The 57,671-nt window shown below is 20.3% G+C and carries 54 protein-coding genes, 2 tRNA genes and 1 pseudogene (2 of these 57 only partly in view); 32 read left to right on the forward strand and 25 right to left on the reverse strand.

What is annotated here, in order from left to right:
* Positions 1–510: the 3' portion of a 4-hydroxy-tetrahydrodipicolinate synthase gene (gene dapA / locus GJT81_RS00295; protein WP_169785365.1), read on the forward strand. It extends 369 nt beyond the left edge of the window; 510 of the gene's 879 nt are visible here — the last part of the coding sequence; its start codon lies beyond the left edge, outside the window; the stop codon is at positions 508–510.
* Here the strand turns inward: dapA and glyS are convergent.
* Together glyS and glyQ are read right to left on the reverse strand one after the other, a co-directional pair.
* The gene (glyS, locus tag GJT81_RS00300) at positions 502–2,574 is read right to left on the reverse strand and encodes a glycine--tRNA ligase subunit beta (protein ID WP_169785366.1); all 2,073 of its coding nucleotides are present in this window, start codon (positions 2,572–2,574) and stop codon (positions 502–504) included. The two genes, dapA and glyS, sit on opposite strands and share 9 nt — an antisense overlap.
* Positions 2,575–2,589: 15 nt before the next feature.
* Complete coding sequence (glyQ, locus tag GJT81_RS00305) at positions 2,590–3,468, reverse strand: glycine--tRNA ligase subunit alpha (RefSeq protein ID WP_169785367.1); 879 nt, start codon at positions 3,466–3,468, stop codon at positions 2,590–2,592.
* A 170-nt stretch (positions 3,469–3,638) separates the two neighbouring features.
* Here glyQ and GJT81_RS00310 point away from each other — a divergent pair, with 170 nt between their 5' ends.
* The 3 genes from GJT81_RS00310 to GJT81_RS00320 are packed head-to-tail and all read left to right on the forward strand — an operon-like array spanning position 3,639 to position 5,905.
* Complete coding sequence (locus GJT81_RS00310) at positions 3,639–4,568, forward strand: cation diffusion facilitator family transporter (protein WP_169785368.1); 930 nt, start codon at positions 3,639–3,641, stop codon at positions 4,566–4,568.
* A gap of 45 nt (positions 4,569–4,613) precedes the next feature.
* Positions 4,614–5,576, forward strand: a complete 963-nt coding sequence (pfkA, locus tag GJT81_RS00315) for a 6-phosphofructokinase (protein WP_169785369.1) — start codon at positions 4,614–4,616, stop codon at positions 5,574–5,576.
* A 35-nt stretch (positions 5,577–5,611) separates the two neighbouring features.
* Positions 5,612–5,905 carry a hypothetical protein gene (locus tag GJT81_RS00320; RefSeq protein ID WP_169785370.1) on the forward strand — a complete coding sequence of 98 codons (294 nt, stop codon included), beginning with the start codon at positions 5,612–5,614 and terminating at the stop codon, positions 5,903–5,905.
* Between the two features lie 29 nt (positions 5,906–5,934).
* Here GJT81_RS00320 and dapB read toward each other — a convergent pair whose 3' ends face one another.
* The 3 genes from dapB to ileS form a co-directional block, all read right to left on the reverse strand.
* Positions 5,935–6,714, reverse strand: a complete 780-nt coding sequence (gene dapB, locus GJT81_RS00325) for a 4-hydroxy-tetrahydrodipicolinate reductase (RefSeq protein WP_169785371.1) — start codon at positions 6,712–6,714, stop codon at positions 5,935–5,937.
* Between the two features lie 83 nt (positions 6,715–6,797).
* Positions 6,798–7,244: a signal peptidase II gene (gene lspA, locus GJT81_RS00330; RefSeq protein ID WP_169785372.1), complete on the reverse strand. Its 447-nt coding sequence runs from the start codon at positions 7,242–7,244 to the stop codon at positions 6,798–6,800.
* Between the two features lie 27 nt (positions 7,245–7,271).
* Positions 7,272–10,049: an isoleucine--tRNA ligase gene (gene ileS, locus GJT81_RS00335; protein WP_169785373.1), complete on the reverse strand. Its 2,778-nt coding sequence runs from the start codon at positions 10,047–10,049 to the stop codon at positions 7,272–7,274.
* Between the two features lie 269 nt (positions 10,050–10,318).
* On the opposite strand from ileS, the gene rpsT reads away from it, so the two are divergent.
* Genes rpsT through gpmA form a run of 3 tightly spaced genes read left to right on the forward strand, consistent with a single transcriptional unit; the run spans position 10,319 to position 11,697 of the window.
* Positions 10,319–10,579 (forward strand): 30S ribosomal protein S20, encoded by a 261-nt coding sequence (gene rpsT, locus GJT81_RS00340; RefSeq protein ID WP_169785374.1) that lies wholly within the window; start codon positions 10,319–10,321, stop codon positions 10,577–10,579.
* Between the two features lie 21 nt (positions 10,580–10,600).
* Positions 10,601–10,948, forward strand: a complete 348-nt coding sequence (gene erpA, locus GJT81_RS00345; protein WP_169785375.1) for an iron-sulfur cluster insertion protein ErpA — start codon at positions 10,601–10,603, stop codon at positions 10,946–10,948.
* A gap of 47 nt (positions 10,949–10,995) precedes the next feature.
* On the forward strand, positions 10,996–11,697 hold the full coding sequence (gene gpmA / locus GJT81_RS00350; RefSeq protein WP_169785376.1) for a 2,3-diphosphoglycerate-dependent phosphoglycerate mutase: 702 nt from the start codon (positions 10,996–10,998) through the stop codon (positions 11,695–11,697).
* A gap of 7 nt (positions 11,698–11,704) precedes the next feature.
* Here the strand turns inward: gpmA and pta are convergent, their stop codons facing one another.
* A complete protein-coding gene (pta, locus tag GJT81_RS00355) occupies positions 11,705–13,834 on the reverse strand; it encodes a phosphate acetyltransferase (protein ID WP_169785377.1) in 2,130 nt (709 codons plus the stop codon).
* A 49-nt stretch (positions 13,835–13,883) separates the two neighbouring features.
* Positions 13,884–15,089, reverse strand: coding sequence for an acetate kinase (locus GJT81_RS00360; RefSeq protein WP_169785378.1), 1,206 nt, complete (start codon positions 15,087–15,089; stop codon positions 13,884–13,886).
* Positions 15,090–15,366: 277 nt separating this feature from the next.
* On the opposite strand from GJT81_RS00360, the gene GJT81_RS00365 reads away from it, so the two are divergent.
* Positions 15,367–15,437 (forward strand) — tRNA-Cys (locus tag GJT81_RS00365).
* Positions 15,438–15,455: 18 nt separating this feature from the next.
* Positions 15,456–15,545, forward strand: a tRNA-Leu gene (locus GJT81_RS00370).
* Positions 15,546–15,599: 54 nt separating this feature from the next.
* Here GJT81_RS00370 and GJT81_RS00375 read toward each other — a convergent pair.
* Both GJT81_RS00375 and truA read right to left on the reverse strand, forming a co-directional pair.
* The gene (locus tag GJT81_RS00375) at positions 15,600–16,055 is read right to left on the reverse strand and encodes a CvpA family protein (protein ID WP_169785379.1); all 456 of its coding nucleotides are present in this window, start codon (positions 16,053–16,055) and stop codon (positions 15,600–15,602) included.
* Positions 16,056–16,254: 199 nt separating this feature from the next.
* Positions 16,255–17,055, reverse strand: a complete 801-nt coding sequence (gene truA, locus GJT81_RS00380) for a tRNA pseudouridine(38-40) synthase TruA (RefSeq protein ID WP_169785380.1) — start codon at positions 17,053–17,055, stop codon at positions 16,255–16,257.
* Between the two features lie 192 nt (positions 17,056–17,247).
* On the opposite strand from truA, the gene GJT81_RS00385 reads away from it, so the two are divergent.
* The 3 genes from GJT81_RS00385 (at position 17,248) to lipA (ending at position 20,105) form a co-directional block, all read left to right on the forward strand.
* Positions 17,248–18,468: a serine hydrolase gene (locus GJT81_RS00385; protein ID WP_169785381.1), complete on the forward strand. Its 1,221-nt coding sequence runs from the start codon at positions 17,248–17,250 to the stop codon at positions 18,466–18,468.
* 54 nt (positions 18,469–18,522) lie between these two features.
* Positions 18,523–19,167 carry a lipoyl(octanoyl) transferase LipB gene (lipB, locus tag GJT81_RS00390; protein WP_169785382.1) on the forward strand — a complete coding sequence of 215 codons (645 nt, stop codon included), beginning with the start codon at positions 18,523–18,525 and terminating at the stop codon, positions 19,165–19,167.
* 68 nt (positions 19,168–19,235) lie between these two features.
* Positions 19,236–20,105 carry a lipoyl synthase gene (gene lipA / locus GJT81_RS00395; RefSeq protein WP_169785383.1) on the forward strand — a complete coding sequence of 290 codons (870 nt, stop codon included), beginning with the start codon at positions 19,236–19,238 and terminating at the stop codon, positions 20,103–20,105.
* A gap of 177 nt (positions 20,106–20,282) precedes the next feature.
* On the opposite strand, the gene cspE is transcribed toward lipA, so the two are convergent.
* Entirely contained in the window at positions 20,283–20,492 is a 210-nt protein-coding gene (gene cspE / locus GJT81_RS00400; RefSeq protein ID WP_168820002.1) for a transcription antiterminator/RNA stability regulator CspE, read from the reverse strand.
* Between the two features lie 198 nt (positions 20,493–20,690).
* Between cspE and GJT81_RS00405 the strand changes: the two genes are divergently transcribed.
* The 3 genes from GJT81_RS00405 to GJT81_RS00415 all read left to right on the forward strand — a co-directional run bounded on the left by GJT81_RS00405 (position 20,691) and on the right by GJT81_RS00415 (position 24,567).
* Complete coding sequence (locus GJT81_RS00405) at positions 20,691–21,470, forward strand: enoyl-ACP reductase FabI (RefSeq protein ID WP_169785384.1); 780 nt, start codon at positions 20,691–20,693, stop codon at positions 21,468–21,470.
* A gap of 147 nt (positions 21,471–21,617) precedes the next feature.
* On the forward strand, positions 21,618–23,162 hold the full coding sequence (locus GJT81_RS00410; RefSeq protein ID WP_169785385.1) for a Re/Si-specific NAD(P)(+) transhydrogenase subunit alpha: 1,545 nt from the start codon (positions 21,618–21,620) through the stop codon (positions 23,160–23,162).
* Between the two features lie 13 nt (positions 23,163–23,175).
* A complete protein-coding gene (locus GJT81_RS00415; RefSeq protein WP_169785386.1) occupies positions 23,176–24,567 on the forward strand; it encodes an NAD(P)(+) transhydrogenase (Re/Si-specific) subunit beta in 1,392 nt (463 codons plus the stop codon).
* 1,009 nt (positions 24,568–25,576) lie between these two features.
* Here the strand turns inward: GJT81_RS00415 and GJT81_RS00420 are convergent.
* Positions 25,577–27,097 (reverse strand): annotated as a pseudogene (locus GJT81_RS00420) (Rne/Rng family ribonuclease); the annotation flags it as partial.
* 334 nt (positions 27,098–27,431) lie between these two features.
* Between GJT81_RS00420 and GJT81_RS00425 the strand changes: the two are divergent.
* The 9 genes from GJT81_RS00425 to GJT81_RS00465 all read left to right on the forward strand — a co-directional run bounded on the left by GJT81_RS00425 (position 27,432) and on the right by GJT81_RS00465 (position 35,348).
* Positions 27,432–28,382: an RluA family pseudouridine synthase gene (locus tag GJT81_RS00425; RefSeq protein ID WP_169785388.1), complete on the forward strand. Its 951-nt coding sequence runs from the start codon at positions 27,432–27,434 to the stop codon at positions 28,380–28,382.
* 109 nt (positions 28,383–28,491) lie between these two features.
* Positions 28,492–28,665 carry a 50S ribosomal protein L32 gene (rpmF, locus tag GJT81_RS00430; RefSeq protein ID WP_169785389.1) on the forward strand — a complete coding sequence of 58 codons (174 nt, stop codon included), beginning with the start codon at positions 28,492–28,494 and terminating at the stop codon, positions 28,663–28,665.
* Between the two features lie 137 nt (positions 28,666–28,802).
* The gene (gene fabD, locus GJT81_RS00435) at positions 28,803–29,753 is read left to right on the forward strand and encodes an ACP S-malonyltransferase (protein ID WP_282097337.1); all 951 of its coding nucleotides are present in this window, start codon (positions 28,803–28,805) and stop codon (positions 29,751–29,753) included.
* Entirely contained in the window at positions 29,750–30,487 is a 738-nt protein-coding gene (gene fabG / locus GJT81_RS00440) for a 3-oxoacyl-ACP reductase FabG (protein WP_169785390.1), read from the forward strand. The genes fabD and fabG overlap by 4 nt, the downstream gene beginning before the upstream one ends.
* 148 nt (positions 30,488–30,635) lie before the next feature.
* Complete coding sequence (acpP, locus tag GJT81_RS00445) at positions 30,636–30,875, forward strand: acyl carrier protein (protein ID WP_169785741.1); 240 nt, start codon at positions 30,636–30,638, stop codon at positions 30,873–30,875.
* 76 nt (positions 30,876–30,951) lie between these two features.
* Positions 30,952–32,190, forward strand: coding sequence for a beta-ketoacyl-ACP synthase II (fabF, locus tag GJT81_RS00450; RefSeq protein ID WP_169785391.1), 1,239 nt, complete (start codon positions 30,952–30,954; stop codon positions 32,188–32,190).
* A gap of 266 nt (positions 32,191–32,456) precedes the next feature.
* Positions 32,457–33,479 (forward strand): DNA polymerase III subunit delta' C-terminal domain-containing protein, encoded by a 1,023-nt coding sequence (locus GJT81_RS00455; protein WP_169785392.1) that lies wholly within the window; start codon positions 32,457–32,459, stop codon positions 33,477–33,479.
* 50 nt (positions 33,480–33,529) lie between these two features.
* The gene (gene ptsG, locus GJT81_RS00460; protein WP_169785393.1) at positions 33,530–34,975 is read left to right on the forward strand and encodes a PTS glucose transporter subunit IIBC; all 1,446 of its coding nucleotides are present in this window, start codon (positions 33,530–33,532) and stop codon (positions 34,973–34,975) included.
* Between the two features lie 22 nt (positions 34,976–34,997).
* Complete coding sequence (locus tag GJT81_RS00465; RefSeq protein ID WP_169785394.1) at positions 34,998–35,348, forward strand: histidine triad nucleotide-binding protein; 351 nt, start codon at positions 34,998–35,000, stop codon at positions 35,346–35,348.
* 285 nt (positions 35,349–35,633) lie between these two features.
* Here the strand turns inward: GJT81_RS00465 and GJT81_RS00470 are convergent, their stop codons facing one another.
* The 14 genes from GJT81_RS00470 to GJT81_RS00535 form a co-directional block, all read right to left on the reverse strand.
* Positions 35,634–37,367, reverse strand: a complete 1,734-nt coding sequence (locus tag GJT81_RS00470) for a potassium/proton antiporter (protein WP_169785395.1) — start codon at positions 37,365–37,367, stop codon at positions 35,634–35,636.
* Between the two features lie 223 nt (positions 37,368–37,590).
* Positions 37,591–38,595, reverse strand: coding sequence for a type I glyceraldehyde-3-phosphate dehydrogenase (gap, locus tag GJT81_RS00475; protein ID WP_169785396.1), 1,005 nt, complete (start codon positions 38,593–38,595; stop codon positions 37,591–37,593).
* Between the two features lie 54 nt (positions 38,596–38,649).
* Positions 38,650–40,488: a signal peptide peptidase SppA gene (gene sppA, locus GJT81_RS00480; protein WP_169785397.1), complete on the reverse strand. Its 1,839-nt coding sequence runs from the start codon at positions 40,486–40,488 to the stop codon at positions 38,650–38,652.
* A gap of 29 nt (positions 40,489–40,517) precedes the next feature.
* On the reverse strand, positions 40,518–41,327 hold the full coding sequence (gene xthA, locus GJT81_RS00485; RefSeq protein ID WP_169785398.1) for an exodeoxyribonuclease III: 810 nt from the start codon (positions 41,325–41,327) through the stop codon (positions 40,518–40,520).
* Positions 41,328–41,561: 234 nt separating this feature from the next.
* A complete protein-coding gene (locus GJT81_RS00490; RefSeq protein ID WP_169785399.1) occupies positions 41,562–42,329 on the reverse strand; it encodes a YciC family protein in 768 nt (255 codons plus the stop codon).
* Between the two features lie 42 nt (positions 42,330–42,371).
* Complete coding sequence (gene trpA, locus GJT81_RS00495; RefSeq protein WP_169785400.1) at positions 42,372–43,187, reverse strand: tryptophan synthase subunit alpha; 816 nt, start codon at positions 43,185–43,187, stop codon at positions 42,372–42,374.
* Between the two features lie 23 nt (positions 43,188–43,210).
* A complete protein-coding gene (trpB, locus tag GJT81_RS00500) occupies positions 43,211–44,383 on the reverse strand; it encodes a tryptophan synthase subunit beta (protein WP_169785401.1) in 1,173 nt (390 codons plus the stop codon).
* A 40-nt stretch (positions 44,384–44,423) separates the two neighbouring features.
* Positions 44,424–45,797 (reverse strand): bifunctional indole-3-glycerol-phosphate synthase TrpC/phosphoribosylanthranilate isomerase TrpF, encoded by a 1,374-nt coding sequence (gene trpCF / locus GJT81_RS00505; protein WP_169785402.1) that lies wholly within the window; start codon positions 45,795–45,797, stop codon positions 44,424–44,426.
* A gap of 2 nt (positions 45,798–45,799) precedes the next feature.
* Positions 45,800–46,816, reverse strand: a complete 1,017-nt coding sequence (trpD, locus tag GJT81_RS00510; protein WP_169785742.1) for an anthranilate phosphoribosyltransferase — start codon at positions 46,814–46,816, stop codon at positions 45,800–45,802.
* 28 nt (positions 46,817–46,844) lie between these two features.
* Complete coding sequence (locus GJT81_RS00515) at positions 46,845–47,423, reverse strand: aminodeoxychorismate/anthranilate synthase component II (RefSeq protein ID WP_169785403.1); 579 nt, start codon at positions 47,421–47,423, stop codon at positions 46,845–46,847.
* A gap of 10 nt (positions 47,424–47,433) precedes the next feature.
* The gene (locus GJT81_RS00520) at positions 47,434–49,014 is read right to left on the reverse strand and encodes an anthranilate synthase component 1 (RefSeq protein ID WP_169785404.1); all 1,581 of its coding nucleotides are present in this window, start codon (positions 49,012–49,014) and stop codon (positions 47,434–47,436) included.
* A gap of 189 nt (positions 49,015–49,203) precedes the next feature.
* Positions 49,204–50,247, reverse strand: coding sequence for a redox-regulated ATPase YchF (gene ychF, locus GJT81_RS00525; protein ID WP_169785405.1), 1,044 nt, complete (start codon positions 50,245–50,247; stop codon positions 49,204–49,206).
* A 15-nt stretch (positions 50,248–50,262) separates the two neighbouring features.
* Positions 50,263–50,838 (reverse strand): aminoacyl-tRNA hydrolase, encoded by a 576-nt coding sequence (gene pth, locus GJT81_RS00530; protein WP_169785406.1) that lies wholly within the window; start codon positions 50,836–50,838, stop codon positions 50,263–50,265.
* A gap of 15 nt (positions 50,839–50,853) precedes the next feature.
* Positions 50,854–51,804 carry a ribose-phosphate pyrophosphokinase gene (locus GJT81_RS00535; RefSeq protein ID WP_169785407.1) on the reverse strand — a complete coding sequence of 317 codons (951 nt, stop codon included), beginning with the start codon at positions 51,802–51,804 and terminating at the stop codon, positions 50,854–50,856.
* 191 nt (positions 51,805–51,995) lie between these two features.
* On the opposite strand from GJT81_RS00535, the gene prfA reads away from it, so the two are divergent.
* The 8 genes from prfA to pheT form a co-directional block, all read left to right on the forward strand.
* Entirely contained in the window at positions 51,996–53,087 is a 1,092-nt protein-coding gene (prfA, locus tag GJT81_RS00540) for a peptide chain release factor 1 (protein WP_169785408.1), read from the forward strand.
* The gene (gene prmC, locus GJT81_RS00545; protein WP_169785409.1) at positions 53,077–53,913 is read left to right on the forward strand and encodes a peptide chain release factor N(5)-glutamine methyltransferase; all 837 of its coding nucleotides are present in this window, start codon (positions 53,077–53,079) and stop codon (positions 53,911–53,913) included. The genes prfA and prmC overlap by 11 nt, the downstream gene beginning before the upstream one ends.
* Positions 53,914–54,128: 215 nt before the next feature.
* Complete coding sequence (gene thrS, locus GJT81_RS00550; protein WP_169785410.1) at positions 54,129–55,421, forward strand: threonine--tRNA ligase; 1,293 nt, start codon at positions 54,129–54,131, stop codon at positions 55,419–55,421.
* A 3-nt stretch (positions 55,422–55,424) separates the two neighbouring features.
* A complete protein-coding gene (gene infC, locus GJT81_RS00555; protein ID WP_169785743.1) occupies positions 55,425–55,964 on the forward strand; it encodes a translation initiation factor IF-3 in 540 nt (179 codons plus the stop codon).
* A gap of 74 nt (positions 55,965–56,038) precedes the next feature.
* The gene (gene rpmI, locus GJT81_RS00560) at positions 56,039–56,236 is read left to right on the forward strand and encodes a 50S ribosomal protein L35 (RefSeq protein WP_169785411.1); all 198 of its coding nucleotides are present in this window, start codon (positions 56,039–56,041) and stop codon (positions 56,234–56,236) included.
* A 46-nt stretch (positions 56,237–56,282) separates the two neighbouring features.
* Entirely contained in the window at positions 56,283–56,633 is a 351-nt protein-coding gene (gene rplT / locus GJT81_RS00565) for a 50S ribosomal protein L20 (protein WP_169785412.1), read from the forward strand.
* Positions 56,634–56,659: 26 nt separating this feature from the next.
* Entirely contained in the window at positions 56,660–57,643 is a 984-nt protein-coding gene (gene pheS, locus GJT81_RS00570; RefSeq protein WP_211080534.1) for a phenylalanine--tRNA ligase subunit alpha, read from the forward strand.
* Between the two features lie 4 nt (positions 57,644–57,647).
* A protein-coding gene (gene pheT / locus GJT81_RS00575; RefSeq protein ID WP_169785414.1) for a phenylalanine--tRNA ligase subunit beta crosses the window boundary here: on the forward strand, positions 57,648–57,671 show its start. Its footprint extends 2,457 nt past the window's final position; only the first 24 of its 2,481 coding nucleotides appear in the window; it begins with the start codon at positions 57,648–57,650; its stop codon lies off the right edge, out of view.

Genomic DNA, 57,671 nt, shown 5'->3' on the forward strand with positions numbered 1-57,671 from the left:
AATAATACTAAATTACCACAAATATTATATAATGTTCCAGTTAGAACTGGTTGTGATTTACTACCAAAAACAATAGGACGTTTATCTAAAATAAAAAATATAATTGGTATTAAAGAAGCAACTGGAAATTTATCACGTATTAATAAAATTAAACGTTTAGTACATGATTCTTTTTATTTAATTAGTGGTGATGATTCTACTGCTTTAGAATTTATGAAATTAGGTGGTCATGGTATTATCTCTGTTACAGCTAATATTGCTGCTTTAGAAATGAGTAAATTTTATAATTATATAAAAAAAAAACAATGGATTAAAGCAGAAATATTAAATGAAAAATTAATAAATTTACATAATATATTATTTATAGAATCAAATCCAATACCCATTAAATGGGCTGCTAAAAGAATTGGTTTAATAAATAATGATACAATGAGATTACCTATGACATCAATATCTAAAAAAAATAAAATAATAATAGAAGTAATATTAAAACAATTAAAATTAATATAATTGATTTATATTAAATACTTTTAGAAAAAATTGATTAATTTTATTAAGAATAGTAATTCTATTTGTTTTTATTTTTATATTTTTAATATCTATTATAACATTTTTAAAAAAATTATTTATAGGATAATATAATTCTGATAATATTAATAAAATATTATAATATTCATTATCTTTAATTTTTAATAAGAAAATTTTTGATAATTTTAATAAATGATTAGATAATATTATTTCTTCTTTTTCTTTTAAAAGATATAAATTTACTTCTTTTTTAATAAAATATTTATATTTTAGTAAAATTTTATTTATTCTTTTACAAGTATAAATTAAAAGTTTACTTTGTTTTTTTTCTTTTTGTAAAAATAAGCTTAGTGCTTTAATTCTAATATCTATTATTAATGGTTTATTAATGATATTTGTTAATACTGCTTTAATAATATTTTTTTGGTATCCTAATGATATATACCAATTTTGACATCTATTAATTATAAACTTCATTAAGTCATTGATAATATTTTTATTATTAAAACTTCTATTATATAGAGACATTGATACTTTTATTAATTTTAATAAATTTAAATTTAATTTATTATTAATTATAATTTTTATTATAACTAAGGCAATTCTTTTTAATGCAAATGGATCTTTACTACTTGTAGGAAATAAAGATATACCAAAAATACCAACTAAAGTATCAATTTTATCAGATAAAAATAATACACAAGAAGTTACATTATGAGGTATTTTATCATTCAATTTATATTGATATTGTTCTTTTATAGATATACAAACATCTATATTTTCTCCATTATATTTCGCATAATACATTCCAATAATACCCTGTAGTTCAGGAAATTCATGAACCATTGTTGTAGCTAAATCACATTTAGCTAATTGACTAGCTCTAATACAATTATTTACATTAGCTTTAATTTTAATCGCTATATATTTAGATAATTTTGTTAAACGTATAGTTTTATCTAATAAATTACCTAAATCTTTTTGAAAAATAATATTTTGTAATTTATTTACATACTGTTCAAGTTTTTTTTTAGAATCATTTTTAAAAAAAAATTGAGCATCTTCAAATCTTGATTTAATTACTTTTTCATTTCCTTGAATAATTAAATCATTATTTTGAGATTCAACATTAGATATAAAAATAAAATTTGGTAAAAGATTTTTATCTATATCATATAAAGGAATATATCTTTGATATTTTATCATAATATATTCTAGTATTTTACTAGGTAATGACAAAAATTTAGAATCAAATTTAGCTGATAATATTACTGGCCATTCTACCATGGATGTTAATTCTTCTAAAAAACTATTTGATAAATTTACTGATCCATTTAAGGAATAAGCAATTTTTTTTATATTGTTTAATATTTTATTTTTACGTTTTAAAAAATCGACAATTACATTTCCTTTATCTAAAAGAAATTGTTCGTATTGATCTGCATTTTCTAAAATAATTTTTGATTTACTTATAAAACGATGTCCAAATATAATTTTACTAGATTTTATATTTAAAATATTGATTTTTATATTTTTATTACCTAAAAAAACTATTATAGTTCTTATAGGTCTAATAAATTTTAGATTATATTTATTTATAAAATTCCAATACATTAAATTAGGTAAAGAAAAATCTTTTAAAGAATTCATTATCATTTGTGTTAATAAGTATTTAATATTAACCCCTTTAATTTGTTTATTATAAAATAAATAATTACATTTTATAAAAATTTTTTTTATATCTTTGATTTGATATTTTTTAATCCAATGTTTTACAATGTTAATTGAAAATATATTTTTATTGTTAAAACTAGATATATTAGGTCCTTTAATTTTTAAAATATAATTTAATTGTACTGTATTTAAATAAGATACTTGAATTGCAATTCTTCTAGGAGTAGCAAACCATACAATTTTTTTATATAAAAAATTGTTTTTTTTTAATTCATTTTTAAAATTATCAAAAATTATTTGAACTGTTTTTAATAAATATTGAGAAGGAATATCTTCTATACCTATCTCTAATAATAAAGTTTCTTTTTTCATAATAAATAATATTTCCTATTTTATATAATTATAATATTTTTCCACAACTAATTTAGTCATATTTCTTAATTTTAAAATATACCTTTGTCGTTCAGTATTAGATAAAAATCTACGAGATTCTAATAAGTTAAAACAATGAGAGGCTTTTAAAACTTTGTCATAAGCTGGAAAAATTAATGGATTTTTTAAATTTAATAAAAAAGTAACTTCTTTTTCATAATATTTAAAAGATTTTATAAGAAATTTAATATTTGCATAATTAAAATTATAATCAGATTGTTCAAATTCATTTTGTTTTAAAATATCACCATAAGTAATAAAATTATTTTTATTTTTACTCCATACCAAATTAAAAATATTTTCTACTTGTTGAATATACATACCTAACCTTTCTAAACCATAGGTAATTTCTCCTGTTATTGGATTACATAATAAACCACCAATTTGTTGAAAATATGTAAATTGAGTTATTTCCATTCCATTTATCCATATTTCCCAACCTACTCCACTAGCTCCAAGGGTAGGATTTTCCCAATTATCTTCTACAAAACGAATATCATTTTTAACTAAGTTTAATTTTAATGTTTGTAATGATTTTAAATATAATTCTTGAATATTATGTGGTGGTGGTTTCATTATAACTTGAAATTGATAATATTGTTGTAATCTATTAGGATGTTTTCCATATCTTCCATCACAAGGTCTTCTAGATAATTGTATATATGCAACATTTTTAATTTCAGATCCTATAGCATACAAACATGTCATTGGATGTGAAGTACCAGCACCTACTTCTGTGTCTATTGGTTGTAATATACAACATCCCTGTTGTGCCCAATATTTTTGTAAAATAAATATCATTCCTTGAAAAGTTTTTTCATTTAAATTATTCATTTTTTTATATTATTTAAATTTATTTTTGAATTTATTATTAGAATAAAAAATTCTAATTTAACATATTTATTATAGAATAAATATTAATGTTAAAGTAAACTATAATTTATATAAAAAATATTAATTTTTCATTTACTAAATTTAAAAAATTCATAGGAATAAAAACAAACATGAATGTTAAAGCAGAAAAAATAATTAAAAAAAATCAATATACTAATTTAGTTACTAAAGCAACAAATTTAGCTATTTTATTATCTTTAACATTATTAATAATGAAAATATTAGCTTGGTGGTATACTAAATCTATTAGTATGTTAGCTGCATGTATAGATTCTTTAGTAGATATTACTTCTTCAACTATTAACTTATTCATTATATTTTATTCATTACGTCCAGCAGATTCAGAACATACTTTTGGTCATGGTAAAGCTGAATCATTATCAGCATTAGCACAAAGTATGTTTATTTCAGGATCAACTTTATTTTTATGTTTAAATAGTATTAAATATTTATCTAATCCTGAAAAATTACATTATCCAATGATTGGAATATTAGTAATAATAATTTCATTTTTTTTAACTTTAATATTAGTTATATTTCAAAAAAAAGTTATATATAAAACAAATAGCCAAGCAACACATGCTGACATGATACATTATGAATCAGATATATTAATTAATAGTGCAATTTTAATTGCTTTAGTTTTAAATTATTTTGGAATACATAGAGCAGATTCATTAATAGCATTAATAGTAGGTTTATTTATATTTTATAATGCATTTAAAATTGGATATAAAGCAATTCAATCTTTATTAGATCAAGCTTTACCTAATAAAGAAAAAAAAATAATAATAAATTTAGTCAGTTCATGGCCAGGAGTAAAAGGTGCACATCAATTAAAAACTAGAAAATCTGGTCCAACACGTTTTATTCAATTACATTTAGTATTAGATGATTATTTACCTTTATTAGAATCACATTCTATTGCAGAACAAATAGAAATAGCTTTAAACGAAAAATTTCCTAATGCAGATATAATAATACATCAAGATCCATATTCAGTTGTTTCAGAACAATATAAAGGATATTTTAAAAATTAACAATATAATTTTAATTCAAATATTTAAAACAAAAAAGAGGTTTATATGATTAATAAAATAGGAATTCTCACTAGTGGTGGTGATTCACCAGGAATGAATGCTGCTATTAGAGGAATTGTAAGAACTGCAATAGGTAATAATATTGAAGTATTTGGAATATATGATGGTTATTTAGGATTATGTAGCAATAATATAAAAAAATTAAATAGACATAGTGTATCAGATATTATTAATAGAGGTGGTACTTTTTTAGGTTCTGCAAGATTTCCACAATTTAAATATCTTAAAATACGTAAGTTAGCTATTAAAAATATGCAAAATTATGGTATTAATGCTTTAGTAGTTATTGGTGGAGATGGTTCTTATATGGGTGCAAAATCTTTAACAGAAATGGGATTTCCATGTATTGGGATACCAGGAACTATTGATAATGATGTAGTAGGTACAGATTATAGTATTGGATACTTTACAGCATTAGAAACAGTTGTTCAAGCAATTGATCGTTTACGAGATACTTCTTCATCTCATCAAAGAATATCATTAGTAGAAATAATGGGCCGATATTGTGGAGATTTAACTTTAGCTGCTGCTATTGCTGGAGGATGTGAATTTATTGTTTTACCTGAAATACCTTACAATCAAAATGATTTAGTGGATGAAATTAAATTAGGAATAGACAAAGGTAAAAAACATGCTATAGTATTAATTACAGAATATATTTGTGATATTAATAAATTAGCAAAGTTTATTGAAACCAAAATAAAACGTGAAACAAGAACAACTGTATTAGGTCATATTCAAAGAGGAGGTTCTCCTGTTGCGTATGATCGTATTTTAGCTTCTCGTATGGGTGCATATTCAGTAGAATTATTATGTAAAGGATATGGTGGTAAATGTATAGGAGTTATAAATGGTAAAATGGTTCATAATGATATTATTTATGCTATTAAAAAAATGCAAAGAGTTTTCAATAATGATTTATTAGATACTGCTAAAAAATTATATTAAATTTTAATTTAAAAATATAATTATTTGAGAACACAATGAATAAAATAAAAATTTTTAAAAGAAATATAACAGGAAAAAAAACAAATAAATGGTTACGTATTAATGGTAAAATACCAGCCATAATATATGGTAATAAAAAAAAAGAAATACCTATTTTTATTAAAAATAAAGATTTATTAAGTATAAATCATTATTTATTAAATAACAAATATCAGATATTACAATTAGTTGATGAAAATAATAGACTCATTAGAGTTAAAATTTCTGGTATTCAATATCATCCTTATCAACTAACTAAAATATATCATATGGATTTTTTAAGGTTATAAGTAAATTATAAAAAATAATATTTAATTTTTTATAGTTCTAAAACATCACACATATCATATATTCCTTTTTTTTGGATATTAGAAATCCATACAGCAGCTTTTAAAGCTCCTTCAGCAAAAGTTAATCTATTAGAAGCTTTATGTATTAATTCAATTTGCTCGCCGATAGAAGATAAAATTATTTGATGTTCACCATAAATATCACCAGCTCTTATAGAATGACAATTAACTTTATTAAAAATTTTATGATTGAAATAATTTGAAATAATATTTTTTATAGATAATGCTGTTCCTGAAGGACAATCTATTTTATTTTTATGATGTTTTTCAATAATATCAATATCTATAATATTTTTTTGTTTATTAAAAATTTTAGATATATTTTTTAATATTGTAAATATTATATTAATTCCTATACTAAAATTAGATGACATAACAATACCAATTTTATTAGACATTTTTTTTATTTGTATTTTTTCTTTTTCAGTAAAACCAGTTGTACCAATAACAATATTTTTATTATATTGACTACAAATATTAATATAATTTAATGTTGATTTAGGATTTGTAAAATCAATTAATGTATCAAAATCATCTATTATGTTTATAATATTATCTTGTATATATAAATTATATAATATATTTTTATTAAATGTGTATTGAATATTATCATTAATTACTAATGATTTTTTAGATTCTAAAATACCATTTAAAACACAATTATATTGATTTTGATTTATAATTGTTAATAAATTTTTTCCCATACGACCATTAATACCAGATATAGCTAGACGAACTTTATTTTTCATATTATAACAACCTATTAATAAATATTAATTTTTTGAAAATCATAATTATTATTAATTTAAATTATATTTAAAATAATTTAAATTTAATAAATAATTAAAAATATAACACCAATAACTATTGAGATATCAGCTAAATTAAAAATAGGATAATGAAAATTTCCTATATGCACATCAATAAAATCTATAACAAAACCATTAATAATTCGATTAATTAAATTACCTAATAATCCTGCAATAACTAAATTATACATAAAAATTATAGATTTCTGTTTTATATTTTTATAATATAATATAATTAATATTAAAATATTGAAAAATAAAATAATTAAATTATATTTATTTGATTCACCAAAAATTCCAAATATTATACCATAATTCTTAATATAATATAAATTTAAATAAGAATTAATATAATAAGATTCATATAAATTAAATTTTTGAAAAATAAAAAATTTACTTATTAAATCAATGAATATTATAATACTTATAATTATTAAATTTAAATAATTATTTATTTTAAAATATTTCATAAATATTATTATAGTAATATTTAAATATTAAACAAAAAAACGTATTTCGCCAGTTCCTTCAACGTTCTGTATACAACGATTACAAATATTATTAGTAAGTTTAATATAATAATACCAACATCTTAAACATTTTTTTCCAATAACTTTTGTGATTTTAAATTTACTTATTAATTTATTATTACAATTATTTTTATATTCTATAATAGTAACAGAAGAAACTAATAAAAAAAATTTTAATTCATTACCTAATAACAGTAATTTATTATAAATATTTGTATTTAGATATAAAATAATATTTGCTTCTAAAGAACTACCTATAATATTTTTTTCTCTTGCATTTTCAATAATTTTATTTATTTCAATTTTTACTTTAAATAAATTTTCCCAATAATTATTATTCATCTTTTCATAGGAAGATAATTCAAATAATCCAGAATACCATTCTTCTGTAAATACATATTTTGATCTTTTACCAGGTATATAATTCCATATTTCATCTGCAGTAAAAGACAATATAGGTGTTATCCATCTTACTAATGATTCAATTATTAAATATAATGCAGTTTGACTACTTAATCTAGCTATACTATTTTTTTTAAAAGTATATAGTCTATCTTTAATAATTTCTAAATAAAAAGAACCCATGTCAATAGAACAAAATTTGACTATTTTTTTTATTACATTTTGTATATTATAATTATTATAATTATTAATTATATAATTTTGTGTTAATTTAGTTTTATTTATAATCCATCTATCTAATATTAACATATTTGTTTCTTGCAACATATTTTTTTCAGGAATAAACTCATCTAAATTAGATAATAAAAATCTTGCTGTATTACGAATACGTCTATAAATTTCTGTAGTTTTATTTAAAATATTTTCCGAAATACAAATATCATTAGAATAATCAGTTAAAGATACCCATAGTCTTAATATATCACTACCTAATAAATTTATTATTTTTTGAGGATGAATAATATTACCTAAAGATTTAGACATTTTTTTACCTTGATTATCAACAGTAAATCCATGACTAATTACTGTTTTATATGGTGCTTTATTTTCTATTGAAGTAGAAATTATCAATGAAGAAATAAACCAACCTCTATATTGATCAGATCCTTCTAAATAAACATCAATTTTTTCTTTATTTAAATATTTTATATTTGAAATAACTGAATAATAAGTAGATCCAGAATCAAACCAAACATCTAATACATCTAGTACTTTTTCATAATTTATTGCATCTGTACCTAAAAAGTTTGTTATATCTAAATCCCACCATGACTGTATTCCTTTTTTTTCTATAATTTTTGCTATAGATTCTATTAAGTTGATAGAATCATGATGTATTTTTTGTGTTTTTTTATGAATGAATAATGGGATTGGGACACCCCAAAAACGTTGGCGAGATATACACCAATCTGGTCTATTAATTAACATAGTATGCATCCTATTAAAACCCCAATTAGGCATCCATACTACTTTTTTCATAGTTTTTAATGTTAAATCTCTAAGTTTATTTTTATCCATACCAATAAACCATTGAGGTGTAGCTTTAAAAATAACAGGTATTTTATGACGCCAACAATATGGATAACTATGTAAATAATTTTCTGATAAAAATAATGATTTTTTTTTAATTAAAATTAATTGAATGATTTTATCAGAATTAAATATATTAATATAATCTAAATTAGGATGGATCCCTTTCATAAAAAATCCTTTTTTATTAATTATATTTATTCCTTTAATGTTATTTTTAATACATATATTATAATCATCTAAACCATAATTTGGAGCAATATGAACAATTCCTGTTCCTGAATTTTCCGAAATATAATTAGTAATAATTAATGGTGTAGAGTTATTATTCATAGGATGATATAAAAAAATATTTTTAAAAAAAGATCCTTTAATTTCACCTAATATATTCCATTCCAAAATTTTGGATTTTTGCATTATTTTTTTAACTAATTTTTTAGCAATAATTATAATTTCATTATTAATTTTAATTAGTTGATATTTAATATTAGGATGTATCGCTACAGCTTTATTAGCAGGTATTGTCCATGGTGTTGTTGTCCATATTAATAATGAAATATTAAAATCATTTTTTATATTATAAAAAGATTTTAAAAAATCAATATTAATAATTTTAAATTTTACGTATAATGACAATGATTTTTTATTTACATAATCTACTTCTGCTTCGGCTAAAGAAGAACAACAAGAAGTACACCAATGTACTGGTTTTTCTCCTTTATATATATGATTATTTTGTAATATTTTACTAAAGGTTCTAATAATGTTAGCTTCTGTTTTAAAATCCATAGTTAAATATGGATTTTCCCAATCAGCTAAAACACCTAATCTAATAAAATCTTTTTTTTGTTTTTTTATTTGTTTTAATGCATATTTTCTACATTCTAATCTTAATTTTGATTGAGAAATTTTTTTGTTTAATATATTTAAATTTTGTTCTACTTTTTGTTCTATAGGCAAACCATGACAATCCCATCCTGGAATAAACGGAGTGCTATATCCATTCATATTTTTAGATTTAATAATAATATCTTTTAAAATTTTATTAAAAGCATGTCCAAGATGAATATTACCATTAGCATACGGTGGTCCATCATGTAAAATAAAAAATTTTTTTTCTTTTTTAGAATCAAGTATTTTCTGATATAAATTATCATTTTCCCATTTTTTTAATGTAATTAATTCATTTATAGCAAGATTTGCTTTCATTGGAAATTTAGTATTTGGTAAATTTAAATTGAATCTATTTTTCATATTATAAATATTTCCTGAAAAAATATATTTTTAATTATAAAATAATTAATAAATATTATTTATTTATATATAAATTTATTATTTATAATAATTTTTAATGAATATTATCATATATTATTATATGTAATTAAATTAAATTTGAATTCATAAAAAATTTCTTTTATTAAAGATAATTTTTTAGATATACTGTAATAAAAATTTATATAATTATAAAAATATATTAATTTTTAATATAAAAATTATATTAATAATATTTTAAGGAAATAAAAATGGCTAATATTAAATCTTCTAAAAAAAGAGCAAATAAATCTGAAAAACAAAGAAAAAATAATATGAGTTATCGTTCGATGTTACGTACTTTTATAAAAAAAGTAAATAATGCATTATTAACGAAAAATAAACAAATTATACAAATAGCATTTAAACAAATGCAATCTGTTATTGATAAACAAGTACGTCGTGGTTTAATACATAAAAATAAAGCTTCACGTCATAAATCAAGATTACATCATAAAATAAATAATATTTAAAATCTACTGATACAGAGTATAATGAGAAATAATTTAATAAATACATCAATAAAGATTACAAAAAAAGCTATTAAGAAAATTAAATATTTTATTTCAAAAAAAAAAAATAAAAAAATGAAATTTAGAATATTTATAATTGGTGGTGGATGTAATGGATTTAAATATGAATTTATCTTGGATGAAAAAATTAGTAAAAAAGATATAATAATAAAATTATTAGAATTTTCAATTATAATTGATTCGATTAGCATGCAATATTTGTTTGGTATTACAATTGATTATATTGAAAATATTGAAGGATCAAAATTTATTATTCGTAATCCACAAGCTAAAACTACTTGTAATTGTGGTTTTTCTTTTGATATTTAATCATTATTAAATTTACATATTTACATGTTTTTATATAAAGGTAATTTATGTCAACTATAAAATTAGTATTACTTCGCCATGGTCAAAGTAAATGGAATAAAGAAAATCTTTTTACTGGATGGTATGATATTGGATTATCTGAAGAAGGAATAATTGAAGCAGAACAAGCAGGAAAAATATTAAAAAATTATAATTTTAAATTTGATTATGCTTATACTTCTGTTTTAAAAAGATCTATACATACTTTATGGTTAATTTTAACTGAACTAGATCAAATGTGGATACCAGTTAAAAAAACATGGAAATTAAATGAAAGACATTATGGAGCATTACAAGGAATGAATAAAGATCAAATAACTGAAAAGTATGGAAAAAAACAAGTACATAAATGGAGACGTAGTTTTGATATTAATCCTCCGTCTTTGACTATGGAAGATCATCGATGTCCAAGATATGATTCTAAATATTCTAAATTAGAAGATTATGAATTACCATTAACAGAAAGTTTATCAATTACTTTAAAAAGAGTAATAGATATATGGATAAATGATATTTTATATAAAATAAAAAATGGAGAACGTATTATTATCGTAGCACATGGTAATTCTTTACGTGCATTAATCAAATATATAGAAAATATTAACAATGATGATATAGTTAATTTAAATATACCTACTGGAATACCAATAATTTATGAATTTAATGAAAATATAAAATTTCAAAAAAGATTTTTTTTAAAAAGTATATAATATTATTTTATAATTTTTTTATTGATTGAATAGATGTTATAACTATAGTATAAATAATATCTTCAGTAGTAGCGCCTCTTGAAAGATCATTTACTGGTTTATTTATACCTTGTAATATTGGTCCAATTGATATTGTTTCAGATGATCTTTGTACTGCTTTATATGTAATATTTCCTGTATTAAGATCTGGAAAAATAATAATATTTGCTTTACCAGCAACTAAAGAATGTGGTGATTTATATTTAGCAACATTTTTTATTATTGCTGCATCATATTGTAATGGTCCATCGACAACTAAATTAGGATATTTATTTTGAATAATTTTAGTTGCTTTAAATACAAGATCAACATCTTGTCCAGTAGAAGAATTTCCTGTAGAATATGAAACCATTGCAATTTTAGGTTTAATATTAAATAATTTAGCAGATTCAGCAGATTGAATTGCAATTTCAGCTAATTGTTTAGCATTAGGATTTGGATTGATAGCACAATCACCATAAATTAATACTCCTTGATTTAGTAACATAAGAAATATAGATGATATTAAAGAATATTGAGGTAGAGTTTTAATTATTTGCAATGCAGGTCTAATTGTATTAGCAGTTGTATGTCTTGCACCAGATACTATGCCATCTACCTCACCTAGTTTTAACATTATAGTAGCTAAAAACATATCATTTTTTAACAAATTTTCTGCTGTTGATTCATCAATACCTTTATGTTTTCTTATTTTGATAACAGATTGAATATAATTTTTTCTGATATGGTTAGGATCAATAATATTAATTTTTTTATTTAAAATAATATTGTGTAACTTTGCTATACTTTCTATTTCCTTAATATTACCTAATAATATGCAGTTAGCAATTTTTTGATTTACACATATAGATGCTGCTTGTATAATACGTAATTCATTACCTTCTGGTAATAAAATAGATTTATTTATCTCTTGTGCTTGTTTTATTATGTTATATTTAAAAATATATGGTGAAATATAATCATTATTTGTATAATTTTTAATATTTTTATATAAAATAATTTTATTTATATATTTTGATGTATAATTTTTAATTTTATTAATTAATAATTTATCTTTTATTGGAAAATAATTTTTATTAAAATTTTGTAATTGAGAATATATTTCCCAAATATTTAAATTTATATTTAACAATGTTATTTTATTTTTTATACTTAAATTAATAAAATCATTAATAATATTATATTTAATAATATTTACTATTTCATAGTCAGTAAATAAAATTGCTGTAATAATACTTCCATTAATAATTTTTTTATATAATTTTTTTAATAAATTTATATTTTTAATAGAAAGAATAATTAAAGTTTCGAAAAAATATTGTTTATATATAAAATCATTATTAATAAAAATAGTAGATTTAATTTCACAATTATTAACAATATTAATTATATTACAATTTAAATATTGACATATTTCAATTATATTTATTTTAAATATATTAGATATATTTCCCCATGGAATATATATAAAAGATGTATTTAATTTTAGTATATTAGATATATTATTAGTAATTAATTTTTCTGTATTATTATTTTGTAATAAATTATAACAATAAAAAAAAGGATTATAATTTTTTTTAAAAGATTTACGTATAATATAATGTGCATTATATAATTGTTTATTATTTACAAAATTTTTAAAATAAAAATTAATTTTTGATTTTATTTGTTCAAAATTATTTGTTTTCAACATTGATGTAATAAAAATTATATCTGCATTAAAAATTTTTGCTATTTCACAATTTAAACTAAATAACAATTTTTGTTCTGTATATATAGGTATTAATCCTTCTATTAAAATGATATCAGTTTTTATTGTATTCAAATAATAATTTTTAATAATGTTATCTAAAATATTGTTATATTTTATATTTTTATTTAATATTTTAATATTTAATGATTTTATACATTCTATATTAGAATATTTCATTAAAATTTTTTTTGTATAATCAAAAACATTGTTTTCTATATGAGAAATAGGTTTAAAAAATTTACATGTTAAATGTTGCATTTGTAAATTATGAATTAATCCTAAATTAACACTTGTAAAAAAATTAACATCAATATTTACAGGTATAGACATGATAATTTTTGACATAATTATGTACTCCTTTTTTTAAAAATTTATTAAAATTATATAAAAAATTTTAATTATGAATAGTAATAAATGTATCTTGTGCAATGAGTAATTCTTCATTTGTTGGTATTACTAAAATTGGAATACTATTACTATTATTAATTAATCCTGACTTACCATGTTTCATATCTATATTTAGTTTTTTATTAATATTCATACCTAATATTTTTAATTTTTTTATTGTTAATTCTCTAATTAAAATACTATTTTCTCCTATACCACCTGTAAAAATAACAGCATCTAATTTATTATTCATTAATACAGTATAAGAAGCTATATATTTTGACAAACGATGAACAAATACTTTTACTGCAATTTGAATTTTTTTATTTTTTATATAATTATTTTCAATATATCTAAAATCACTAGTTATATCTGTTAATCCTAACATACCTGATTTATTAATTAAAATATTTTCAATTAAATTAATATCCATTTTTAATTTTTTATTCATATAAAAAATTATAGCTGGATCAATATCACCACATCTAGTTCCCATAATTAATCCTTCTAATGGAGTTAATCCCATTGAAGTATCTACACTTTTACCATTACAAATTGCTGTTACTGATGATCCATTACCTAAATGACAAGTAATACAATTAAAATTGTGAATTGGTTTATTTAAGATTCTAGAACCTTGTTCAGAAACATATCTGTGACTTGTTCCATGAGCACCATAACGACGAATTTTATGTTTTTCATAAAAAGATAATGGTAATCCATACAAATATGATTCTTTAGGTATAGTTTGATGAAAAGAAGTATCAAAAACTGCAATTTGTTTTTTTTTTAAATGTGGAAAAGATTTTAATGTTTCTTGTATTCCGATTAACTGGATAGGATTATGTAATGGAGCAAATATAGATGCTTTTTTTATTTCTTTTATAACTTCATCATTAATAATTACAGATTGTATAAATTTTTCTCCTCCATGAACAATACGATGTCCAATAGCAATAATATTATTAAATAGTACTGGATACTTTATTAAAATTTTTTTTGCTAAAAAATTTAATGCTATTCCATGAGAGCTGTTTTTTGTTAAAAAATATTTTTTTTCAGCATTATTTATTTTCCATTTAATATAAGCTTTAATATTATTAAAATATTCTGCAATACCAGATAAAACAGTTTTTTTATTAATTGGATCAATTATAGCAAATTTTAAAGAAGAACTACCACAATTAATAACAAGTACTAATTTAAATATCATAAAATTGATATCCTCATAAATATTTGTAAAAAAGTAAAATACTTTTTTATAAAAAATTTAAATATAAAAATAATAAATTATTTATTTATAATAAATAAATAATTTTAATTATAATTTTATTATTTAAATATAATATAAAAATTTTAATTATATTTTATATATAAAACTTATATTTTAATATAAATTAAAATAATAATTTATTGCAATTTTTATAAATATTGTTTTATAATCTCTATAAGTTATTAAAAAAAATTTTTATTTATAGAAATAAATATATGGCGCATTGGCAGAATGGTTATGTAGAGGACTGCAAATCCTTTTATTTCGGTTCAATTCCGGAATGCGCCTTTTATTTTTGAAATACAGGCCCAGATGGTGGAATCGGTAGACACAAGGGACTTAAAATCCCTCGACATATATATTGTTGTGCGGGTTCAATTCCCGCTCTGGGTACCAGAATATTTTATAAAAAATATTTTTTTATATATATTTAAAAAAATATAGTAATATTTATTTCATATAATTTTTAATAAAATAGTGAAAATAACAAAATAATTGTGGTTTATCTTTTAAAAAATCTTCATATAATTCATTACTACAATAATTTAATGTATATAAAAATATTAAAATTATTACGACTCCTTTAAACATTCCAAAAAATAAACCAAAAATTTTATTTATTTTATTTAAAAAAGATTTTTGAATATGTTTATTTAAATAATAATTAAATGTATAACCAATTATTAATATGATTATAAATAAAGTAAACATAGCAATACTATTTTTCAATAATAGACTATCAATACTATATATGTATTTAGCTAAATAATGATAATATTTTTTAGAAAAATAGTATGCAAAAAACCAAGTAAATAATGATAATATTTCTTGTAAAAAACCTCTACACCAACTTATTAAAGATGAAATAATAATTATTATTATTAAAAAATAATCAATTAAATACATATTATTTTTTTATATCAAACCTCAATTTTAAGTTACAAATTTTTATTTTTTTATTTATTATATATTTTAGAATATCATATATAAAGTTAAATATTTTAATTATGTTTTTATTGAATAAATTTTAATAAAATTATTATTTAATAAAAATTATTAATTAAATTAATTTATAATAACTGATATTTTTATTATCAATACTTTTTTATAAATTAAATAAAAAATTTAAATTATTAAAATATGGTATATTAAACTTTTTTGGATATTCAATTTCTACTAAAAATAATCCATTTGGTTTTACTGTTATTGCTGCTTTAGTTCTGTCTTTTTTTTTCAATAACTCTAATAACCAAATCTCTTTTTTATAATTTGATCCTATTTCTAATAAACAACCTACTATATTACGAACCATGTGATACACAAAAGAATTAGCTTTTATATCAATTATTATATAATTATTATATCTTTTTATATTTAAATGCATTATTCTTCTATAAGAACTATTAGATTGACATTTTACTGATCTAAAAGAAGTTAAATCATTTTCTCCTATTAAATATTTCGCTGCTTTATTCATTTTTTTGATATCTAAATTATATTTATATTGAGTAACTAATTGGTTTAAAATTCCAGTACGATATTGACTATTATATAATATATAGTAATATTTACGAGATATAGCACTAAATCTTGCATGAAATTCTTTTATTACTGGAATAATCCAAGTAATTACTATATCTTTAGGTAACAAACTATTTATACCTAATATCCAAGATCTAATCTTACGTGTAGCAATAGTTTCAAAATGAATAACTTGACCTATACTATGAACACCTATATCGGTTCTACCGGCACAAAAAATTTCTATATTATGATTTGCAATCATAGATATTGCATTTTCTACATGTTGCTGTATAGTATTTGGAAATTGTTTTTGTTTTTGCCATCCATGGTAATTACTACCATTATATTCTATTCCTAAAGCAAATTTAAATATTTTTTTCATTTTATTTTAATAAATACTTGTACATAAGTTTTTAAAATTTTTTATTTATTATATTAAACAAATCTATTAATATTTTATTTCTATTTTAAAGAAAATTATATAAAATATATATTTTAAGAAAACACTTAAATAATAAAAATTATATTCATTTGAAATTTAAAATATTATTCTAAATATAGAGTTTAACATATAATGAAATTAATAAATAATTGTATTACATATACTTATAAGATATTAATTAACTTAATATTAATGATTGTATGTATGATGTATTCTTATATATCTTATAGTAATGAAAATTTTTTTGAAATTGTATCTAAACCTATTTTAAATGCTAAATCATACATTTTAATAGATTACCATTCAGGTTTAGTATTAGCAGAAAAAAATGCTGATATACATTATAATCCTGCAAGTTTAGCAAAAGTAATGACTAGTTATGTAATAGAAAAAGCTATTGAATTGGGTAAAATTGATCGCAATGATATAGTAACTATAGGTAAAAATGCTCATTATTCAGGTAATATATTATTTAATGGATCATCTTTAATGTTTTTAAAATATGGTGAACATGTTTCTGTGAAAGATTTAATAAAAGGTATTATATTACAATCAGGTAATGATGCTTGTGTTGCAATTGCTGAATATATATCTGGGAATCAAAATAATTTTGTTAATTTAATGAATTTTTATTCAAAAAAAATAGGATTAAAAAATACAATTTTTAAAAATGTACATGGATTAGATGAATTAAAACAATATACTTCTGCTAGAGATATGGCTATTTTGGGTATGGTCTTAATAAGAGATTTTCCTAATGAATATTATTTATATAAAGAAAAAGAATTTACTTTTAATAAAATTCGTCAAATGAATCGTAATTCATTATTATGGGATAATTTACTAAATGTTGATGGTATTAAAACTGGACATACTAAAATTGCTGGTTATAATTTATTAGTTTCTGCTAAAAAATATAATATGAGACTTTTAGCTGTTATTTTAGGAGAAACATCTGAAAAAAATCGTACATTAGATAGTAAAATTTTACTAAATTGGGGTTTTAAAAATTTTAAAACAATAAATCCATTAATGAAATATCAAAAATTTACTACTCTTCCAGTTTTTTTTGGTAAATATCACTTTTTACCTATAGGAGTTAATAAAAATGTATATTTAACTATAATAAAAAGTCAAGAAAAAAAATTACAAATAATATATTTTGTTAATTGTAATAAAATAGTAGCACCTATACATAAATATCAAATATTAGGAAGTGTTAATTTTGTTATAAATAATCATATATTAAAAAGTTATCCATTAATATCTTTGCAAGAAATACCTAGAGGAAATATTTTTATTTGTATTTTTGATTATATTAGATTACTATTAAGTAATTGGTTAAATCAATAATATTTTAACAAATATGTTTTATTAAAATTAATAATAATATTAATTATTATAATTATGTATAATTATGAAAATAATTTATTTATACGTCATTTAGGTATAGAACCGTGGATTTTAACGTATGAAAAAATGAATAATTTTACTGATCAACGTAATATATCTACGTTAGATGAAATTTGGATGGTAGAACATACACCAGTTTTTACACAAGGTAGAACATCTGAAAAAAAAGATATTCTATATATTAATAATAAAATTCCTTTATTTAATAGTAATAGAGGTGGAAAAATTACATATCATGCTCCAGGACAACAATTAATGTATGTATTAATTAATTTAAAAAAACGTAATATTAGTATACGAATTTTAGTATCAATATTAGAGCAAACTGTAATAAATGTTTTATTTTATATAGGTATAAAAGCAAATAGATTATTATCTAATTACAATCCTGGTGTATATATTAATAATAAAAAAATTGCATCAATAGGTTTAAAAATATCTAAAGGATGTTCATTACATGGTATTGCTATAAACGTTGATATGGATTTATTACCTTTTTCTTATATTAATCCATGTGGTTTACATCAATTAAAAATGACTCAAATAAGAGATTTAGTCCCTAATATTAAAATTTCTATAGTAAAAAATTTAATAATTAATGAATTTATAAAATTATTAAATAAATATAGTAAAATATGAATTAATGTCATATTTTAAAATTTAAATACCTTATTTATATTTATAAAAAATTAATAAATTTAAACAATATGAAACCATTTTTTTTAAAAAAACCTGATTGGATTAAAATTAAAGTTTCTGAAAAAAACATTCATGAAGTGAAAAAAATTAAATCTATTATAAAAAAAAATAAATTATATTCTGTTTGTGAAGAAGCTTCTTGTCCAAATATTATAGAATGTTTTAGCAAAAAACAAGTAACCTTTATGATTTTAGGTAATATATGTACTAGAAATTGCTTATATTGTAATGTTATTAATGGTAGACCATTAAAAATTGATAATAATGAAGCATTAAATTTAGCTAATACTATTTATAAAATGAAATTAAAATACGTAGTAATTACTTCTGTCAATAGAGATGATTTATATGATGGTGGAGCTAAACAATTTTCTACATGTATAAAATTAATACGCAAAAAAAATCCTAATACTAAAATAGAAATTTTAGTTCCTGATTTTAAAAATTGTATTAATGAAGCTTTAAAAATTATGGAAAATACATTACCTGATGTTTTTAATCATAATATAGAAACAGTAGAACGTTTATTTAAAACTATAAGACCTTCTGGAAATTATAAAAAATCATTAATGTTATTAAATCAGTTTAAAAAAAAATTTCCTAAAATCACAACAAAATCAGGATTAATGTTAGGTTTTGGAGAAACTAATGAAGAACTATATAATACTTTATATGATTTAAAATGGAATGGAGTTGATATTATCACTATAGGGCAATATTTACAACCAACTAAAAAACATATTACTGTTAAAAAATATGTTAATATTTTAGAATTTAATCAAATAAGAAAAAAAGCTATTAATATAGGTTTTAAAAAAGTAGTATGTGGACCTTTTATACGTTCTTCTTATAATGCACAAAAATATTACATTAAATAAATACTTCTATGCCTCTGAATAGTTTAAGATCTTTTTATAACATTTGTTTAAAACAAATTTCTCATTATTTAAAAATATTCTGATATATTTTGTTTTATTAATAAACATTAAAAATTAAACATTTAAACTCTCAGAGGCAACAGAATTCGATCTTTTAATTAAATACTAATAATAATTTTAAATAGCAATTACATTAGCAGCAGAAGGACCTTTAGCACCATTGGTAATTTCGAATTCTACTTTTTGGCCTTCAGTTAATGTTTTGAATCCATTGCTTTGAATTGCAGAAAAATGTACAAAAACATCTTTACTGCCATCTTCAGGAGTAATGAAACCAAAGCCTTTAGATTCATTAAACCACTTAACATTACCTTTAATCTTGGACATCAATTGTTACCTTTACATAAAAATAGACACTGAAGTGTGTCAATCAAAGTACATCAATTAATAATTCATTTGTCTAGTGAAACAAATCAAAAAAGTGAGAAATGTCGAATTTTTTAAAGTATTATTTAAAATAATTTTTTTTTATATTTATTTTTATATATAAAAATATTATTAATTTTTAAAAGGTATAATTTTTTTATGCAATTATTGTTAGGAAAAAAAATATTAATTACAGGAATAATAAGTAAACTATCTATTGCATATGGAATAGCTAAAGCTATGTATAATAATAAAGCAGAATTAATTTTTACATATCAAAAAAAAAAAAATAAAAAAAGAGTAGAAAAATTAGTAAAAAATATGACAAAGTATCCAATAATAAAGTGTGATGTATCTAAAGATCATAATATAAAATTTTTATTTGTTCAAATATCTAAGTTTTGGAATAAATTCCATGGTTTTGTACATTCTATTGCTTTTGTTCCTAAAAATCAGTTAAAAGGAAGTTTTATTGAAAATACATCAAGAAAAGGATTTCAAATAGCTCATGATATTAGTTCTTATAGTTTAACAGCTATGGTTAAAGAATGCAGATTTATGTTATATCCTAAATCTTCAATAGTTTCTTTATCATATTTAGGATCTAATAGAGTAATACCTAATTATAACGTTATGGGATTAGCAAAAGCATCATTAGAAGCTAATATTCGTTATATTGCGTATGATATTGGTAAACAAAATATTAGAATTAATGGAATATCTTCTTCACCTATAAAAACTTTAGCTTCATCAGGTATTAATAATTTTGATTATATATTAAAATTTTATAAAAAAATAACACCATTATCATATCAAATTACAATAAATGATATTGGTAATGTTGCTGTATTTTTATGTTCTGATTTATCATGTGGAATTACTGGAGAAATAATTCATGTTGATGGAGGATTTAATCTTATTGGCATTAATAAAAAATAAAAATTTTTATTAAATTATTTTATTTAAATATAAATTTGATAATATATTTAATAAATGATAATTTTTATATTTAAAAACATTTACATATATAAAAATATAAATTTTGATAAAATATCAATTAAATTTTATATAAAAAAGAGGTTAATAATGATAATTGGTATACCAAAAGAAAAATTATCTAAAGAAACAAGAATAGCTATTACTCCTATATCAGCAAAAAAATTGATAAACTTAGGATTTACAATATTTGTTGAAAAAAATGCAGGTAAAGATGCTTTTTTTAAAGATCAAGATTTTATTGACATTGGTGCACAAATTGTTAATGATAATAAAATTTGGAATTCTAATATAATAATTAAAATTAATCCTCCTACTATAGAAGAGATAAAATTAATAAAAAATAATAGTGTATTAATTAGTTTCATTTGGCCTTCGAAAAATCCTTTTTTATTAAAGGAATTAGCAATTAAAAATATTACAGCAATATCTATGGATTCAGTTCCAAGAATTTCTAGAGCACAATCTATAGATGCTTTAAGTTCTATGAGTAATTTAACTGGATATAGAAGTATTATAGAATCGGCTTATTTATTTGGTAGGTCACTTAATGGACAAATTACAGCTGCTGGTAAAACTTCATCAGCAAAAATAATAGTAATAGGAGCAGGGGTTGCAGGATTATCTGCTATTGCAACTGCACGAAGTTTAGGAGCAATAGTTAAAGCATTTGATACTCGAAAAGAAGTTAAAGAACAAATTAATAGTATGGGTGCTATGTTTCTTCAATTCAAACAAAAATATAATGATGTAAATAATAATAAAACTTTTGATTCAAATAAAATAAATTCAGAAATTAAACTTTTATCTACGTATATTAAAGAAACAGATATTATTATATCTACAGCATTAATACCTGGTAAAAAAGCTCCTATTTTAATTAATAATGAAATGATTAAAAATATGAAACCAGGAAGTATTATTTTTGATTTAGCTGCTGAAAATGGTGGTAATTGTATATTAACTCAAAAAAATAAAATTGTTACAACCGAAAATAATGTAAAAATAATAGGCTTTATTAATCTTCCTAGCAAAATGCCAATACAAGCTTCACAATTATATAGTAATAATGTTATTAATTTAATTAAATTATTATTATCTAAAGATAATAAAAAATTAAATATTGATTTTAAAGATGAAATTATACGTAATATGATTGTTACTTATGATAAAAAAATTATTTGGCCAGCACCATTAATTGAAGAAAAAAAATTTGAACAAACTTTAGAAAATTCACAAAAATTAAAAATTATAAAGAAAAATATACAAAATAAAAAAGAAAAATTTTTTCTAAAATATATAAAGCAATATTGTTTTATGATTACAAGTTTATTTTTTATGTATATTATAAGATTTATTCCTAAAGAAACCATACCTCATTTTATAATATTTTTATTATCTTGTATAGTAGGTTACTATGTTGTATGGAATGTTAGTCATAAATTACATACTCCTTTAATGTCAGTAACTAATGCAATTTCTGGTATTATTATTATAGGAGCTATATTTCAAATTAATAATAATAACATCATAATAATGATATTATCATTTTTAGGGATATTAGTATCTAGCATAAATATTTTTGGTGGATTAACTATAACTCAACGTATGTTAAAAATGTTTCATAAAAATTAAGAGGTATTAATAGATGTTTGATGGACTAGCAATAGTTACATATACTATATCTTCAATATTATTTATATTTAGTCTTGCAAGTCTTTCTCAAAAAGAAACTTCTCAAAAAGGTATTTTTTTTGCTATAGGTGGTATGATAATTGCAGTAATAATTACTATATTACAATCTCAATTTAATAATGTGGGTTATATATTAATAGCTATTATCTTAGGAGGTATTATTGGTATAAATATATCTAAAAAAATAGATATGACTAAAATGCCACAATTAATTGCTATATTACATAGTTTTGTAGGATTAACTGCAATTATTGTAGGATTAAATAGTTATTTGACAATATATTATAATATAAATAAAATACATGATATTATAAAATTAATAGAAATATTCATTAGTATTTTTATAGGATCGATTACTTTTATAGGATCTATTATTGCATTTAGTAAATTATCAGGAATTATTACATCAAAAGCTTATAATTTTAAATTTAAAAAATCAATTAATTTTATTACATTAATTATTTCCATTATATTAATGTTAATATTTGTACATACACAATATATTATTGTACAAATTTTATCATTAATATTTATGATACATATTTCATTAATTTTTGGTTTATATTTAATAATTAGTATAGGTGGTGCAGATATGCCTGTAGTAATCTCAATGTTGAATTCATATTCAGGTTGGGCGGCTGCAGCTTCTGGATTTATGCTAAATAATGATTTATTAATTATTACAGGAGCATTAGTTGGTTCTTCTGGAGCAATATTATCATATTTAATGTGTAAAAGTATGAATAGATCATTTATAAATGTAATATTTGGAGGATTACAAAATAAAAAAAGTAATAATATTATTGAAAATGATATTGAACAACAATATAAAGAAATTTCTATAACTGAAACAGTAGAAATTTTAAAAGAATCTAATAATATTATTATAATACCTGGATATGGTATGGCAGTAGCACAAGCTCAACATTCTATTTCGGAAGTGGTAAAAAAATTAAATTTTTATAATATTAAAGTAAGATTCGCTATTCATCCAGTAGCAGGAAGATTACCAGGACATATGAATGTTTTATTAGCAGAAGCAAATATACCTTATAAAATAATATTAGAAATGGATGAAATTAATAAAGATTTTCCTATTACTGATACTGTTTTAATTGTAGGAGCTAATGATACTGTTAATCCTTCTGCCCAAGAAGATAAAAATAGTCCAATTTCAGGTATGCCTATACTAGAAGCTTGGAAAGCAAAAAATATTATTATTTTTAAAAGAAGTATGAATTATGGATATTCTGGAATTACAAATCCTTTATTTTATAAAGATAACAGTTATATGTTATTTGGTGATGCAAAAGAAACTATTAATGAAATTTTAAAAACACTTTAATAAAAATTTTATAGTTGATTCTAGATCATAATAAAATAAATTACTAGAATCAACTTATTAAGTTAATAAATTTAAATTTTATATATAAATAAATTAATAATAATTATTTTTTAAATAAATTTTACATTTTTTAATTAAATTATAAATAGTTTTTAATTTATCATAGTTTTTGTGTAGGAGCAGTAGCATAACTATTAACTGCATATCCATCTGCTCCTTTACTTCTAATATCTGTACTAAATAATAAATATATTAATTTATAATTTTTATTGTAATTTATTAATATATATTGATCTATTTTATTTAATTGATTTTTTTAAATATTTCTTTAGTTAAAATATAATTTTTTCTATAAAATTATTATTTAATATTTTATAAATCAAATAATTTATGTTCAAATTTTTTTGATTATATTTTCTCATTTTATTTTTAATAAAAGTATTAAAATGATTAAATATAATTTTTTTATAGTAGATATTATTTAAATTAATTTTATTATATTTTTTATATATAAAATATCTTTTATCAATTTTTTTAAAAAAATTTGATAATTTACTTAATTTAAATTTTTGAAATTTATTATTTTTATTTTCTAAAGAACTATTAGTTTTTAATATTATTTTTGATGATTCTTTTTTAACAAATAAAAAAAATCTTTTGATTTATTTTTTATTTGAAAATTATCAATTTGATTAGATTTATAATTTAAATCAATATTATTTATAAAATATAAAAAATTATAAAAATACTTAAAAAATTTGTTTATATAAAAATAAATAATTTTTTGATTAAAATTTAATTTTACATTATTAAATAAATAATTAAAAAATTTTTTTATAAAACTATTATTTATAATATTATTAATTTTCAAAAAAAAATTAAATATTTGATTTTTTTTAAATATTTTATTTTGATTACTAATTAATAATTTTTTTTTAATTATTTTTTTTTTTAAAAACAAGTATATATAATTATAATATTTATTAATATAAAATTTATAATTTAAATTATAAATTTTTGTTACAGAACTATTAATAATTTTTTTATCTTTTTCATGACAAATACGTAAAATAGAGTAATTGGGAATATTTATTTGATCATTTGGAATAATAAAAATTTGTACTTTATTTTTTTTGTTTTCAATAATATTAACAAATTGTATTTTTTTATTTAATAAATAACATGCTATTTTTAAAGGTACTATTGCATAAACTTCTTTAGTATTTTCTTTAAAAGATTCTTCTTCAATTAATCGTAAAATTGATAATGATAATGATTTATTATTTCTTATAGTGCCATTTCCTATACATTTAGGACATACAAAATGATTATTTTCTCTTAAAGATGATTTAATTCTTTGACGAGACATTTCTAATAATCCAAATTTTGATATATGATTCATTTGTATTTTAGCTTTATCTTGAATTAATTTATCTCTTAAACGTTGTTCTACTGCTCTCTGATGTATTAAAGAAGACATATCGATAAAATCAATAACAATTAAACCACCTATGTCACGTAATCTTAACTGTTTTGCAATTTCATCAGTTGCTTCTAAATTAATATTAAAAGCTGTTTCTTCTATATTTATTCCTTTAGTTGCTTTAGCTGAATTTACATCAACTGATGTAAGAGCTTCGGTTGTATCAATAATTATTGATCCACCAGATAGTAAATTTACTTTTCTTTGAAATGTAGTTTCTATTTGTGATTCTATCTGATAATGACTAAATAATGGGATTTTACTAGAATATAATTTAATTTTATGATTAAAATCAGATCTTCCTAATAAATTAATATATTTTTTTGCTAATTTTAATATTTCTGGATTATCAATAAGAATTTCATTAATTTCTTTACAAAGATAATCTCTAAATGATCTCATCAGTATATTACTTTCTTGATGTATTAGAAAAGGTGCTGATTTACTATTAGCTATTTTATTAATTAGTTTCCAATGTTTTATTCTTAATTGTAAATCATATTCTAATTCTTGGTTATTTTTACCTAATCCAGCAGTACGTATTATTAAACCCATATCTTTTGGTAACTTTAATGATAATAAAATTTTTTTTAATTCGTCTCGTTGTTTGCCTTTAATCCTTTTTGAAATTCCTCCAACTTTAGGAGTATTAGGCATTAAAACTAAATATGTACCTGCTAAACTTATAAACGTAGTTAATGAAGCACCTTTATTTCCTCTTTCTTCTTTATTTATTTGTACAATTAATTCTTTTCCTTCATATAAATATTCTTTAATATTTTTTTTAAAAATAATATGATTTAAATTATTAGTAATATATTTGTTAGTAATTGCTTTAAAAGGTAAAAATCCATGTTTTTCAGCACCATAATCTACAAAAACAGCTTCTAAACTTGGTTCTATATGAATAATTTTACCTTTATATATATTAGATTTTTTTTGTTTATAATTATTATTAGCTATATCTAAATTATATAATTTTTGTCCATCAACTATAGCTACACGTAATTCCTCATGTTGAGTAGCATTTATTAACATTCTTTTCATTATAACTTACTCATTACTTTTATATCAAATTTATCATTTTATTAAAAAAATTTGATTTGTAAAAATATAATATAGTTTTTTTTAGAAAAATTTTTACTAAAATAATTTATTTTAAATTATTTATAAAATAATATTAAATATTATTTTTATATGTTTTTTAATAAAATGGATGTTTGTATATTTTATTTATTAAATATTAAAAGTATAATAAATAATCACAATTTTTTATTATAACATAAAAATATATTTTCAAATAATTATTTTATTAATAAAATATTTCAATATTATTTAATAATATATATAATATATAATATATATTAAATTTGAAAATTTTATGTACAAAAAAATAAAAAATAAATTTATAATTATACCTAATTATATAGATTCACAACGAATTGATAATTTTTTAATTACAAAATTTAAAGATATTCCTAAAAGTTTTATTTATAAAATTTTACGACAAGGAAAAATAAAAGTTAATAAAAAAAAAGTAAAACCAAAATATAAAATAAAATCACAAGATATTTTATATCTTCCTTTAATATATATAAAAAATATTAAAAAAAATAAAATATTACCTAATAAACAAAAAATAAATTTTTTTAAAAAAATGATTTTATTTGAAGATAAATATATTATTGCTATAAATAAACCTTCAGGAATAGCTGTTCATGGAGGAAGTGGTATAAATTTTGGTATTATTGAAAATTTTCGATGTTTATTTAAAAAAAATAAATTTTTAGAACTAGTACATAGAATAGATAAAGAAACTTCTGGTATATTATTAATAGCAAAAAAAAGATCTGTATTAAAATTATTACATCAACAATTACGTGAAAATAGTATTTTAAAAAGTTATGTAGCCTTAGTTAAAGGAAATTATTATAAAAATAATTACGGTCATATAAAGGGATTTTTATTAAAGAAAAAAACAAATAATAAAATTAAAGTTATAATACATAATAAAATTGGTAAATATTCAGAAACAAAATTTAAAGTTATAAAATATTATAAATCTATGATGTTATTAAACATAATACCTATAACAGGACGTACACATCAAATTAGAGTACACATGTCTCATATTGGTCATCCAATTGCTTATGATAATCGTTATGGTGATATTGATTTTAATTTAAATTTAAAAAAAAAAATAGGTTTGAATAGATTATTTTTACATGCACAAAAAATAAAATTTATACATCCAATAACAAATAAAAAAATTTGCATCTGTGCTCCATTAAATAATGAATTAAATAATTGTTTATTAAAGTTAAATTTTTAATTTTTATTAAATATATTTTTTTATTGAACATCTAAATATTTAAATATATAATTTTATATATTATAAATATAGTTTTTTAATAAATATTAAATTCATAAAAGGATTAAATATGGCTGTACAAAAAAGTAAAAAGTCTAGATCTAAACGAGGTATGCGTCGTTCTCATCATTCATTATCTGAAAATAAAATTTTATTAATTGATAAAAAAACAGGAAAAAAATATTTGTATCATAACATGACACCAGATGGTTTTTACAAAGGTAAAAAAATAATAAATAAATAATTTTTATTAAATTAGAATTAGTAATTTTTTTATAAAAAATATTTAATAATTTTTATATTTAATATAATTAATAAAAAAATGTTAACTTAAATATCAATAATAAATTATATGTTAATATATAAAAAAAAATAGCAGCTATTTTTCCTGGTCAAGGATGTCAATTTATTGGAATGTTATCAGATTTATCTAATAAATATTTCATTATTAAAAAAATTTTTAATAAAGCTTCTCATATTTTAAAATATGATTTATGGAAATTAATTCAAAAAGGACCTTTAAAAAAATTAAACATAACTTATTATACTCAACCTGCTATATTAATAGCATCTTTTGCAATATATAAATTATGGATACAAAAAAATAATATTATTCCTAATATTATGGCTGGTCACAGTTTAGGTGAATATACAGCTATGTTATGTAGTGATGTTATTAGTTTTCATGATGCTATTCAATTAGTTAACTATAGAGGTAAATTAATGCAAGAAATATCTTTTTCTTTAAAAGAAAATAATATTAATGGATATTTTATGCAGGTTATATTAGGATTAAATAAAAATTTAGTTCAAAAAATTTGTGAACAAGAATCAAAAAATAATATAGTTACTATTTCTAGTTACAATACATATAATCAAGTTACAATTAGCGGTAATAAAAATGCTATTTCCAGAGTTGTTAATATATGTAAATCGTTAGGTGCTTATAATATACCATTAAAAATTAATGTACCTTCACATTGTTTATTAATGAAACCAATAGTTAAAAAGTTTACAAAATTTTTAACAAATATTAAATTTAATTGTCCTACAATACCTATTGTTAACACTCTGAATATAAAATGCGAAACATCACCTAAAAAAATAAAATATAATTTAATACATCAATTATATAATCCAATTAATTGGATTGAATGCATAAAATATATATCAAATCAAAATATAAATAGTTTAATAGAATTTGGACCAAAAAATATACTTTCAAAAATAGCTAAAAAAATTATTAATAATTTAGATGTTATTTCAATAAATAATTCTAAAACATTATCTATTGCATCAAAAAAATATAATAATAATGTGAGGATAAAATGAATTTAACAGGAAAATTAGCTTTGGTTACTGGTGCTAGTCAGGGTATAGGATATTATATTTCTAATACTTTAGCATATTATGGTGCTAAAGTAATTGGTACATCTAAAAATATAAATGGTGTGAATATTATAAATAAATATTTAGATAAAAAAGGTATAGGTTTAATATTAGATTTAATAAGTAATACTACATCTATTAAAAGTTTTTTAAATGATATTCGTTATAAATTTGGTAATATAGATATTTTAGTAAATAATGCTGGTATTATTTCTGATAGTCTTCTTATAAACATGAAAGATAGTGAATGGAATGATGTTTTGATGACTAATTTAACTTCTGTATTTAAATTATCAAAAGAAGTTATACGTTATATGTTAAAAAAATCATTTGGACGTATTATTACTATAGGTTCGATCATAGGTTCTACGGGAAATATAGGACAAGTAAATTATGCAGCATCAAAATCAGGTTTGATAGGTTTTAGTAAATCTTTAGCTTTAGAAGTAGCACATAAAGGAGTTACTGTTAATATTATATCTCCTGGATTCATTGAAACTAATATGACTTGTAAAATTTCAAAATATAAAAAAAATAATATTTTATCAAAGATACCTTTAAAACGTTTTGGTACTCCACAAGAAATAGCCGATGCTGTAGTATTTTTAGCTTCTGATAAAGCATCTTATATTACAGGAGAAACAATCCATGTTAATGGTGGTTTATATATGTCTTAAATTAATATAATATTTTTTATGTTAAGATATTAAATCTTTTTTTTAAATAAAATTTAATTTTAATAAAGATTTTAATATTTAATTATTTTTAATAATTTGATAAATAGCGAATTATCACATGAATAAGTTTGATAGGAAATTTAATAGTATGAGTAGTTCTACAGAAAAACGTGTTAAGAAAATTATTAGTGAACAACTTGATATTAAACAAGAAAATATTATTAATACTAATGCTTTTATCAAAGATTTAGGAGCAGATTCTCTTGATACTGTTGAGCTAGTCATGGCTCTAGAAGAAGAATTTAAAACTGAAATTTCAGACGAAGATGCTGAAAAAATTACTACCGTTCAAGAAGCAATTAATTATATTAATAACCATAAAAATTAAATAACATCAAAGGATGAATTTAATATTTTATTCATCCTTTGATGTTATTTAAAACAATAATTATACAATAAAAAATATGTTTAAACGTAGAGTTGTTATTACTGGAATAGGACTTATTACTCCTATAGGAAATACAATAAAAACTAGTTGGAATAATGTTATAAACGGAAATAGTGGTATTGATTTAATTAATAATTTTGATACAAGTAAATATACTACTAAATTTGCAGGATTAATAAAAAATTTTTCTTGTAAAAATTTTATTATAAATAAAAAAATACGTCATATGGATTTATTTATTCAATATGGAATAGTTGCTGCTAAAAAAGCAATACAAGATTCAGGAATAACTATAAATGAAAACAATGCTCATAGATTTGGTGTAGCCATAGGTTCTGGAATGGGTGGTATTGGTTTAATAGAAAAAAATTATTATTTATTGTATAATAAAGGACCAAATAAAGTATCACCTTTTTATATTCCATCTACAATGATTAATATGATAGCGGGAAATATTACTATTGATTGTGGTTTTAAAGGACCTACTATATCTATTAGTAGTGCTTGTAGTTCTGCTATGCAAAATATTGGAATAGCATCAAGAATTATATCTTATAATGATGCTGATGTAATGTTAGCTGGTGGCTCAGAAAAAGCAATTACTCCTTTAGGTTTAAGTGGTTTTTGTGCAACAAAATCTTTATCTAAAAGAAACAGTAATCCTAAAGAAGCTAGCCGTCCTTGGGATAAAGATAGAGACGGTTTTGTTCTAAGTGATGGTGCAGGAATGTTAGTATTAGAAGAATATAATCATGCTAAAAATCGTAATGCAAATATTTATGCAGAAATAGTAGGATTTGGTATGAGTAATGATGCCTATCATATTACTTCTCCACCTAAATATGGTGAAGGAGCTAGTTTAGCTATGTTTAATGCATTAAAAGATGCAAAAATTAGTTCTAATCAAATTCAGTATATTAATGCTCATGGAACATCAACTATATTAGGTGATATTGCAGAATTCCATGCTATTAAATATGTTTTTAAAAATAGTTTAAATTTATTTGTAAGTTCTACTAAATCGGTTACTGGTCATTTATTAGGTGCTTCTGGTGCAGTAGAATCTATTTATTCTGTTTTATCATTGAGAGATCAAATAGTTCCTCCAACCATTAATTTAAACAATGTGGATAAAAATTTTGATTTAGATTTCATTCCTAATATTGCACGTGATGTACATAATATGAAATATGTATTATGTAATTCTTTTGGTTTTGGAGGAACTAATGCATCACTAATTTTTAAAAAAATATAATTAATTTTATTAATAATATATATATTTTAATAAAATTAATTAATAATAAAACATTAATAGTTAATTATGCAATTCATTATTTTTAATAAAAAAATATATTTTAATATGTAAATATTAAAAAATTCAAATAAACAAAAAATTAATTCAATATTTTTATATTAGAATATTAATTTTAAAATAGTATTTTCTTATAATTTATAATTTTATTGTTATATTTTAAAAAAAAATAATAATAAAATTATTAAAAGTTAGGAACTATAATAATCATGTTACAATGTAAAACATTATTATTACGTTATCCTTGGTTAAACAATGATTACGAAACAATAATACAACAATTTTTAAGAAATAAAAGTTATCATGCTTTTATTTTTTGTTCAATTAGTGGTATAGGTACTATAGATCTAGTTTATTCATTAATTAAATGGATTTTGTGTATAAATAAAAAACTTTTAAATAATTGTAAAAAGTGTACAAGTTGTATTTTAATAAAAACTGGAAATCATCCTGATTTATATATTGTAAAAAAAAATGATACTAATATATCTGTAAGTATAGATGATATTAGAAATATAATTGATACTATTTCTAATCATTCTTATATAAATAAAGGTAAAATAATATGGTTGCCATATGCTAAACAATTAAATAATTCATCTAGTAATGCAATTTTAAAAATTCTTGAAGAACCACCTAAAAATACTTGGTTTTTTATGCAATGTCATAATAAAAATGATTTATTACCTACAATATTGAGTCGTTGTCAAATATGGTATATTAATTCTCCATCTGAAAATGATGGATTATATTGGATACAAAATCAATTAAATAATTGTTATGAACAAAAAATAATAATAACTGCATTACGAGTATGTAATTACTCTCCTATTAATGCATATAAATTATTAAATAGTTCTTTGTGGATAAAAAGAAAAAATTTATATGAAATTTTTATTTCAGCAATAAAATATGATATATTATATTTATTAAAAATATTAAATAATAAAAATGTTTTATTATATTTTAATTGGTTATATTTAATATTAGTAGATGTAGTTAAATATCATTTAAAAATTAATAAAAAATTTTTTTATAATCTAGATCAATACAATTTAATTTCAGTATTATCAAGTTTAATAAAATTAAATAATATTTTTTTAATTATAGATGACTTATTATATTATCGTAATTGTTTAATTAATATTAATTATATTAATCAAAAATTAGTTTTAATTAAATTTTTATTATCATTTGAAAAAAAAATAAATATAATTATTAAAAATAATTAATTATTTATTTATTATAATTATAATAAATAAATAAAAATCAGGATTATATAATGTTTAATAACACATTTGCTAATTTACAAAAAGTTGGTAAATCTTTAATGTTACCAGTTTCAGTATTACCTATTGCTGGCATATTGTTAGGTATTGGATCTGCTAATTTTTATTGGTTACCAAAGGTTATTTCTAATATTATGGAAAAAACAGGAGGATCAGTTTTTTCCAATATGCCATTAATTTTTGCTATTGGTATTGCTTTAGGTTTTACTAAAAATAATGGTGTATCTGCATTAGCATCTGTTGTTTCATATGGTATTTTAACTAAAACTGTAGAAGTAATTATTCCATTACTATTATATAATATACCACATGATATTATATTAAAAAAACATCTTGCTGATACTGGAGTACTAGGAGGTATTATATCTGGATCTATAGCAGCGTATATGTTTAATAAATTTCACCAAATTAAATTAGTAGAATATCTTGGTTTTTTTTCTGGGAAACGTTTTGTTCCTATTATTTCTGGTTTAATGTCAATTTTTATTGGAATTTTATTGTCTTTTATATGGTTACCTTTGGGTAAAGTTATTCAATGTTTTTCACATTGGGCAGCTTATCAAAATCCAGTACTTGCTTTTGGAATATATGGAATTGTAGAAAGATCTTTATTACCTTTTGGATTACATCATATTTGGAATGTTCCATTCCAAATGGAAATTGGATCGTTTACTAATAATATAACAAAACAAATATATCATGGAGATATTGCTAGATATATATCAGGAGATCCTACTGCAGGAAAATTAGCAGGTGGTTTTTTATTTAAAATGTATGGTTTACCAGCTGCAGCAATTGCAATATGGCATACTGCTAAAAAAGAAAATAAAAATAAAATTGGTAGTTTAATGTTATCTGCTGCATTAACTTCTTTTTTGACTGGAATTACAGAACCAATAGAATTTTCTTTCATGTATATAGAACCAATACTATATATTATACATATAATTTTAGCTGGATTATCTTTTCCTATTTGCATTTTATTAGGAATGAGAAATGGAACAAGTTTTTCTCATGGTTTAATTGACTTTATCATATTAAGTGGTCATGGTAGTAAAATATGGTTATTTCCAATAATAGGAATTTTTTATTCTATAATGTATTATTCAATTTTTAGAATATTAATAATTAAATGGAATTTAAAAACACCAGGAAGAGAAACATTAAATATTGATAATATAATCATAGAAAATAAAATAGAATATATTAAACAATTAATAGATGCTTTTGGTGGCAAAAAAAATATTACAAATTTAGATGCTTGTATTACTAGATTACGTGTTAGTGTTATAAATATTAATAAAGTTAATCAAAAAAAATTAATAAAATTAGGAGCAATGGGTATTATTATCTCTGGTAATGGTGTACAAGCTGTATTTGGAACTAAATCTGATAATTTGAAAACAGAAATAGATAATTTGATAGGTAATAAATATTAATTAATTTATAATTTATAAGAAAATGAAAAATAATAATGATATTTTTACAAGAATAATATTACATAAAACTTCAACAAATATTTTATATCAAGACGAATTAGTAACTGCATTTTATGATATTTTTCCTAAAAGTCCGATACATATTTTAATTATACCAAATAATTTTATAGCTACTCTTAATGATGTTAATCAAACACATGAACTAATTTTAGGTAGAATGTTATTAGTTTCTTCTAAAATGGCAAAAAAAACAAATATAGATAAAAATGGATACAGAATAGTTATTAATTGTAATAAACATGGATGTCAAGAAATATTTCATTTACATATACATCTTTTAGGTGGAAGACAAGGAAAAAAACAATATTATTAATTTATATTTTATGTTATATAAATATAAAAATTCTTTATATAAATTATTTTAATGATTTATTTAGTAAATATCTCTTCTAATAACAAAAAATACTATTAATTTTAAGATTTTTTAAAAAAATTGTATTTATAATTTTTAATGAATATTAAATATAATTTTTTATATAAAAATATATTTATTAGTTAAATTATTAACTTTATATATTATCTATGATAATACATTTTATGTATTAATATATAGATATTAATTTAGTTAAAAATATTTATTATTTATTAATAATATTAATTAATATTTTTTTATAGATTTAATACCTATTCTAGTAATTTTATTATTTTCTTTTTCTGCTATAGTCCATAAAATATTATTCCATTTTATATTATCTCCAACTACTATAGTATTATTTTTCATCAAAGAAATTAATAATTTTCCTATTGATTGTTGAACATTAATATTTTTATTTAATTTTAAACTATAAATTTTTGCTATATCATATAATTTAGCTTCAGCATCAAGAATAAAATCTCCAAAAAATTTTTGATTAAGTGATAATGAAACTGTTTTACTAAATAATTTTCCTAAATCTTTTAAATTATTTTCATGTCCTATAATACAAATTATATCATCTTTTTGTAAAATAGTATTTCCTGTCGGTCTTAATAATTTACCTTTTCTAAATAATGCAGTAATAAATGTTTTTCTTGGCATATATAAATCACGTAATGATGTTCCAATACACCATGTTTTTGTATCTAATATATAAGTAAATTGTTCCCACTGTTTTTTAATATTTATATCTAAATTAGTTCTATGAATAGGTAAAATAATAGAGGGTAATAATACTTTTGTTTTATTTGCAAAAAAATTTAAAAAACTTCCTTGAATTATTAAAGAAATTAAAACAATAAAAAATGCTATATTGAAAAATAGCATAGCATGTTCTATTTGTGCTATTATAGGAAATAATGCTAATATAATTGGAACAGCTCCTCTTAATCCCATCCAACTAATAAAAATTTTTTCACGTATATTAAAATTACTAAAAGGTAGTAATACTATGAAAACAGATAAAGGTCTTACTAATAAAATCATCCAAAACGATAATATTAATGATGGTAATGCAATATGTAATAAAGAACTAGGACTTACTAATAATCCTAATATTAAAAACATAGTAATTTGACTAAACCATGCAATACCGTCAAAAATTTGAAGAATACTATTACGATTACGAATATTATAATTACCAATAAAAAAACCGTATAAATAAATAGCTAAAATACCACTACCATCTAATAAATTAGTTAAAGAAAAAATAAGTATACCAATACTTAATACTAGTAAAGGATATAATCCACTAACTAATATAATTTTATTAATAATTTTTTTTACTATCCATGCTCCAATTGATCCTAATATTATTCCTAATATAAATTGTTTTATTAAGTAAATAAGGTATAATATTAATATGTTAAAATTAAAATTTAATTGGTTGATTTGAATCATTTTAATAATAGATGTTGTTAAAAATACAGCCATAGGATCATTACTACCAGATTCTATTTCAAGAGTAGAAATAACTCTTTCATTTAATCCTTTTCCAGAAGTAAAAATAGCAGCAGCATCTGTAGATGCTAGTATTGCGGCAACTAAAAAACCATAAATTAAATGTATTTTAAATAAATAAGATGCCATTATTCCTGTTAATCCTGCAGTTATTAAAACTCCAATAGTTGCTAAAGATAATGCAGGAATCAAAGCAATTTTAACTGAAGAAATTTTTGTTCTCATTCCACCATCAAGTAGAATAACAGCTAAAGATAAATTACTAATAATATTTGCTATTTCATAACTATGAAATGAAATTCTTCCAATACCATCTGATCCAGATAATATACCTATTCCTAAAAACACTAATAAAATAGAAATTCCTACTTTAGAAGTAATTGAACTTATCAAAATACTAGATGTAATTAATATACATCCTATAATAAATAAGATTAAAATTGATTGTAAATCCAATGAATAGTGCTCCTGTGTTTCGGATTATCATTAATTTTAACATAATTTAACATTTCAGTATGAGTGATAAATAATAATTTATATAAATTTATATTTTAAAATATTGAATAATACATCCGAAAACAAGATTCATTTTATAAAATTGGTATGAATATTTTAACTGATAAATTTTTAAATTAATCTTTATCAGTTAAAATTCTAAATATTATTAAAAAACTAATATTTAATTATTTTTTGTAATATGTATTATAAGATCTAAAATTTTATTTGAATATCCTGTTTCATTATCATACCAAGCAATTAATTTTACAAAAGTACTACTAATAAGTATACTAGCTTTCTTATCAAAAACAGAAGTTAATATTTCTCCATTAAAATCACTAGATACTACATCATCTTCTGTATATCCAATAACACCTTTCATATCATTATGTGCAGCAAATTTTATTTGGTTAAATATTTCATTCAATGTAGTTTTTTTAAGTAATTTAACTGTTAAATCAACGACTGAAACATTAGCAACAGGAACTCGTAGAGATATTCCTGTTAATTTTCCATTTAATTCAGGTATAACATATCCTACTGCTTTAGCAGCACCAGTAGTTGATGGAATAATATTTTGATATGCACCTCTGCCACCTCTCCAATCTTTATAAGAAGGACTGTCTACTGTTTTTTGAGTTGAAGTTACAGCATGTATTGTTGTCATTAATCCTTCTTTGATAATAAAATTATTATGAATTATTTTTACTAAAGGTGCTAAACAATTAGTTGTACAAGATGCATTAGATATAATATTTTCACCATTATATTTATCAAAATTAACACCTTTAACATACATAGGAATATAATTATCTTTAGGAGGTGCAGTAATTATAACTTTTTTAGCACCTGCAATTATATGTTTATTTGCTAATTCTTTAGTTAAAAACATTCCTGTAGATTCTACAACTACATCTATATCTAAATCACGCCATTTTAAATTACAAGGATCTTTTTCAAAAAAAACATTAATATAATTATCATTAACAATTAAATATTGGTTTTTTACTTCAATATTACCATTAAATTTTCCATGTGTAGAATCATATTTTAACATATAAGCCATATAATTTATTTCTAATAAATCATTAATAGCTATAATTTTAATTTTAGAACTTTTTTGTGCAATACGAAAGAAAACACGACCTATTCTTCCAAATCCATTGATAGCAATTCTAATAGACATTTTTTTATCCTTATCCTTATCCTTATTTAAATATTATTTTTTAAATATTTATTATTAATGAATATTTAAATTATATATAGCATATATGTTGTTTGGATCATTGATCTGTTGCATTATTAATGATGAATTATTTTTGAGTAAAAATTTTTGAATATAATAATTTTTTAAAAATGGGAAAATATTTTTTAGAACAATTGAATTATTTGTTTTTAAAGAAAAGAAATCTAATAATTTAAAAGAAAATAAATCAGTGTCACTTTCTAACCATTCTAATGAAATATTTTTAATCTTAGTTAATTCAGATATTTTTCTGATAGCAGAATCAAAATCTCCAATAGCATCAACTAATCCATTTTTCTTTGCGTCTTTACCTATCCATACCATACCATTAGCTAATTTTTTTACATCTTTTATAGATTTATGTCTTCCATTAGCAATTACATGTATAAATTTTTCATAACCGCCTTGTATAAGTTCTTTTGCAAGTTCTTTACTTTCTAAAGGAAATTCTTTATATAGTGAATCTATTAATCCAGTATTAATACTAACACCATCATTATAAATTCCTAAACTTTTTAAAGTATTATTAAATGTAGGTATAACAGAAAATATTCCAATAGATCCTGTAATAGTATTTTTATTACTTATAATATAATTTCCTGCAGTTGCAATAAAATATCCTCCTGATGCAGCTAATTCTCCCATTGATACTACAATAGGTTTATGAACTTTTTTTAAAGAAATTAATGCATTATATATATATTCAGCAGCTATTAAACTACCTCCTGGACTATTAATTTTTAATATCAATCCTTTAATATTAGGATCTAAATATACTTGATTTATTTGATTAACAATATCAGTACTTTCTATACCATAAGTTAAAATTCCATCTATACTTATGACTGCAATATTATTTTTATTATCTTGTTTAATATTTTGACTAATATATTCATTTATATTTACATGATTATATGTTTGATTTTTAGAATCCCATCCAAATTTTTTTATCATATCATTTTCAAAATCAAATCTTGTAGATATTTTATCTATTAACTTATTTTTTAGAGCATATATTGCTAAATTTCCTTTACTATCTTTTATTTTTTGAATATAATTTTTGTGATTTGGAAACAAGTTTTGAAAAGTAATGTTACGATTATTTATAACTGTTTTTACATAATTACCCCATAAATTATTAATTAAGTTTTTTTCTACTATTTTAGTACTTGAAGACATATTATCTCTTGTCATTGGCTCAATAGCTGATTTAAATTCTCCTATCTTAAATATATTTAATTTTACTCTTATTTTTTTTAAAAAACTTTTAAAATAAAAATTATCTGTAGATAAACCATGTAGATCTATATATCCTTGTGGTTCTAAAATTATTGTATCAGCAAAACTTGCTAAATAATATTGATTTTGATTATACATGTCTCCTATAGCATATATAGGTTTACCAGAAGTTTTAAAATTATTTAAATACTTACCTATATAATCTAATATAGTTATATCTTCTACCATACAATTATTTAAATTTAAAATAATTCCGCTAATATTTTTATCTGTTTTTGCACGAAGAATAGCTTGAGCAACTTGAAAAGTTGAATTTTGATTTGGTAAATTAAATATTTTATCTAATAATCTAAAAAAAATATTATTATGATTTACTATATCATCTGTTAAATATTGAATATTAATTTCTAATATATGTTTTTTATTTTTATTTAAATTATTCGTTTGATTATGAAAATTAATATTATAAATATAATAACTACATATTATTATTAATAATAAAAATATTATATTTAATATTAATTTTTTGATAAAATTGAATGTTAACCAAGTATAACAAAAAAAATATTTTATTAAATTCCATAAAATAGTCATTTATCACCTAATATTAAAATAAAATTAAATTAAAAAATTTTAAAATTAACCCAAACTGGAACATGGTCTGATGGTTTAATCATTTCACGAATAGAATATTCTATATTTGAATTAATATAATATTGTATTAGTATTTTACTAATTAAAATTAAATCAACTCTTAAACCCCGATTATTTAAATATCCATTAGATCGATAATCAAACCAGGAAAATATATTATTTACTTTTGGATTCATTATCCTCCAAATATCAAATAAACCCCATTTTAATAATTTATTAATATAGATTCTTTCTTCTGGTAAAAAGGAACATTTACCCTTATTTAACCACTGTTTACGATTAACTTCTCCTATACCAATATCTAAATCAGAAATACTAACATTTATATCACCCATTAATATAACTGGGCTATTAGGATCTACATTATTTTCAATAAATTGTTGTAAATTTTTAAAAAAATTAATTTTAGCAGAAAACTTAATAAAATTATTACGATTATCTCCTTGAGGAAAATAACAATTTATTACTTTTATAATTCCAATAGAACTTGGAATATCAATCATTATTAATCTTTTTTGATTATTAAATTGCTTACATAAAAATCCTTTTTGTATATTTAATGGAATATATTTACTTAATAAAGCTACTCCATGATATTTTTTTTCACCATAAAAAAAAACATTATAACCTAATTTTGTTAATTTTTCTTCAGGGAAATTGATATCTTCAACTTTAATTTCTTGTAATCCAATTATATCAGGATTATATAAATTAATTATTGACTCAAGTTGATGAATATGTGCTCTAATACCATTAATATTAAATGAAAGGAATTTCATAAAAGTTATTATTATTTGATAACATAAATTTTATAAAAATATTATTTATCTGAATATATATTCATATATCATTAAAAATGATCTTTTGTCTAGTATAAAATTTTATATTTTTATAAAATTACATATAATATGTATTATATAAAAATATTCTTTTAAGATAAAGATCTTTTTTAATATTTATATTATATAAATTATTAAAATGTGACTAATATAAATCATTTTAATTAAAATAGTTTATTTATAATCATTATGTATATTTTTTACTAATAAATAACATTTTGTTAAATAAATTATAAATATAATTGTTATAAAATTATTAATAATATTAAATATTAATAATAATAAATAAGAATAATTAAATAATAAAATTGTATCAAAAATTAATAATAAAAATTTTACTATTATATATATAAAAAAAATAGGAAATATTATTTTTTTATGACTCCAAACTAATTTTATACTATAAACAACAGAATCAAAAATACTTTTTTTTTCTATTATTCTAATAATAGGAAATAATAATAATAAAAATAGTATTATTATACTATAAAAAACACCTATAATAAAACTATATTCTAAAATAATATTTATTATAAAAAACATTATAAATAATATAGGAAAATTATAAAAAATATATTTAAAAATAGAATTAATGACATTTTTTTTTTTATTATAATCAATAATTATAATTGAAATTGTAATAATTACTATTAAAGAAAAATTTGTTAAAGTTATTATTTTATGTATAAAAAAATAATAATTCATAAAAAATTTTTCTTTAATTGTTAAATGTTTTAAGACTAAAAAAAAATTATTAAAATTATTATTTCTAATAATATTCTTTATTATAGTAACTAATATTTCTTTATAAGGATAAGTTAAATATTCTATTATTAAATAGATTATAGAAAAGTTTAAAATAATTTTTATAAAAAATATTAAATATTTTTTAAAAAATTTTTGAGTCTCATTCGTTAATAATTTAATTTTTAAAAAAGACATATGAGTAACACTATTTACAAAAAGAAATTTTAAAATTATTTTTTAAAATATTGTAGCAGATTTGAATTTTATTATCATATTTTTTAATTTTTTTAATAAAATAATAGAATTATTTTGATAATCTTCTATTAATTTAATTATAAAAGATCCTAAAATTACTCCATAAGCACCATTATTAATAGCATTTTTAATATGTCTAGTTTTGTAAATTCCAAATCCTTGTAATGGTAAAGCTGCATTATATTTTATTAATTTAGAAAATAAATTAGAAATATTAAATTTATTACTAATTATTTCATTAATTCCAGTAATTCCAGCTCTTGATAATACATAAGTATATGCGCAATTAAAAGATGAAATTTTTTTTAATAAAAAATCATCAGCATTTGGTGGACAAATTAAAACAGGTAAAATTTTTTTTTTAATTGATTCTTTATAAAAAGGTATAAATTCTTCAATTGGTACATCTACAATAAGAACAGAATCAATTCCAGATTTATAACACTGATCATAAAAATTTTTTATACCATAAGAATAAATAATATTTACATATATTAATATTCCTATTGGAATATTAGGATGTCTATTTCTGATAATACTAATTAACTTAAAACATTCAATAATATTAATACCTAACTTTAAAGCTCTTTTATTTGCTTTTTGGATGATAGGACCATCAGCCAATGGATCAGAAAACGGAATTCCTAATTCTAATCCATCTGAACCATTATAAATTAAAGTATCAACTATATTTAAAAATATTTTTCTAGATGGATCTCCTATAGTAATAAACGGTATTAATGCAGCTTCTTTTCTATTTTTTAAATATTTAAACATATTGTTATAACGTTTTTCCATATATTATATATAACCTATAATTATTAATTATTATTCACTGTAGTAATATCTTTATCTCCTCTTCCAGATAAGTTTACTACTAATATTTGTTTTTTTTTAGGATTATTTTTAATAATTTTTAAAGCGTATGCTAAAGCATGAGCAGATTCTAAAGCAGGTATTATTCCTTCTTTAACACATAATAACTTAAAGGCTTCTATAGCTTCTTTATCTGTAATAGAAAAGTAATTAGCTCTACCTATACTATTTAAATATACATGTTGTGGACCTACAGCAGGAAAATCTAAACCTGCAGAAATTGAGTATGATTCTGCAATTTGATAATTTTTTGTTTGCATAATTGAAGTTTTCATACCAAAATATATTCCTATTTTACCATATTTTAAAGCGGCACCATGTTGTTTAGTATGAATACCTAAACCTCCTGGTTCTATTCCAATTAATTGAACAGATTTATCTTTTATAAAATCTTTAAATAATCCAATTGCATTTGATCCACCACCTACACATGCTATTAACATATCAGGTAATCTATTTTCCATTAAAATAATATCATTTTTTACTTCCTTACCTATTATACTTTGAAATTCACTTACAATAGTAGGATAAGGATGAGGTCCAGCAGCAGTTCCTATCATATAATGAGAATTTTTATAATTACTAGACCAGTAACGAATAGCTTCATTGCACGCATCTTTTAATGTACCATTATTATGGTTAACTGAAATTACTTCTGTTCCTAATAATTTCATTCTTGAAACATTAGATATTTGACGTTGTATATCTTTTTCTCCCATAAAAACTTTACATTTTAATTCTAATAGTGCACATACGATTGATGCAGCTACTCCATGTTGTCCTGCTCCTGTTTCTGCTATAATTTCTTTTTTATTCATTTTTTTTGCTAATAATGCTTGTCCTAATGCTTGGTTAATTTTATGTGCTCCACTATGAAGTAAATCTTCTCTTTTTAAATAAAGAATAGAATTTGTATTTTTAGTTAAATTATTACATATTGTTAATGGTGTTGGACGACCAACATAATTTTTTAATAAAAAATTATATTTTTTTTTAAAAACAGGATCTTTTTGTGATTGGATAAATGTTTGTTCTAATTCTAATAAAGGAGGTATTAATATTTGTGGTACAAACATTCCACCAAATTTACCAAAATAACTAGGTAATAAAGTAATCATTTAAATATTTTCCTTATAATGAAAAATTAATAATTCATTTTTAATATCTACTTAATTTTTTAAAAATTTCTTTTATTTTTAAATGATCTTTAATTCCAGGAATACTTTCTACACCTGAATTAAAATCTAATCCATAACATTTTAATTTTATTGCTTCTGCAAAATTATTTTTATTTAAACCACCTGCTAATAAAATTTTTTGATTATTTTTATTTTTTAATAATTTCCAATTAAATTTTATTCCTTTACCAGATAAGTAATTATCATATACATATAAATCTACATTATTATATTGATATATAGGAATGTTATTATTTATTTTAATAACTTTCCAAATTTTAATTGTGTTAGGTAATTTACTTCTTAAGATATTAATAAAGTTTTGATTTTCTTCACCATGTAATTGAACAGCATATAATAATAATATTTTTGATATGTGAACTATTTCTTCAATTGTATTATTATAAAATATTCCTATGTATAATAGTGGTTTAATATTAAATACAATATTTTTTGCAGTTTTAAGATTAATGTTTCTTATAGAATTATTTACAAAAATTAATCCACCAAATATACTACCTGAATCATTAGTTACTTTAGCATCTTCAATTTTTCTTAAACCACATATTTTATTTTTACCATAAATTAAATTTTTAACTGCAAATAAAATATTTTTTTTAGAAGTTATTGCAGAACCTATTAAAAATCCATGAACAAATTTACTTAATTGTCTTATTTGACAATTACTATTAATACCTGATTCACTAATTAATATAATTTGTTTAGGAATAGAATTTAAATTTACCAAATTATATGTTTTATTAATATCTATTGTAAAATTTTCTAAATTTCTATTATTAATCCCAATAACTTGAGCTTTCAAACATATTGCTCTTTTAAGTTCCTTTTCATTATTAATTTCAGTTAATATACCCATATTTAATTTATTTGCTATTGTAGAAAATTGAATATATTCTTTATCATTTAATATAGATAATATTAAGAGTATTGCATCAGCTTTATGATATCTAGCAAAGTATATTTGGTATGAATCTAAGATGAAATCTTTACATAAAATTGGTTGTGATACTATATTTCTAACAATGTTAATATCATCAAAGCTACCTTGAAAATATTTTTCATCTGTTAGAACAGAAATAACAGACGAATATTTTTTATAAATATGAGCAATAAATTTTAAATCATAATTTTTACAAATTAATCCTTTAGATGGAGAATATTTTTTACATTCTAAAATAAATACACTATTATTACTTTTTAATGCATGATAAAAATCATATTTTGTTTTTTTTATATACGGAAAAAATTTTTTTATAGGAAAAAATTTTTTTTTATTTTGAATCCAAGAAATTTTATTTTTTATAATTTCTTTTAAAATATTTTTTTGATACATAGTTATTTTTTTATATAACCTTTATTTATTAAATTAGTAATATAATTATAACCAAGACCATTATTAATTATATTAAGAGCTATTTTAGTATTTTGAATTAAATTTTTTTTTCCATGTAATTTTAATAAAAAAGCAACATTAGCTGCTATAGTATTTTTATAACTAATATTCTTAGATTTTCCTTTTAATAATTTTATTAAACATTTAGCATTTTCTTTAGGTATTCCTCCAATTAAATCATTTTTTGAAATATAATTCAGTCCAAAATTTTTAGGAGTTAATATATAATTAGAAATTATATTATTATTTAATTCAAATACATTAGTATCATCATGTAATGATATTTCATCCATTCCATTACAATGAACTACAGCCGCTTTTTTATATTGTAATAATTTTAAAGTGTTAATAATGGGTAATAATAAATTTTTCTTATATACTCCAATTAAAATAATTTGAGGTTTAGCAGGATTTAATAAAGGACCTAATATATTTAAAATAGTTCTAGTTTTTAACTGTTTTCTTATAATCATAAAATCTGAAAAAAAATTATTATATTTAGGTGCTAATAAAAAACATAAATTAAAATCATCTAATAATTTTCGAGAAACAATACTAGATTGATTTAATTGAATTCCCATAGCTGATAATATATCAGCCGATCCAGATTTACTTGATATACAATGATTAATATGTTTTACTATTTTTAATCCACAAGAAGCAGCAATAAAAGAACTACCTGTAGAAATATTTAAAGTATTCATATTATCTCCTCCAGTACCAACAATATCAGATATAATATATTTTGGTTTAGGGAAGTGTTTTGTTTTATGTTTTATTATTGCAGTTATTGCACCAGCAATTTCTTCATAATTTATTCCTTTTATTTTCATAGCTATTAACATAGCTACTAGTTGACTAGAATTTAATTTTTTATTTATGATTGATGTAAATAAATAATTACTTTCATCTTTAGAAAGATTTTTACTATTGTATAATTTATTTAAAATATGATTAATCATTTTATTACTTTAAATAACATTAATTTTAAGATAAAGCCCAATGAATAGTTTTTTTCATTAAAATATCTCCATCAGGAGTAAGAATAGATTCAGGATGAAATTGAAAACCACATGTTCTATGGAAATTGTAACGAAAACTCATAATAATATTTTTACATTTAGAATTAATTGTTAAAATATTAGGAGTTTTATTTGCTATTAATGAATGATAACGAGCTACATTCATAGGGTTTTTTACTCCATAAAACATATCTTTATTATCATGAATAATAGTTGAAGACTTACCATGAAAAATTTCTTTTGCTCTTATAATACATCCACCATAAGATTCAATTAATGCTTGATGTCCTAAACATATTCCAATAATAGGTATTTTACCTATTAAAATTTTTAATAAATTAGGCATAAATCCAGCTTTACTAGGTAAACCTGAACCAGGAGATAATAATAAAATAGGATTTTTAATTTTACTTAATTTTTTTAATAAAAAATTTATTGGAATATTATTTCGATATATAATAACTTTATGGTTTAAAGAACGTATTTGATCAACTAAATTATAAGTAAATGAATCAACATTATCTATAATAAATACATTAGACATTAAATTATTATTACTCCTTATAATAAAAATTACTTTTAGTTATAGCGTTTAAAACTGCTTTAGCTTTATTAAAACTTTCCTTTGCTTCAGAAAGTGGTTCTGAATTTAATACTATACCTGCACCAGCTTGTACAGTTGCTTTGTTATTTTTAATATAAGCAGAACGTATAATTATACATGTATCTAAATCTCCATGTCCTGTTAAATAACCCATGGAACCTCCATAACTACCTCTTTGTTCTTTTTCAAAGATTGATATTAATTCCATAGCACGTATTTTTGGTGCTCCAGTTAAAGTGCCCATATTCATACATGCTCGATAAGCATGTAAAGCATCTAAATTTGGTTTAAGAATTCCTATAACTCTAGAGACTAAATGCATAACACAATAATAACGGTCAACTTTTGTTAAATCAGCTACATATCTACTACCAGGAATACATATTTTTGCTAAATCATTTCTTGCTAAATCTACTAACATTAGATGTTCTGCCATTTCTTTTTGATCTATTCTCATTTCTAATTCAATACGACTATCTAAATCTAAATTTATAATATTATTAATATACTTTCTTGATCTAGTACCAGCGATTGGATATAATTCTACTTGTCTATTTATAGAGTTAAATTTTAATGAACTTTCTGGAGAAGCTCCAAATAAAATAAATTCTTTATCTTGCATAAAAAACATATATGGACTAGGATTAATTTTTTTTAAAATATCATAAGCAACTAAAGGATTATAACATGGTATAAAAAATTTTCTTGAAGGTACAACTTGAAAAATTTCTCCTGATTGAATATAAAATTTCATTTTTTTTATTATATTACAATATTCTGAATCTTCTTGATTGCATGTATAAGAAATATTTTTATTAATTTTTTTTCTAATATTAATATTAGTTAAAGGTTCTATTATTGTTTGTTCAATTTGTTTACTAAGATTTTCAATACGTTTGTTTAATCTTTTAAATTCTTGTTTGTTAGGAACATAAATACTAGCTTGTAAATGTGATATTTTTTTTTTATGATCTATTACTAATAATGTTTCAGATAAATAAAAACAATAATCAGGACAGATATTTTGATATTTTATTTTTTGTGGTAATTTTTCAAAATTATATATTAAATCATAAGAAAATAATCCTCCTAAAAACATAGCTTTATTTTCGTTTTTATTAGGTAATTTAACTAACTTTAGTATATATCTTAATATATCAAAAACAGATGATGATTTTAATCGTGTGTCTTCATCTTCTAACTTTTCTATTTCTGGTAAAATTAAAAAACGATTATTTATTTTTTTTATATTAGATATATTCTTAGGTAAAAAGTTATCTAATAATTGTAATAATAAATTACCATTTTCAGAAAATGCTTGAATAGTTACAGTATTTTTAATAGAACTAACTCTTAATGAACTATCAATAATCAGTAAACTTTGTAAATGTTTTTTACTATTAATATCAACTGATTCTAATAATAAAGTATATTTTTTTTGTTTACATAATTTATTAAATATAATAGTAGGATTTTTTATATAAACAGTTTTAGTTGTAATTAGTTGTAATATAGGTTTTATAATTTTCATATTATAATTCTCAATTTTCACTTATAATATTAGTGAAATAATATGACTAAAGTAATAATGAATACTAATTACATATTATTCATATTTATGAAAGTATATTCAATTATGAATAAATATTCATAATAAATAAATTTAAATTAAGATAAATATAATTAATTGTATATTAAAATATGTAAATAATCTAGATTATTAGATCTTAAAAAGAAAATGAATTATATCTCTATTTTTAATAATATAATTTTTACCTTCTAATCTAATTTTTCCTGCTAATTTTAATTTATTTTCATTTTTATAAAAAATATAATCATTATAATTTATTACTTTAGCTCTAATAAAACCTTTTTTAATATCACTATGAATTTTTTTTGCAGCTTCTAAAGCTATTGTTCCTTTTATAATACTCCATGATTTTGTTTCTTTAATCCCAACAGTATAAAATGTATTTAAATTTAATAAATTAAAACTAGCTATTATAATTTTATTTAAATAATAATTTTGTAATTTACTAATTTTATTAAATGCTAACTTAGCACATATATTTATAATATTATATTTTTTAGATATTAATTGTAATTGATTCAAATATAATTTATTGTGTAATTCATTTTCACTTATATTAGCAATAATAATCATTGGTTTAATAGTTAATAATTTTATATTATTATTAAGAAATTTTAATTCTTCTATATTAAAATTAATTGTATTAAGTAATCTTTTTTCTTTTAATTTATTTAAACATAAATTTAATAAATTTATGTTTTGGTAATTTTTTTTTAAATTATTTTTTGTAGATAAAATTTTTATTTGTTTTATACACAAAGAAATATCAAATTGAATAATTTCATTATTAATTATATTAATATTATTAATTGGAATATTAGTAGGTGATATATTTAATATATTTGTATCTTCAAAAAAACGTACAACATGAATAATAGCATTCATTTCTGTTATATGATTTAAAAATTTATTTCCTAATCCATGTCCTTTAGAAGCTCCTTTAATTAAACCTGCTATATCTACAAATTTTATTGTAGATGGAGTTATTTTTTTTGTTTTTACTATTTTAGATAATATATCTAATTTTTTATCAGGCACGGTAACAACACTAATATTAGGTTCTATTGTACAAAAAGGATAATTAGATGCATTAACATTTGAATTAGTTAATGCATTAAATAATGTAGATTTTCCTACATTAGGTAACCCAATTATACCACATTTTAATTCCACTTTTAATCCTATTATTTATTTAGAATGAAGATAATTCATAGCTCTATAATAATCTATATCAATAAAAATTTTTATTGCATTCATTATATTCTTCATTGCATGTTTAATTATTTTTTTTTCAATTATAGTTGGTTTGTTTAATACAAAATTATTTACTTTTAATTTATTTACAGGATGTCCAATACCTATTCTTAATCTATAAAATAATTTATTATTAAAATTTTTTATTATATCATTTAATCCATTATGACCACCACTACCTCCTCCATACTTAAATTTTATTTTTCCGGGTAAAAAATCTAATTCGTCATGTATTATTAATACATTATTTAAAATAATTTTATAAAAATTACATGCAAGAAGTATGGATTTACCAGAATTATTCATAAAAGTATCAGGAATTAATAAAATTAATTTTTTATTTGACAAAAAAATATAACCAATATAACTATGTAATTTTTCTATTTTATTTAATTTAATTTTAAAATAATTAGCAAGGTAATAAATATAATCAGATCCCATATTATGTCGTGATCCAACAAATTTTTTTCCAATATTTCCTAAACCAACAATCATTTTAATATTACTCAAATAATATTTCCTATGTTAATTATTAAACATTACAGAAATAGACTCTTCATTATTTATTCTACGAATAGATTCTGCAATCATTTCTGATAAAGTTAATTTTCTTACTTTTTTTAATTTTTTTATTTTGTTTGATAAAGGAATTGTATCACATACTATAATTTCATCTATTAAAGAATTAGAAATATTATTTACAGCATTACCAGAAAAAATAGGATGTGTTACATATGCCAAAACTCGTTTAGCTCCATTGTTTTTTAATGCTTTTGCTGCTTGACATAATGTACCTCCTGTGTCAACAATATCATCTATTAAAATACAATCTCTATTTACAATATCACCAATAATATGCATAACTTCTGATATATTAGATTTAGATCTTCTTTTATCTATGATTGCCATATCAGTGCCATTTAATAGTGTTGTAGCTATAGTTCTTGCACGTATTACACCTCCAATATCTGGAGATACTATAATAGGTTTATCTAAAAAAATTTTTGTCATATCTTCTATAAAAATAGAACTACTGAATACATTATCTACAGGAATATCAAAAAACCCTTGAATTTGTTCTGCATGTAAATCTACAGTTAAAACTCTATCTATTCCTACACCAGATAAAAAATCAGCTATAACTTTTGCTGTAATAGGTACTCTTGCAGATCTTAACCTACGATCTTGTCTTGAATATCCAAAATATGGTATAACTGCTGTTATTCTTCCTGCTGAAGCTCTTCTTAATGCATCAGCTATGATAATTAATTCAATCAAATTATCATTTGTAGGATGGCAAGTAGATTGAATTATAAAAACATCATCACCTCTAACATTTTCATTTATTTGAACAGAAGTTTCTCCATCACTAAATTTACCTACATATGCTTTTCCTAAATCAGTATATAAATGATCTGCAATTTTTTTTGCCAATTCTGGAATAGCATTACCAGAAAATAATTTCATATCAGACATTAAATATTCCTTACAAATATTATCAATATATAATATTATTATTAATACATATTTTTTATATATATAAATACCATATATAAAAAAATATAATATAAATTTATTATTTTGATTTTTTTATTTATTATATTAATATAAATAAATTATTTATTACATATTCTATTTAACGAAATTTATGACATAAAACCTAATTTATGAATAATTCTATTATTAAAAAACTTAATTTATTACATAAACGTTATATATATATTGAAAAACAACTAAATAACTATAAAATATATAATAATCAAGTAAACTTACGTAATCTTTCAATAGAATATGTTAATTTATCTATTATAATTAAACCATTTATAAAATGGAAAAATTTACAATTAGAGTTAATTAATAATAAAGAATTATTATATGATGAAGAATTATATTCTATAGTTTTGGAAGATAATAAAAATATTAAAATTAAACAACAACAAATAGAAAAAGAAATTAAAATGCTTTTGTTATCTCAAAGTAATAATGAAAATAATAGAAATTGTTTTTTAGAGATTAGAGCAGGATCAGGAGGTAATGAAGCAGCTATTTTTGTAGGTAATATTTATAGAATGTATGTTCGTTATGCTGAATCTAAATTTTGGAAAGTTAAAATAATTAATGTTCATTATGGTGATCATGGAGGATATAAAGAAATTATATTAAAAATAGTTGGGCATGGTGTATATGGAAAATTAAGATTTGAATCAGGTGGACATAGAGTACAAAGAGTTCCTGAAACAGAATCTCAAGGAAGAATTCATACTTCTACATGTACTGTAGCTGTTATGCCAGAATTATCTAAATCTGAAGTTCCAGAAATTAATAATAACGATTTAAAAATTGACACTTTTCGTTCTTCTGGAGCTGGTGGACAACATGTTAATACAACTGATTCTGCTATTCGTATTACTCATATACCAACAGGAATTGTTGTAGAATGTCAAGATGAACGCTCACAACATAAAAATAAATCTAAAGCTTTATCAGTATTAGTAGCTAGAATTAATGCAGCAGAAGTAGCTAAAAGAAATAAAAATGAATCTGTAACAAGAAAAAATCTATTAGGAACTGGTGAACGTTCTGATAGGAATAGAACATATAATTTTATTCAAAAAAGAGTAACAGATCATCGTATTAATTTAACAATTTATAGATTAGATGAAATTATGAATGGTAAATTAGATTTATTAATAGAACATATCTTACATAAATATCACACTGATCTATTATTGTCTATATCAAAAACAAATGAAAATTAAAAAATGGTTATTTTATGCTAATATTATTTTAAAAAAAAATAAAATATACTTATCTAAGATAGAATCTGAAATTTTGTTATCTTTTGTTCTTAATAAATCTAAATTTTGGATCTATGAATTTTATGAAAATTATTTAAATAAGATACAATTAAAAAAATTAATGCAGTTATTAAAAAGAAGAATTAATGGGGAACCAATTGCTTATATATTAGGATTTTGTGAATTTTGGTCATTAAAAATTAATGTTACGCCATTAACTTTTATACCTAGACCAGATACCGAAATTTTAGTAGAACATACGTTAAAAAAAATTACATTTAATACAAAAAATATATTAGATTTAGGAACAGGAACTGGAGCCATAGCTTTAGCTATAGCTAGTGAATATAAAAAATTAAATATTATTGGGATAGATATAATTCCAGAATTAATTAATATTGCAAAAAAAAATGCAAATGAATTATCTATTCATAATGTTAATTTTATACAAAGTAATTGGTTTAATAACTTAAAAAATAAAACATTTGATATTATTGTAAGCAATCCTCCATATATTAAATATAAAGATTATTTATTTCTTGAAAAAAGCATTAAATTTGAACCAATATATTCTTTAATAGCAGAGGATAATGGATTATCTAATTTTAATTCTATTATTTTACAATCTACTAAATATTTAAATAATTTTGGATGGATAATATTAGAACATGCATTTAATCAATCTGATCAAATTATAAAAATATTACAAGAAAAAAAATTTAAAAATATAAAAACTTGTTTAGATTATAATGGTAATAAAAGAATAACTTATGGACAAAAAACTTAATTTTTTTATAATATTTTAATAAATTAAAAATTATTTTATTGTTATATAAATAAATATCACTATAATAATTATTATTAATTCTAAATAATTAATATTCTTGTTATATTTATTTGTATAATATATTTATAACATAAAAAATATTAAACATATATATTTTATTATATTAGTTATTTTAAAATTTTATTAAATTCAATTAATTAATATAAAAGAAAAAAATGCAACAAAATAATTATTCATCTAATTTTATTAATAAAAAAATAGAAAAAAAAAATCAATTATTAAGTAAAAATAAATTATTAGAAATTGATCATAGAATATTTGGAAAAAAGCTTAACTTATATCATTTTCAAAATGAATCACCAGGAATGGTCTTTTGGCATAATAATGGTTATATTATTTTTCATGAATTAGAAAAATTTTTACGTATAAAACTTAAAAAATATAATTATCAAGAAGTAAAAACACCATTAATAACAGATAGTGTAATTTGGAAAAATACAGGACATTGGAAAATTTATAAAAAAGCAATTTTTAGTACATCTTCTGAAAATAGAAAATATTGCATAAAACCTATGAATTGTCCAGGACATATACAAATTTTTCAACATGGTTTTAAATCATATAAAGATTTACCTTTAAGAATTGCAGAATTTGGTATATGTCATAGAAATGAACCCTCAGGTTCTTTACATGGTTTAATGAGATTACGCAGTTTTACTCAAGATGATGCTCATATATTTTGTACACAAGATCAAGTTTCAATAGAAATTGAAAATTGTATTCATATGATGTATGAAATTTATCAAATTTTTGGTTTTAAAAACTTTTTAGTAAAATTGTCTACAAGGCCTAAAAATCGTATTGGAAATAATGAAATATGGGATGAATCTGAAAAAAATTTAGCTATGGTTTTAAAAAAATTAGATATAACTTTTAATTATCAGATTGGAGATGGTGCATTTTATGGACCTAAAATAGAATTTTCTTTCTTTGATTGTTTAAATCGTGAATGGCAATGTGGTACAATACAATTAGATTTTGCCTTACCAAGTTGTTTAAATTTATTTTATATGGATTCTGAAAACAAACGTAAAACACCTGTAATAATTCATCGTGCTATTTTAGGTTCTATAGAAAGATTTATTGGTATTCTTCTAGAAGAATATTCTGGTTATTTGCCTATTTGGCTGGCTCCATTACAAATTATTATAATTAATATAAGCAATAAACATATTAATTATGCTATGAATTTATTAGAAATAATAAAACAAAATAATATTCGAGTCCAAACAGATCTAAAAAATGAAAAAATAGCTTTTAAAATTAGAAAATATACTATACAACATATACCTTATATTTTAATATGTGGAGATAAAGAAATAAAAAATAATACAGTTTCAATTCGTGATTGTTTTGGTAAAGATTTGGGAAATATGAAAATTCGTGATATTATTAGCAAAGTAAAAAAAGAAATTAATAATTATAATATTCATCAATTGGGGAGATAGGATATTAAAAGTGGAAAAAAAATAATACAACTTAGACCTAATAAAATTAATGAAGATATTAAAACTAAAATTGTAAGATTAATAGGTTTTAAAGGTGAACAAGTTGGTATTGTTGATTTAAAAATTGCACTCATGAAAGCAAAAGAAATTGGATTTGATTTGGTAGAAATTAGTCCTAATGCAAATCCTCCTGTATGTCGTATAATGAATTATGGTAAATTTTTATACGTAAAAAATAAAACATCAAGAGAACAAAAAAAGAAACAAAAAATTATTCAATTAAAAGAAATTAAATTTAGACCAAATACAGACAAAGGAGATTATCAGGTTAAATTACGTAGTTTAATTCGTTTTTTAAAAAAAGGAGATAAAATAAAAATAACTCTTAGATTTCGAGGTAGAGAAATGGTACATATCCAAATTGGATTTGCTATGCTAAATAGAATAAAAAATGATTTAAATCATTTAGCTTTAGTTGAATATTTTCCTAAAAAAATTGAAGGAAGACAAATGATAATGGTTTTAATACCTAAAAAAAAGTAACTATAAGTTTTATTTATAAAATTATTTAGAACTAATATATTAGTTTTTTAAAAAATATTTGGATTAACATAAATATGTTCAAACTTAAAACATTACGTAGTGCTGCTAAACGTTTTAAAAAAACAAGTTCTGGAAAATTTAAACATAAACAAGCTAATTTAAGACATCTTTTAACAAAAAAAAAAACTAAACAAAAACGTTCTTTAAGGAAAAAAAAATTAGTTTTTAAAGGAGATACATATTCATTAGTGTCTTGTTTACCTTATTTATAATAAAATTTAATAATAAAATTATTAAAATTAGGAGATTTTAAATTATATGGCTAGAGTAAAACGAGGTGTTATTTCTCATACAAGACATAAAAAAATTATTAAACAAGCTAAAGGATATTATGGATCAAGATCAAGAACTTATAGATCTGCATTTCAAGCAGTAGTCAAAGCAGGACAATATTCTTATCGTGATAGACGCCAGCGTAAAAGAAAATTTCGTCAATTATGGATTATAAGAATTAATGCAGCAGCTCGTCAAGAAAATATTTCTTATAGTTATTTAATAAATCAATTTAAAAAATCTAATATTGATATTAATAGAAAAATTCTTTCTGAATTAGCTATGTTTGATAAACAATCATTTACTAAATTAATAAATTTTATAAAAATTAATTAATTATTAATAAGAATATCTCAAAGATGATATCTGATCTTAATAAAATAATAATACATGCAAAAAAAGAAATTAATTTAATTAATAATATTAAAGAATTAAATATTTTTAAAACAAAATATTTAGGAAAAAAAGGATATATATCATCACAATTTCTATTATTTAAAAAATTAACAAAACAAGAAAAAATTAAAAATAGTACAATTATTAATAATATAAAAAAACAAATTAAAGAATTAGTTAAACAACATAAAAATAAATTGGAATCTAATAATATTAAATTTAAAGTTTTAAATAAAAAAATTGATATTACACTTCCTGGTAGATACCTAAAAATAGGTTCTCAACATCCCATAAATACTGTAATTTATGATATTGAAAATTTTTTTATAAAATTAGGATTTAAAATAATAGAAAGTCAAGAAATAGAAGATACTTATCATAATTTTGATGCATTAAATATATCAGAAAATCATCCTTCAAGAACTAAACAAGATACTTTTTGGTTAAATAAAAAATATTTATTACGTACACAAACTTCTAATATGCAAATTAGAATGATGAAAATTTTAAATCCTCCTATAAGAATATTAACTTCAGGTAAAGTATATCGAAACGATTATGATAAAAAACATACTCCTATGTTTCATCAGATAGAAGGATTATTAATAGATAATAATATTAATTTTTTAGAACTAAAAGAAATATTGTCTTTATTTTTAAAATATTTTTTTGACAGTAAATTAAAAATTAGGTTTAGACCTTCTTATTTTCCATTTACTGAACCTTCTTTAGAAGTAGATATTATGGGAACAAATAATAAATGGATTGAAGTTTTGGGAGCAGGAATGGTACATCCTAATGTATTAAGTAATATTAATATTAATTTATTAAATTATTCTGGTTGTGCTTTTGGGGTTGGAGTAGAAAGATTAGCTATGTTGCGTTATAATATTCATGATATACGTTTATTCTTTGAAAATGATATACGTTTTCTTAAACAATTTAAATAAAAATATGATTAAATTAAGTGAACTATGG

Source organism: Enterobacteriaceae endosymbiont of Plateumaris consimilis, from assembly GCF_012563145.1.
Lineage (GTDB): Bacteria > Pseudomonadota > Gammaproteobacteria > Enterobacterales > Enterobacteriaceae.

What these genes read in the sequence shown, in the direction of transcription:
- truA (WP_169785380.1), bottom strand. Translation starts at nt 17,055, where the DNA reads ATGAAAAAAATATTTAAATTTGCTTTAGGAATAGAATATAATGGTAGT.
- GJT81_RS00520 (WP_169785404.1), bottom strand. Translation starts at nt 49,014, where the DNA reads ATGAAAATTATAAAACCTATATTACAACTAATTACAACTAAAACTGTT.
- prfA (WP_169785408.1), top strand. Translation starts at nt 51,996, where the DNA reads ATGAATAATTCTATTATTAAAAAACTTAATTTATTACATAAACGTTAT.
- prmC (WP_169785409.1), top strand. Translation starts at nt 53,077, where the DNA reads ATGAAAATTAAAAAATGGTTATTTTATGCTAATATTATTTTAAAAAAA.
- ileS (WP_169785373.1), bottom strand. Translation starts at nt 10,049, where the DNA reads ATGAAAAATAGATTCAATTTAAATTTACCAAATACTAAATTTCCAATG.
- GJT81_RS00490 (WP_169785399.1), bottom strand. Translation starts at nt 42,329, where the DNA reads ATGTCTTTTTTAAAAATTAAATTATTAACGAATGAGACTCAAAAATTT.
- trpA (WP_169785400.1), bottom strand. Translation starts at nt 43,187, where the DNA reads ATGGAAAAACGTTATAACAATATGTTTAAATATTTAAAAAATAGAAAA.
- gpmA (WP_169785376.1), top strand. Translation starts at nt 10,996, where the DNA reads ATGTCAACTATAAAATTAGTATTACTTCGCCATGGTCAAAGTAAATGG.
- GJT81_RS00515 (WP_169785403.1), bottom strand. Translation starts at nt 47,423, where the DNA reads ATGTCTAATGTATTTATTATAGATAATGTTGATTCATTTACTTATAAT.
- GJT81_RS00410 (WP_169785385.1), top strand. Translation starts at nt 21,618, where the DNA reads ATGATAATTGGTATACCAAAAGAAAAATTATCTAAAGAAACAAGAATA.
- GJT81_RS00455 (WP_169785392.1), top strand. Translation starts at nt 32,457, where the DNA reads ATGTTACAATGTAAAACATTATTATTACGTTATCCTTGGTTAAACAAT.
- rplT (WP_169785412.1), top strand. Translation starts at nt 56,283, where the DNA reads ATGGCTAGAGTAAAACGAGGTGTTATTTCTCATACAAGACATAAAAAA.
- xthA (WP_169785398.1), bottom strand. Translation starts at nt 41,327, where the DNA reads ATGAAATTCCTTTCATTTAATATTAATGGTATTAGAGCACATATTCAT.
- pfkA (WP_169785369.1), top strand. Translation starts at nt 4,614, where the DNA reads ATGATTAATAAAATAGGAATTCTCACTAGTGGTGGTGATTCACCAGGA.
- GJT81_RS00310 (WP_169785368.1), top strand. Translation starts at nt 3,639, where the DNA reads ATGAATGTTAAAGCAGAAAAAATAATTAAAAAAAATCAATATACTAAT.
- glyS (WP_169785366.1), bottom strand. Translation starts at nt 2,574, where the DNA reads ATGAAAAAAGAAACTTTATTATTAGAGATAGGTATAGAAGATATTCCT.
- gap (WP_169785396.1), bottom strand. Translation starts at nt 38,595, where the DNA reads ATGTCTATTAGAATTGCTATCAATGGATTTGGAAGAATAGGTCGTGTT.
- dapB (WP_169785371.1), bottom strand. Translation starts at nt 6,714, where the DNA reads ATGAAAAATAAAGTTCGTCTAGCTATATCTGGTATTAATGGTCGTATG.
- fabF (WP_169785391.1), top strand. Translation starts at nt 30,952, where the DNA reads ATGTTTAAACGTAGAGTTGTTATTACTGGAATAGGACTTATTACTCCT.
- rpmI (WP_169785411.1), top strand. Translation starts at nt 56,039, where the DNA reads ATGTTCAAACTTAAAACATTACGTAGTGCTGCTAAACGTTTTAAAAAA.
- lipA (WP_169785383.1), top strand. Translation starts at nt 19,236, where the DNA reads ATGAAACCATTTTTTTTAAAAAAACCTGATTGGATTAAAATTAAAGTT.
- GJT81_RS00360 (WP_169785378.1), bottom strand. Translation starts at nt 15,089, where the DNA reads ATGATATTTAAATTAGTACTTGTTATTAATTGTGGTAGTTCTTCTTTA.
- GJT81_RS00375 (WP_169785379.1), bottom strand. Translation starts at nt 16,055, where the DNA reads ATGTATTTAATTGATTATTTTTTAATAATAATAATTATTATTTCATCT.
- GJT81_RS00385 (WP_169785381.1), top strand. Translation starts at nt 17,248, where the DNA reads ATGAAATTAATAAATAATTGTATTACATATACTTATAAGATATTAATT.
- sppA (WP_169785397.1), bottom strand. Translation starts at nt 40,488, where the DNA reads ATGACTATTTTATGGAATTTAATAAAATATTTTTTTTGTTATACTTGG.
- trpCF (WP_169785402.1), bottom strand. Translation starts at nt 45,797, where the DNA reads ATGTATCAAAAAAATATTTTAAAAGAAATTATAAAAAATAAAATTTCT.
- GJT81_RS00465 (WP_169785394.1), top strand. Translation starts at nt 34,998, where the DNA reads ATGAAAAATAATAATGATATTTTTACAAGAATAATATTACATAAAACT.
- GJT81_RS00425 (WP_169785388.1), top strand. Translation starts at nt 27,432, where the DNA reads ATGTACAAAAAAATAAAAAATAAATTTATAATTATACCTAATTATATA.
- rpsT (WP_169785374.1), top strand. Translation starts at nt 10,319, where the DNA reads ATGGCTAATATTAAATCTTCTAAAAAAAGAGCAAATAAATCTGAAAAA.
- glyQ (WP_169785367.1), bottom strand. Translation starts at nt 3,468, where the DNA reads ATGAATAATTTAAATGAAAAAACTTTTCAAGGAATGATATTTATTTTA.
- trpB (WP_169785401.1), bottom strand. Translation starts at nt 44,383, where the DNA reads ATGATTACTTTATTACCTAGTTATTTTGGTAAATTTGGTGGAATGTTT.
- erpA (WP_169785375.1), top strand. Translation starts at nt 10,601, where the DNA reads ATGAGAAATAATTTAATAAATACATCAATAAAGATTACAAAAAAAGCT.
- lipB (WP_169785382.1), top strand. Translation starts at nt 18,523, where the DNA reads ATGTATAATTATGAAAATAATTTATTTATACGTCATTTAGGTATAGAA.
- acpP (WP_169785741.1), top strand. Translation starts at nt 30,636, where the DNA reads ATGAGTAGTTCTACAGAAAAACGTGTTAAGAAAATTATTAGTGAACAA.
- lspA (WP_169785372.1), bottom strand. Translation starts at nt 7,244, where the DNA reads ATGAAATATTTTAAAATAAATAATTATTTAAATTTAATAATTATAAGT.
- ptsG (WP_169785393.1), top strand. Translation starts at nt 33,530, where the DNA reads ATGTTTAATAACACATTTGCTAATTTACAAAAAGTTGGTAAATCTTTA.
- cspE (WP_168820002.1), bottom strand. Translation starts at nt 20,492, where the DNA reads ATGTCCAAGATTAAAGGTAATGTTAAGTGGTTTAATGAATCTAAAGGC.
- GJT81_RS00405 (WP_169785384.1), top strand. Translation starts at nt 20,691, where the DNA reads ATGCAATTATTGTTAGGAAAAAAAATATTAATTACAGGAATAATAAGT.
- GJT81_RS00415 (WP_169785386.1), top strand. Translation starts at nt 23,176, where the DNA reads ATGTTTGATGGACTAGCAATAGTTACATATACTATATCTTCAATATTA.
- rpmF (WP_169785389.1), top strand. Translation starts at nt 28,492, where the DNA reads ATGGCTGTACAAAAAAGTAAAAAGTCTAGATCTAAACGAGGTATGCGT.
- pta (WP_169785377.1), bottom strand. Translation starts at nt 13,834, where the DNA reads ATGTCAAAAATTATCATGTCTATACCTGTAAATATTGATGTTAATTTT.
- GJT81_RS00535 (WP_169785407.1), bottom strand. Translation starts at nt 51,804, where the DNA reads ATGTCTGATATGAAATTATTTTCTGGTAATGCTATTCCAGAATTGGCA.
- GJT81_RS00320 (WP_169785370.1), top strand. Translation starts at nt 5,612, where the DNA reads ATGAATAAAATAAAAATTTTTAAAAGAAATATAACAGGAAAAAAAACA.
- thrS (WP_169785410.1), top strand. Translation starts at nt 54,129, where the DNA reads ATGCAACAAAATAATTATTCATCTAATTTTATTAATAAAAAAATAGAA.
- fabG (WP_169785390.1), top strand. Translation starts at nt 29,750, where the DNA reads ATGAATTTAACAGGAAAATTAGCTTTGGTTACTGGTGCTAGTCAGGGT.